At 66.3% G+C, this 55,830-nt stretch carries 55 protein-coding genes and 1 pseudogene (1 of these 56 only partly in view); 33 read left to right on the top strand and 23 right to left on the bottom strand.

All coding sequences use genetic code 11. The features are described 5' to 3' along the window. Nucleotides 1-297: the 3' portion of a transcription elongation factor GreA gene (gene greA / locus VBO01S_RS05380; protein WP_056518766.1), read on the top strand. Its footprint begins 180 nt before the window's first position; the window shows 297 of its 477 coding nt (coding positions 181-477); its start codon lies beyond the left edge, outside the window; it ends in the stop codon at nt 295-297. Nucleotides 298-305: 8 nt separating this feature from the next. Next, complete coding sequence (locus tag VBO01S_RS05375) at nt 306-728, top strand: DUF4149 domain-containing protein (RefSeq protein ID WP_062471570.1); 423 nt, start codon at nt 306-308, stop codon at nt 726-728. Nucleotides 729-764: 36 nt separating this feature from the next. On the opposite strand, the gene VBO01S_RS05370 is transcribed toward VBO01S_RS05375, so the two are convergent. Further along, on the bottom strand, nt 765-1,484 hold the full coding sequence (locus tag VBO01S_RS05370; protein WP_169805025.1) for a glycosyltransferase: 720 nt from the start codon (nt 1,482-1,484) through the stop codon (nt 765-767). A 41-nt stretch (nt 1,485-1,525) separates the two neighbouring features. After that, the gene (locus VBO01S_RS05365; protein WP_062471564.1) at nt 1,526-2,005 is read right to left on the bottom strand and encodes a YhbY family RNA-binding protein; all 480 of its coding nucleotides are present in this window, start codon (nt 2,003-2,005) and stop codon (nt 1,526-1,528) included. Between the two features lie 33 nt (nt 2,006-2,038). Between VBO01S_RS05365 and VBO01S_RS05360 the strand changes: the two genes are divergently transcribed. From VBO01S_RS05360 to VBO01S_RS05340, 5 genes are all read left to right on the top strand, one after another. Continuing rightward, nucleotides 2,039-2,707 carry an RlmE family RNA methyltransferase gene (locus VBO01S_RS05360; protein WP_062471561.1) on the top strand — a complete coding sequence of 223 codons (669 nt, stop codon included), beginning with the start codon at nt 2,039-2,041 and terminating at the stop codon, nt 2,705-2,707. 166 nt (nt 2,708-2,873) lie between these two features. Next, entirely contained in the window at nt 2,874-4,790 is a 1,917-nt protein-coding gene (gene ftsH, locus VBO01S_RS05355) for an ATP-dependent zinc metalloprotease FtsH (RefSeq protein ID WP_062471558.1), read from the top strand. Between the two features lie 115 nt (nt 4,791-4,905). After that, nucleotides 4,906-5,718: a dihydropteroate synthase gene (gene folP, locus VBO01S_RS05350; protein WP_062471555.1), complete on the top strand. Its 813-nt coding sequence runs from the start codon at nt 4,906-4,908 to the stop codon at nt 5,716-5,718. After that, entirely contained in the window at nt 5,715-7,052 is a 1,338-nt protein-coding gene (gene glmM, locus VBO01S_RS05345; protein WP_062471552.1) for a phosphoglucosamine mutase, read from the top strand. Before folP ends, glmM begins: the two co-directional genes overlap by 4 nt. After that, nucleotides 7,049-7,543 carry a GNAT family N-acetyltransferase gene (locus VBO01S_RS05340; RefSeq protein ID WP_062471549.1) on the top strand — a complete coding sequence of 165 codons (495 nt, stop codon included), beginning with the start codon at nt 7,049-7,051 and terminating at the stop codon, nt 7,541-7,543. The genes glmM and VBO01S_RS05340 overlap by 4 nt, the downstream gene beginning before the upstream one ends. A 103-nt stretch (nt 7,544-7,646) precedes the next feature. On the opposite strand, the gene VBO01S_RS05335 is transcribed toward VBO01S_RS05340, so the two are convergent. The 9 genes from VBO01S_RS05335 to lexA all read right to left on the bottom strand — a co-directional run bounded on the left by VBO01S_RS05335 (nt 7,647) and on the right by lexA (nt 16,853). Beyond that, nucleotides 7,647-8,924 carry an acyl-CoA dehydrogenase family protein gene (locus VBO01S_RS05335; protein ID WP_062471546.1) on the bottom strand — a complete coding sequence of 426 codons (1,278 nt, stop codon included), beginning with the start codon at nt 8,922-8,924 and terminating at the stop codon, nt 7,647-7,649. 34 nt (nt 8,925-8,958) lie between these two features. Continuing rightward, on the bottom strand, nt 8,959-10,065 hold the full coding sequence (locus tag VBO01S_RS05330; RefSeq protein WP_062471543.1) for a phosphotransferase: 1,107 nt from the start codon (nt 10,063-10,065) through the stop codon (nt 8,959-8,961). An 11-nt stretch (nt 10,066-10,076) separates the two neighbouring features. Continuing rightward, nucleotides 10,077-10,796, bottom strand: a complete 720-nt coding sequence (locus VBO01S_RS05325; protein WP_062471540.1) for a Crp/Fnr family transcriptional regulator — start codon at nt 10,794-10,796, stop codon at nt 10,077-10,079. Between the two features lie 60 nt (nt 10,797-10,856). Continuing rightward, on the bottom strand, nt 10,857-11,636 hold the full coding sequence (locus tag VBO01S_RS05320; RefSeq protein WP_062471537.1) for an oxepin-CoA hydrolase, alternative type: 780 nt from the start codon (nt 11,634-11,636) through the stop codon (nt 10,857-10,859). An 11-nt stretch (nt 11,637-11,647) separates the two neighbouring features. Further along, nucleotides 11,648-13,168, bottom strand: coding sequence for a 3-hydroxyacyl-CoA dehydrogenase (locus tag VBO01S_RS05315; RefSeq protein WP_062471534.1), 1,521 nt, complete (start codon nt 13,166-13,168; stop codon nt 11,648-11,650). A 133-nt stretch (nt 13,169-13,301) separates the two neighbouring features. After that, nucleotides 13,302-14,462 carry an MFS transporter gene (locus tag VBO01S_RS05310; protein WP_062471531.1) on the bottom strand — a complete coding sequence of 387 codons (1,161 nt, stop codon included), beginning with the start codon at nt 14,460-14,462 and terminating at the stop codon, nt 13,302-13,304. Nucleotides 14,463-14,466: 4 nt separating this feature from the next. Then, entirely contained in the window at nt 14,467-15,474 is a 1,008-nt protein-coding gene (locus VBO01S_RS05305) for a D-2-hydroxyacid dehydrogenase family protein (protein WP_062471528.1), read from the bottom strand. Nucleotides 15,475-15,641: 167 nt separating this feature from the next. Further along, nucleotides 15,642-16,025, bottom strand: a complete 384-nt coding sequence (locus tag VBO01S_RS05300) for a hypothetical protein (protein WP_062471525.1) — start codon at nt 16,023-16,025, stop codon at nt 15,642-15,644. 144 nt (nt 16,026-16,169) lie between these two features. Next, nucleotides 16,170-16,853, bottom strand: coding sequence for a transcriptional repressor LexA (gene lexA, locus VBO01S_RS05295; protein ID WP_062471522.1), 684 nt, complete (start codon nt 16,851-16,853; stop codon nt 16,170-16,172). Between the two features lie 73 nt (nt 16,854-16,926). Here lexA and VBO01S_RS05290 point away from each other — a divergent pair, with 73 nt between their 5' ends. Further along, entirely contained in the window at nt 16,927-17,913 is a 987-nt protein-coding gene (locus VBO01S_RS05290) for an asparaginase (RefSeq protein WP_062471519.1), read from the top strand. Between the two features lie 30 nt (nt 17,914-17,943). Here the strand turns inward: VBO01S_RS05290 and adk are convergent, their stop codons facing one another. From adk to VBO01S_RS32635, 7 genes are all read right to left on the bottom strand, one after another. After that, complete coding sequence (adk, locus tag VBO01S_RS05285) at nt 17,944-18,600, bottom strand: adenylate kinase (protein ID WP_062471515.1); 657 nt, start codon at nt 18,598-18,600, stop codon at nt 17,944-17,946. Between the two features lie 135 nt (nt 18,601-18,735). After that, nucleotides 18,736-19,509, bottom strand: coding sequence for a 3-deoxy-manno-octulosonate cytidylyltransferase (gene kdsB / locus VBO01S_RS05280; protein WP_062471513.1), 774 nt, complete (start codon nt 19,507-19,509; stop codon nt 18,736-18,738). Next, nucleotides 19,506-19,688: a Trm112 family protein gene (locus VBO01S_RS05275; protein WP_013541700.1), complete on the bottom strand. Its 183-nt coding sequence runs from the start codon at nt 19,686-19,688 to the stop codon at nt 19,506-19,508. The genes kdsB and VBO01S_RS05275 overlap by 4 nt, the downstream gene beginning before the upstream one ends. Next, complete coding sequence (gene lpxK, locus VBO01S_RS05270) at nt 19,669-20,664, bottom strand: tetraacyldisaccharide 4'-kinase (RefSeq protein ID WP_062471510.1); 996 nt, start codon at nt 20,662-20,664, stop codon at nt 19,669-19,671. Before lpxK ends, VBO01S_RS05275 begins: the two co-directional genes overlap by 20 nt. Beyond that, the gene (locus VBO01S_RS05265) at nt 20,665-21,090 is read right to left on the bottom strand and encodes an ExbD/TolR family protein (RefSeq protein ID WP_062471507.1); all 426 of its coding nucleotides are present in this window, start codon (nt 21,088-21,090) and stop codon (nt 20,665-20,667) included. Nucleotides 21,091-21,235: 145 nt separating this feature from the next. Continuing rightward, nucleotides 21,236-21,868 (bottom strand): MotA/TolQ/ExbB proton channel family protein, encoded by a 633-nt coding sequence (locus VBO01S_RS05260; protein WP_062471504.1) that lies wholly within the window; start codon nt 21,866-21,868, stop codon nt 21,236-21,238. After that, nucleotides 21,786-22,088: a hypothetical protein gene (locus VBO01S_RS32635; protein ID WP_169805023.1), complete on the bottom strand. Its 303-nt coding sequence runs from the start codon at nt 22,086-22,088 to the stop codon at nt 21,786-21,788. Before VBO01S_RS32635 ends, VBO01S_RS05260 begins: the two co-directional genes overlap by 83 nt. Nucleotides 22,089-22,180: 92 nt before the next feature. On the opposite strand from VBO01S_RS32635, the gene xseA reads away from it, so the two are divergent. Together xseA and VBO01S_RS05250 are read left to right on the top strand one after the other, a co-directional pair. Next, nucleotides 22,181-23,494: an exodeoxyribonuclease VII large subunit gene (gene xseA / locus VBO01S_RS05255; RefSeq protein WP_062471502.1), complete on the top strand. Its 1,314-nt coding sequence runs from the start codon at nt 22,181-22,183 to the stop codon at nt 23,492-23,494. Between the two features lie 50 nt (nt 23,495-23,544). Beyond that, entirely contained in the window at nt 23,545-24,126 is a 582-nt protein-coding gene (locus tag VBO01S_RS05250; RefSeq protein WP_062471499.1) for a superoxide dismutase, read from the top strand. Between the two features lie 69 nt (nt 24,127-24,195). On the opposite strand, the gene VBO01S_RS05245 is transcribed toward VBO01S_RS05250, so the two are convergent. The 3 genes from VBO01S_RS05245 to VBO01S_RS05235 all read right to left on the bottom strand — a co-directional run bounded on the left by VBO01S_RS05245 (nt 24,196) and on the right by VBO01S_RS05235 (nt 25,435). Next, complete coding sequence (locus tag VBO01S_RS05245; protein ID WP_082548869.1) at nt 24,196-24,666, bottom strand: DUF192 domain-containing protein; 471 nt, start codon at nt 24,664-24,666, stop codon at nt 24,196-24,198. A gap of 91 nt (nt 24,667-24,757) precedes the next feature. Continuing rightward, a complete protein-coding gene (locus VBO01S_RS05240) occupies nt 24,758-24,943 on the bottom strand; it encodes a hypothetical protein (RefSeq protein WP_062471496.1) in 186 nt (61 codons plus the stop codon). Nucleotides 24,944-25,096: 153 nt separating this feature from the next. Beyond that, entirely contained in the window at nt 25,097-25,435 is a 339-nt protein-coding gene (locus VBO01S_RS05235) for a hypothetical protein (protein WP_062471494.1), read from the bottom strand. A 219-nt stretch (nt 25,436-25,654) separates the two neighbouring features. Between VBO01S_RS05235 and icd the strand changes: the two genes are divergently transcribed. The 22 genes from icd (at nt 25,655) to VBO01S_RS05125 (ending at nt 53,838) form a co-directional block, all read left to right on the top strand. Further along, entirely contained in the window at nt 25,655-26,914 is a 1,260-nt protein-coding gene (icd, locus tag VBO01S_RS05230) for an NADP-dependent isocitrate dehydrogenase (RefSeq protein ID WP_062471491.1), read from the top strand. A gap of 361 nt (nt 26,915-27,275) precedes the next feature. After that, nucleotides 27,276-29,981, top strand: a complete 2,706-nt coding sequence (gene tssH, locus VBO01S_RS05225; RefSeq protein ID WP_062471489.1) for a type VI secretion system ATPase TssH — start codon at nt 27,276-27,278, stop codon at nt 29,979-29,981. A 97-nt stretch (nt 29,982-30,078) separates the two neighbouring features. Then, nucleotides 30,079-30,624 carry a type VI secretion system contractile sheath small subunit gene (gene tssB, locus VBO01S_RS05220; protein ID WP_062471486.1) on the top strand — a complete coding sequence of 182 codons (546 nt, stop codon included), beginning with the start codon at nt 30,079-30,081 and terminating at the stop codon, nt 30,622-30,624. A gap of 34 nt (nt 30,625-30,658) precedes the next feature. Beyond that, nucleotides 30,659-32,149: a type VI secretion system contractile sheath large subunit gene (gene tssC, locus VBO01S_RS05215; RefSeq protein WP_139706204.1), complete on the top strand. Its 1,491-nt coding sequence runs from the start codon at nt 30,659-30,661 to the stop codon at nt 32,147-32,149. Nucleotides 32,150-32,276: 127 nt separating this feature from the next. Further along, the gene (locus VBO01S_RS05210) at nt 32,277-32,762 is read left to right on the top strand and encodes an Hcp family type VI secretion system effector (protein WP_062471480.1); all 486 of its coding nucleotides are present in this window, start codon (nt 32,277-32,279) and stop codon (nt 32,760-32,762) included. Between the two features lie 119 nt (nt 32,763-32,881). Then, nucleotides 32,882-33,475: a type VI secretion system lipoprotein TssJ gene (tssJ, locus tag VBO01S_RS05205; protein ID WP_062471643.1), complete on the top strand. Its 594-nt coding sequence runs from the start codon at nt 32,882-32,884 to the stop codon at nt 33,473-33,475. Nucleotides 33,476-33,510: 35 nt separating this feature from the next. Continuing rightward, nucleotides 33,511-34,866, top strand: coding sequence for a type VI secretion system baseplate subunit TssK (gene tssK / locus VBO01S_RS05200; RefSeq protein WP_062471477.1), 1,356 nt, complete (start codon nt 33,511-33,513; stop codon nt 34,864-34,866). Beyond that, a complete protein-coding gene (locus tag VBO01S_RS05195) occupies nt 34,863-36,125 on the top strand; it encodes a sterol desaturase family protein (protein WP_082817995.1) in 1,263 nt (420 codons plus the stop codon). Before tssK ends, VBO01S_RS05195 begins: the two co-directional genes overlap by 4 nt. A 12-nt stretch (nt 36,126-36,137) precedes the next feature. Next, on the top strand, nt 36,138-36,794 hold the full coding sequence (locus tag VBO01S_RS05190; RefSeq protein WP_062471474.1) for a hypothetical protein: 657 nt from the start codon (nt 36,138-36,140) through the stop codon (nt 36,792-36,794). A gap of 53 nt (nt 36,795-36,847) precedes the next feature. Continuing rightward, a complete protein-coding gene (tssL, locus tag VBO01S_RS05185) occupies nt 36,848-38,212 on the top strand; it encodes a type VI secretion system protein TssL, long form (RefSeq protein ID WP_082817994.1) in 1,365 nt (454 codons plus the stop codon). 24 nt (nt 38,213-38,236) lie between these two features. Then, nucleotides 38,237-42,304: a type VI secretion system membrane subunit TssM gene (tssM, locus tag VBO01S_RS05180; RefSeq protein ID WP_062471471.1), complete on the top strand. Its 4,068-nt coding sequence runs from the start codon at nt 38,237-38,239 to the stop codon at nt 42,302-42,304. A gap of 18 nt (nt 42,305-42,322) precedes the next feature. Further along, the gene (tagF, locus tag VBO01S_RS05175) at nt 42,323-43,054 is read left to right on the top strand and encodes a type VI secretion system-associated protein TagF (RefSeq protein ID WP_169805024.1); all 732 of its coding nucleotides are present in this window, start codon (nt 42,323-42,325) and stop codon (nt 43,052-43,054) included. Then, nucleotides 43,051-44,166, top strand: a complete 1,116-nt coding sequence (locus tag VBO01S_RS05170; RefSeq protein ID WP_062471465.1) for a TagK domain-containing protein — start codon at nt 43,051-43,053, stop codon at nt 44,164-44,166. The genes tagF and VBO01S_RS05170 overlap by 4 nt, the downstream gene beginning before the upstream one ends. Then, nucleotides 44,163-45,320 (top strand): type VI secretion system baseplate subunit TssG, encoded by a 1,158-nt coding sequence (tssG, locus tag VBO01S_RS05165; RefSeq protein ID WP_062471462.1) that lies wholly within the window; start codon nt 44,163-44,165, stop codon nt 45,318-45,320. The genes VBO01S_RS05170 and tssG overlap by 4 nt, the downstream gene beginning before the upstream one ends. Nucleotides 45,321-45,345: 25 nt before the next feature. After that, complete coding sequence (locus tag VBO01S_RS05160) at nt 45,346-46,389, top strand: type VI secretion system protein TssA (RefSeq protein WP_082817993.1); 1,044 nt, start codon at nt 45,346-45,348, stop codon at nt 46,387-46,389. Continuing rightward, nucleotides 46,386-46,970, top strand: a complete 585-nt coding sequence (locus tag VBO01S_RS05155) for a hypothetical protein (protein WP_062471459.1) — start codon at nt 46,386-46,388, stop codon at nt 46,968-46,970. The genes VBO01S_RS05160 and VBO01S_RS05155 overlap by 4 nt, the downstream gene beginning before the upstream one ends. A gap of 140 nt (nt 46,971-47,110) precedes the next feature. After that, on the top strand, nt 47,111-47,470 hold the full coding sequence (clpS, locus tag VBO01S_RS05150; protein ID WP_062471456.1) for an ATP-dependent Clp protease adapter ClpS: 360 nt from the start codon (nt 47,111-47,113) through the stop codon (nt 47,468-47,470). A 67-nt stretch (nt 47,471-47,537) separates the two neighbouring features. After that, the gene (gene clpA / locus VBO01S_RS05145; protein ID WP_062471453.1) at nt 47,538-49,859 is read left to right on the top strand and encodes an ATP-dependent Clp protease ATP-binding subunit ClpA; all 2,322 of its coding nucleotides are present in this window, start codon (nt 47,538-47,540) and stop codon (nt 49,857-49,859) included. A gap of 100 nt (nt 49,860-49,959) precedes the next feature. Beyond that, the gene (gene cls / locus VBO01S_RS05140; protein WP_062471451.1) at nt 49,960-51,408 is read left to right on the top strand and encodes a cardiolipin synthase; all 1,449 of its coding nucleotides are present in this window, start codon (nt 49,960-49,962) and stop codon (nt 51,406-51,408) included. Beyond that, entirely contained in the window at nt 51,409-52,848 is a 1,440-nt protein-coding gene (gene sbcB / locus VBO01S_RS05135) for an exodeoxyribonuclease I (protein ID WP_062471448.1), read from the top strand. A gap of 17 nt (nt 52,849-52,865) precedes the next feature. Next, nucleotides 52,866-53,300 (top strand): DUF3574 domain-containing protein, encoded by a 435-nt coding sequence (locus VBO01S_RS05130; RefSeq protein ID WP_062471445.1) that lies wholly within the window; start codon nt 52,866-52,868, stop codon nt 53,298-53,300. Continuing rightward, nucleotides 53,287-53,838 (top strand): GNAT family N-acetyltransferase, encoded by a 552-nt coding sequence (locus VBO01S_RS05125; protein ID WP_255221047.1) that lies wholly within the window; start codon nt 53,287-53,289, stop codon nt 53,836-53,838. The genes VBO01S_RS05130 and VBO01S_RS05125 overlap by 14 nt, the downstream gene beginning before the upstream one ends. On the opposite strand, the gene VBO01S_RS05120 is transcribed toward VBO01S_RS05125, so the two are convergent. Together VBO01S_RS05120 and VBO01S_RS05115 are read right to left on the bottom strand one after the other, a co-directional pair. Then, nucleotides 53,835-54,344, bottom strand: coding sequence for a GNAT family N-acetyltransferase (locus tag VBO01S_RS05120; protein WP_062471442.1), 510 nt, complete (start codon nt 54,342-54,344; stop codon nt 53,835-53,837). The two genes, VBO01S_RS05125 and VBO01S_RS05120, sit on opposite strands and share 4 nt — an antisense overlap. Nucleotides 54,345-54,354: 10 nt before the next feature. After that, nucleotides 54,355-55,419 carry a DUF72 domain-containing protein gene (locus tag VBO01S_RS05115; protein WP_062471439.1) on the bottom strand — a complete coding sequence of 355 codons (1,065 nt, stop codon included), beginning with the start codon at nt 55,417-55,419 and terminating at the stop codon, nt 54,355-54,357. 61 nt (nt 55,420-55,480) lie between these two features. Between VBO01S_RS05115 and VBO01S_RS05110 the strand changes: the two are divergent. Beyond that, a pseudogene (locus tag VBO01S_RS05110) lies at nt 55,481-55,830 on the top strand (sensor histidine kinase); the annotation flags it as partial.

Here is a 55,830-nt window from a genome sequence, read left to right as displayed (position 1 = left end):
CGCATCCAGGAAGTCGAAGGCAAGCTTTCGGCCGCGCAGATCATCGACCCGAGCGAGCTCGATGCCGGCGGCAAGGTGGTGTTCGGTTCGACCGTCGAACTCGAAGAAGAAGAGTCGGGCGATGCCGTCAAGTACCAGATCGTGGGCGAAGACGAAGCCGACCTGAAGCTCGGCCTGATCAACATCTCCAGCCCGATCGCACGCGCGCTGATCGGCAAGGAAGAGGGCGACACGGCCGAAGTGCAGGCGCCGGGTGGCCTCAAGCGCTACGAGATCGTGGCGGTCCGCTACCTCTGAATGGGCGAATGAAAGACCGCGTCGCGCTGATGCTGGCGGCCCTCTGGTGGGGCAGCCTCAGCACCATCGGCTTCCTGGTCGTGCCGATGCTGTTCGCCCGGCTCGGCAACCCGGCGGTGGCCGGCAATTTCGCGGCCCAGCTGTTCGAGGCGCAAAGCTGGATCGCCATCGGCTGCGGGCTGATCCTGCTGATCCATTTCCGCCAGAAGGCCGACGATGGCATGACCCAACCGGTGTTGACGGCCATCTTCCTGGTGCTGGCGGCGTTGCTGCTGGCGCTGTTGCAGCAGTACGCCGTGGCGCCGCGCATCGTGGCGCGCGACAACCTCAAGCTGTGGCATGCCGTGGGCACCGGCATGTATTTCGTTCAGTGGGCGTGCGCCGGCACGTTGCTGTGGCGCATGGGCGGCGCCGCCCGGGCGCCACGCTGAACCGGGGCGGCGACACACATCGGCCGCCCTCCAGCTTTACTCTTTCCAGTGCTTGGCGACCCAGCTCGCCGGCCGGATGTAGCGGAAGGCGCGGTTGCGCCGTCCCGCCAGCGCATCGGGCGGGTTGCACTCGCCGTGGAACACCATCACACGGGCGCCTTCGGGCACGAAGGGCTCTTCCCAGTAGTTGGTCGGCCAGGTCGGGATGCCGTGGTACTTGAAGCTCGGGCACCAGGCGGCCGGCCAGTAGGCCAGCTTGCCCTGCTTGTGCAGCACGTCCGACAGGTAGGCCTGCTCGTTGCGGTATTCGGCCTGCACCTTGTCCATGTTGGCGCGGAAGTACGCCAGCACGTCGGCATGGGCACCCAGTTCGAAGCGGTAGACCGATGAATTGCCCGTGATCCGCTCGCGCCGCCAGGGGCGGGCGTAGTCGTGAATGATCAGGAATTCGCCGGGCTGCTCGAAGAAGGCGTCCAGGCTGCCGACGATGACCACGTCGACGTCCAGGAAGAGGGCGGTGCCGCGCAGGCCGTGCAGGTCCTGCTGGAAGGTCGTGAGCTTCTTCCAGGCGCCGTCGCGCTGGCCCGGGGCCAGCTGGAGGTTGAGCGGTGGAATGGGCAGGCACGTCACTTCGGGGCGGATGCCGTTGCCGTCGTCGGTCAGGCAGACGAACTTGAAGTCGCCGCTGAGGTGGCGGCGCACCATGGCGTAGAGCCGGTTGACGTACTCGGGGCCGTACTTGGTGCCCCACTTCATGCAGAGGATATGGCGCTGGGCGCCTTGCGCTGCCACCAAGTTCAGTCCGCCTGGTTGCGTTTCTTGGCCGACAGCGGACGCTTGGCCTTGGCGCGCTTGATGGTGCCGCCGGGGGTCAGGCGCTGGTTGCCGAGCACGCGCAGGGTCTTGATTTCGGGGCGCTGGCCGCCGCGCTTGCTGTACTTGACGATCTTCACGTCGCGCGGGCCGGGCATGCGGTCTTCGTCGATGACACGCTCTTTTTCGGGCTTCGGGCGCCACAGCACGAGCAGCTTGCCGATGTGCTGGATCGGGGCGGCGTCGAGCTCGTCGGCGAGCTCCTGGAGCATGGCGTCTCGGGCGAGGCGGTCGTCGGAGAAGACGCGCACCTTGATCAGGCCATGGGCCTTCAGGGCCGCGTCGGCCTCCTTTTTCACGGCAGGGGTGAGCCCGTCTCCACCGACCATGACGATCGGATCCAGGTGGTGAGCTTCGGCGCGGTGCACCTTGCGCTCGGCAGGGGTAAGTTGAATGGCGGGCATCCCCGTATTATCGACGCGTACACGAACACCCTCATGAGCACCAAAGCCAAAAGCAAAAAAGTCAACAAGGCGTGGCTTCACGACCACATCAACGACCCCTACGTGAAGCTCGCGACCAGAGAGGGCTACCGCGCCCGCGCGGCTTACAAGCTCAAGGAAATCGACGAGTCGCTCGGGCTGGTCAAGCCCGGCCAGCTGGTGGTCGACCTCGGCTCGACCCCGGGCGCCTGGAGCCAGTACCTGCGGCGGCGCATGTCGCCGGGCGGGGCGGCGGTCGGCGACCTCAACGGCACCATCATCTCGCTCGACCTGCTGCCGATGGAGCCCATCGAAGGCGTGACCTTCCTGCAGGGCGATTTCCGCGAGGACGCGCTGCTGGCGCAGCTCCTGGCGGTGCTGGGCGGCCGCAAGGCCGACCTGGTGGTGTCGGACATGGCGCCCAACCTGTCGGGCATCCACTCGGCGGACGCCGCCCGGGTGGAACACCTGATCGAGCTGGCCATCGACTTCGCCCAGCACCACATGAAGCCCGAAGGGGCACTGGTGGCGAAGGTGTTCCACGGCAGCGGGTACGACGAATTGGTCAAGATGTTCAAGGCCAATTTCCGCGTCGTGAAGCCGCTCAAGCCCAAGGCATCGCGCGACAAATCGGCCGAGACCTTCCTCATCGGCAGGGGATTGAAGGCGCTCGATACGCATTGATACCTTGCCGTGGGGTGCCCTCCAGGGGCGCAAACCCTTGTCAGCCTATGGCTGCTATAGGGAAATGTCCGCTTTTCGCAGCTTGAAAAGCCTAAAATGGGGCGCAATTGCGTACCCTCAGCGCGTATTTCATATTCCCGTCACGCGCTTTCGACTGGAGCTTCGTTTGAACAATCAGTGGTTTTCCAAAGTTGCCGTATGGCTCGTCATTGCCATGGTGTTGTTCACTGTGTTCAAGCAGTTCGACACCCGCGGTGGCGTCGGCTCGGGAACGGTGAGCTATTCCGAGTTCCTGGATCAGGTCCGCAACAACCAGATCAAGAGCGCCATCATTCCTGAAGGCGCCGGCGGCGGCGAGATCGTCGCCGTCACCAACGACGATCGCAAGATCCGCACGACCGCCACGGTCCTCGACCGCGGCCTCGTGGGCGACCTGATCGACCACAACGTCAAGTTCGACGTCAAGCCGCGCGAAGAAGGCTCGCTCCTCATGACCTTGCTGGTCAGCTGGGGCCCGATGCTGCTGCTGATCGGCGTGTGGATCTACTTCATGCGCCAGATGCAGGGCGGCGGCAAGGGCGGGGCGTTCAGCTTCGGCAAGAGCAAGGCCCGCATGATGGACGAGAACAACAACACGGTGACTTTCGCCGACGTCGCAGGCTGCGACGAAGCCAAGGAAGAAGTCCGTGAAGTCGTCGACTTCCTGAAAGACCCGCAACGCTTCCAGAAGCTCGGCGGCCGTATTCCGCGCGGCCTGCTGCTGGTCGGCCCTCCGGGCACCGGCAAGACGCTGCTGGCCAAGTCGATCGCCGGCGAAGCCAAGGTGCCGTTCTTCTCGATCTCGGGTTCCGACTTCGTTGAAATGTTCGTCGGCGTGGGTGCGGCCCGCGTGCGCGACATGTTCGAGAACGCCAAGAAGAACGCGCCCTGCATCATCTTCATCGACGAAATCGATGCGGTGGGTCGCCAGCGCGGCGCCGGCCTCGGCGGCGGCAACGACGAGCGCGAGCAGACCCTCAACCAGATGCTGGTCGAGATGGACGGCTTCGAAACCAACCTCGGCGTGATCGTCGTGGCTGCCACCAACCGCCCGGACATCCTGGACGCTGCTCTGCTGCGTCCGGGCCGTTTCGATCGTCAGGTGTACGTCACGCTGCCCGACATCCGCGGCCGCGAACAGATCCTGGCCGTCCACATGCGCAAGGTCCCGCTGGGCCAGGACGTGAACCCGAGCGTCATTGCCCGCGGCACGCCCGGCATGTCGGGTGCCGACCTGGCCAACCTGTGCAACGAAGCCGCCCTGATGGCCGCCCGCCGCAATGCGCGCGTGGTCGAGATGCAGGACTTCGAGAAGGCCAAGGACAAGATCTTCATGGGCCCCGAGCGCAAGAGCATGGTCATGCCCGAGGAAGAGCGCCGCAACACGGCCTACCACGAGTCCGGCCACGCCCTCATCGGCAAGCTGCTGCCCAAGTGCGACCCGGTCCACAAGGTCACGATCATTCCGCGTGGCCGCGCCCTCGGCGTGACCATGAGCCTGCCGTCGCAGGACCGTTACAGCTACGACCGCGAGTACATGCTAAACCAGATCAGCATGCTGTTCGGCGGCCGCATCGCCGAAGAAGTGTTCATGCACCAGATGACCACCGGCGCCAGCAACGACTTCGAGCGCGCGACCTCCATCGCCCGTGACATGGTCACGCGCTACGGCATGACCGACGCGCTGGGCCCGATGGTCTATGCCGAGAACGAAGGCGAAGTGTTCCTGGGCCGCTCGGTCACCAAGACCACGAACATGAGCGAACAGACCATGGAAAAGGTCGACGGCGAGGTGCGCCGCATCATCGACGAGCAGTACGCCCTGGCGCGCCGCCTCATCGAAGAGAACAGCGACAAGATGCACGCCATGGCCAAGGCGCTGCTCGAATGGGAAACCATCGACAGCGAACAGCTCGACGACATCATGGCCGGCCGCGCACCGCGTCCGCCCAAGGACTGGACGCCGCGCATTCCGCCTTCGGGCAGCGGCGGCAGTGGTGGCACGCCGGCCGTCAATCCTGACCCGGCGCCGACCGCCGCTTGAGGTGGGCTTGAAATCAAGCAAAAACGGGGCCCCTGGCCCCGTTTTCCATGGTGAGCCAGATGGTGCGGTTTGGCAGACCTCGCGTTTCAGGATTGACCTCGCGCAGCCGCGCGTGATGGGCATCGTCAACGTCACGCCCGATTCCTTCTCCGATGGCGGCGCGCACGCGTCGACCGAGACGGCGCTGAAGCACTGCGAGCAGCTGCTGAAGGAGGGCGCCGACATCCTCGACATCGGCGGTGAATCGACCCGCCCCGGCAGCCCCGCCGTGCCGCTGGACGCCGAGCTGGCGCGCGTGCTGCCCGTGGTGCGCGAGGCGGTGAAGCTGAACGTGCCGCTGTCCATCGACACCTACAAGCCCGAGGTGATGCGCGCCGTGCTCGACCTGGGCGCGGACATCGTCAACGACATCTGGGCGCTGCGCCAACCCGGCGCGCGCGAGGCCGTGGCGGCGCACCCGACCTGCGGCATCTGCCTGATGCACATGCACCGCGACCCGCAGACCATGCAGGCGCTGCCGATGCAGGGCGACGTGATTCCCGAGGTGCTGGCTTTCTGGGACGCACAACTGGCGCCCCTGACGGCGCTGGGTATCGACCCTGCGCGCATCACGCTCGATCCGGGCGTCGGTTTCGGCAAGAGCGTGGCGCAGAACTTCGCACTCCTCGGCCGACAGCGGGAATTGTTGGCAACCGGTTACCCCTTGTTGCTAGGTTGGTCCCGCAAGTCCTCCATCGGGGCCGTCACCGGCATCGACAATGCATCCGGGCGTACCGTGCCCAGCGTGGCAGCCGCCGTGCTGGCCGTGGACCGGGGTGCAGCGGTCGTGCGGGTGCACGACGTTCGCGACACCGTCGCCGCCCTCGCCGTATGGCGTGCCATGCGCGCGGAAGCACCGCAAGAACACCTTCAAAGAGCAACAACATGACCCGTAAGTATTTCGGCACCGACGGCATCCGCGGCACGGTCGGCCAATCGCCCATCACCCCCGATTTCGTGCTGCGCCTCGCGCACGCCGTCGGCCGCGTGCTCAAGAAAACCCAGGCCCGTCCCACGGTGCTGATCGGCAAGGACACCCGCATCTCGGGCTACATGCTCGAGTCGGCGCTCGAGTCGGGCTTCAACTCCGCCGGCGTCGACGTGGTGCTGCTCGGCCCGCTGCCCACGCCGGGCGTGGCCTACCTCACGCGCGCCCAGCGCGCCAGCCTGGGCGTGGTGATCAGCGCCAGCCACAACGCCTTTCCCGACAACGGCATCAAGTTCTTCAGCGCGCAGGGCACCAAGCTCGACGACGCCTGGGAGCTGGCCGTCGAGGCCGCGCTCGAAGAAGAGCCCGTCTGGGTGGATTCGGCCAACCTGGGCAAGGCCCGCCGCCTCAACGACGCGGACGGCCGCTACATCGAGTTCTGCAAGAGCACCTTCGCCAACGACCTGTCGCTGCGCGGCATGAAGCTGGTGGTCGATGCCGCCCACGGCGCGGCCTACCAGGTGGCGCCAAACGTGTTCCACGAACTCGGCGCGGACGTCACCAGCATCGGCTGTGCGCCCGACGGGCTCAACATCAACAAGGGTTTCGGCGCCACGCATCCCGAGGCACTGGTTGCCACGGTGACGGCGCAGAAGGCGGACTACGGCATCGCGCTGGACGGCGACGCCGACCGGCTGCAGCTGGTCGACGCCAGCGGCCGCCTGTTCAACGGCGACGAGCTGCTGTACCTGATGGTGGCCGAACGCGTCGCGCGCGGCGAGAAGCCGGCGGGCGTGGTCGGCACGCTGATGACCAACAAGGCCGTCGAGATGGCCCTGCGCGCGCAGGACATCGAGTTCGTGCGCGCCAAGGTCGGCGACCGCTACGTGCTCGAGGAGCTCGACAAGCGCGGCTGGCTGCTCGGCGGCGAAGGCTCCGGCCACCTGCTGGCGCTCGACCGCCACACCACGGGCGACGGCATCGTCAGCGCGCTGCAGGTGCTGCAGGCCTGCGTGCGCAGCGGCAAGACGGTGGCACAACTGCTCGAAGGCGTCACGCTGTTCCCGCAGACGCTGATCAACGTGCGCCTCGCGCCCGGCCAGGACTGGAAGAGCAACCAGGCGCTCGCCAGCGAAACCAAGCGCATCGAAGCCGAACTGGGCGATGCGGGCCGCGTGCTGATCCGTGCGAGTGGCACCGAGCCGCTGGTGCGCGTGATGGTCGAGGCGCGCGATCCGAAGCAATCGCAGTCTTGCGCCGAGCGCCTCGCGGCCACGCTCAAGCCCGCCACATGACGACGGCGGGCCGCATCGAAATCCGCCTGGCCGACTACCGCGATCCGCTGCAAGCGGCGGCGCTGGTCGAGTTGCTCGACAGCTACGCGCGCGACCCCGCCGGCGGCGGCACGCCGTTGCCCGCATCGGTGCGCGAAGGCCTGCCTGCCGCGCTGGCGGCGCGTCCGCAGGCGTTCAGCGTGCTGGCCTTCGACGGCGACACGCCCGTCGGCCTGATCAACTGCATCGAAGGTTTTTCGACCTTCGCCTGCCAGCCACTGGTGAATGTGCACGACGTGGTCGTGCGCGCCAGCCACCGCGGCCAGCGCGTGGCGCAGCAGATGTTCGCGCAGGTTGAGCAGGAAGCCCGCCGGCGCGGCGCCTGCAAGCTCACGCTCGAGGTGCTGTCGGGCAACGCGCCCGCGCTGCGCAGCTACGAGCGCGAGGGCTTCGTCAGCTACCAGCTCGACCCGGAATTCGGCCACGCCGTCTTCCTGCAGAAGAAGCTCTGACCGAATGCGGTAAATAAAAATGCCGCCGACGCGCAAGGCGTAGGCGGCATGGCCAGATTGGAAAGAGAAGGGCGCGGCGATCGCGCCCTTTCTTTTTTCCGGATCAGAAGCGCGTGACAGGCGCGTCGGCGGTGGCACCCGACTTGTCGGCGGCGTACTTGCCCAGCTCCCACTTGGCGATCGCGTTGCGGTGCACTTCGTCCGGACCGTCGGCAAAGCGCAGCGTGCGTGCCTGCGCATAGGCCGAGGCCAGCGGGAAGTCGTCGCACATGCCGCCGCCGCCGTGGACCTGCATGGCCCAGTCGATGACCTGGCAGGCCATGGTGGGCGCCACCACCTTGATCATGGCGATCTCGGTGCGCGCGACCTTGTTGCCGGCCACGTCCATCAGCCAGGCGGCCTTCAGCGTGAGCAGGCGGGCCATGTCGATCTTGCAGCGCGCTTCGGCGATGCGTTCCTGCGTGACGGTCTGCGAGGCGACGGTCTTGCCGAAGGCCACGCGCGACGAGGCGCGCTTGCACATCAGTTCGAGCGCGCGCTCGGCCAGGCCGATCAGGCGCATGCAGTGGTGGATGCGTCCGGGGCCAAGGCGGCCTTGGGCGATCTCGAAGCCGCGGCCTTCGCCCAGCAGGATGTTGCCGACGGGCACGCGCACGTTCTCGAAGTACATCTCGACGTGGCCGTGCGGCGCGTCGTCGTAGCCCATCACGTTCAGCGGACGCACGATGCGGATGCCCTTGGCATCGGCCGGCACGATGACCATGCTCTGCTGCGAGTGCTTGGGCGCCTCGGGGTCGGTCTTGCCCATGGTGACGAACACGGCGCAGCGCGGATCGGCGGCACCGGAGATCCACCACTTGTGGCCGTTGATGACGTACTCGTCGCCCTGGCGCTCGATGCGGGTGGCGATGTTGGTGGCATCGCTGGAGGCGACGTCGGGTTCGGTCATCGCGAAGGCCGAGCGGATCTGGCCTTCGAGCAGCGGCTTGAGCCAGCGCGCCTTGATCTCTTCCGAGCCGTAGCGGGCGATGGTTTCCATGTTGCCGGTGTCGGGGGCCGAGCAGTTGAAGGCTTCGGAGGCCCATGGCACCCGGCCCATGATCTCGGCCAGCGGGGCGTATTCCTGATTGGTCAGGCCCGCACCCTCATAGCCGGAGGCCGAGGCGCTGTCGACCGGCAGGAACAGGTTCCACAGGCCTTGCGCCTTGGCCTTGGCCTTGAGCTTCTCGACGGTCTGCAGGGCGCTCCAGCGCTTGCCGGCGACCGTGTTGGCGGCCAGTTCGGCGCTGTACTCGGCTTCGGCCGGGTAGATGTGGTCTTCCATGAAGGCGAGAACGCGCTTCTGAAGCTCCTTGGTTTTGGCCGAATATTCGAAATCCATGCTGTCTCCTGGTGGGGTTAAGGGGGAGGGCTGGCTATGCCTTTTGGGCAAATTGCCAGGCCATCTCGGCCATCGGCCGTGCGCCACGGGCGGACGCCACGGCTTGCTCGCTCGATGCGGTACCGGCTTCGACGCGTTTCGCAATGCCCTGCAGGATGGCGGCCATGCGAAACAGGTTGTAGGCCTGGTAGAAATTCCAGTCGGGCGCCAGCGCCTCGGGCGTGCTGATGCTCGTGCGCTCGCAGTAGCGGCGGATGTATTCGCTCTCGGTGGGAATGCCCAGCGCCGCCACGTCCACGCCGCCGATGCCGCGGCCGGTGGTGGGGGGCATGTGCCACGACATGCAGTGGTAGCTGAAGTCGGCCAGCGGATGGCCCAGCGTGGAGAGCTCCCAGTCGAGCACCGCGATGATCCGCGGCTCGGTGGCGTGGAACATCACGTTGTCCAGGCGGTAGTCGCCATGCACGATGGAGACCTTGCTCTCGTCGCGTGCGCTCGCCGGCATGTGGGCGGGCAGCCAGTCGATCAGGCGCACCATGGCCTCGATGGGCTGCGACAGTTCGCCGGCGCCATCGGCCGAGGCCTTGTACTGCTTGCTCCAGCGGCCGATCTGGCGCTCGAAGTAGTTGCCGGGCTTGCCATAGTCGCCCAGGCCGCGGGCGGCGAAGTCGACCGTGTGCAGCGCCGCGATGACGCGATTCATCTCGTCGTAGTAGGCGGCGCGTTCGGCGTTGCTGAAGCCGGGCAGCGACTGGTCCCACAGCACGCGGCCCTGCATGAACTCCATGATGTAGAAGGCGCGGCCGATGATGGCCTCGTCTTCGCACAGGCAGTGCATGCGCGGCACGGGCACGTCGGTGCCCTGCAGGCCGCGCATCACCTTGTATTCGCGCTCGACCGCATGGGCCGAGGGCAGCAGCTTGGCGACCGGACCGGGCTTGGCGCGCATCACGTAGCTCTGCGTGGGCGTGACGAGCTTGTAGGTCGGGTTCGACTGGCCGCCCTTGAACATCTCGACCGTCAACGGACCCTGGAAGCCCTCGAGGTTCTTTTCGAGCCAGGCCGCGAGCGCGTCCACGTCGAAGGTGTGCTGTTGGGACACCGCGCGGGTGCCGATGAAACTGGAGAAGTCCTGGCTCATGTCGAATCTTTTTAGTTGTCTGCTTCAGAGATGTGCATCAGCGCCGAGCGGTCCAGCACGACCAGTCCGGCCGGCTCGATCCGGATGGTGCCCTCGCGCTCCATCGTCTTGAGTTCCTGGTTGACCCGCTGGCGCGAGGCGCCGAGCAGCTGCGCGAGTTCTTCCTGCGCCAGTTGCAGGCCGATGCGCGTCTGGCTGCCGTCGTCCAGGTTGGGCACACCGTAGCTGCGCACCAGATGGATGAGCTGCTTGGCCAGGCGTGCGCGCAAGGGCAGGGTGTTGAGGTCTTCCACCAGCCCGAACAGCGTGCGGATGCGGCGCGCCTGCAGCCGCATCAGCGCTTCGTACAGCTCGACGTGCGTGGCCAGGATCTTCTGGAAGTCGGCCCGCGCCACGCACAGCACGGTGGTGTCGCCGTGCGAGTACGTGTCGTGCGTGCGCCGTTCCCCGTCGAACATCGCCACGTCGCCGAACCAGATGCCCGGTTCGACGTAGGTCAGCGTCACCTGCTTGCCCGACACCGCGGTCGAGCTCACGCGCAACGCCCCCTTGGCACAGGCGATCCAGTGCTCGGGCGGGTCGCCGCGCGCGGCGAGCAGGTCGCCGTCCTTGTAGCGTTTGACAAAGGCGCATCGGAGGATGTCGTGCCGTAGCGATGGAGATAGGGAAGAAAACCAGCGACCACTGTTGATCGCTTCACGTTCTTCGATGGTAAGAATGGGGTCGTCCATGGTCTGTCCTCTCGGCGACTGAAAAGCTGTGGGGTGTCTCAAGAGCGACGCCGTCAGGCGTCACTCGTAGCGTGGCGGTGTCTTGTCGAGGAACGCGGCGATGCCGATGCCCGCGTTCGCGTGGTGCAGGTTGCGCACGAAATGATCGCGCTCCTGCGATAGCTGCGACGCCAGCGTGGCGCCGCGCGCGTCGCTCAGCAGCTCCTTGATACTGGCCAGCGAGTTCGGCGCGCGCGCGTTCAGGCGGGTGGCCAGGGCCAGCGCACCGGCCAGCGCCTGTCCGCTGTCGGTGAGCTCGTTGACGAGGCCGAAGGCATGCAGGCGCGCGGCCTCGATGCGCTCGCCGTTCATCAGCCATTCGCTCGCCAGCTGGCGCGGCAGCGCCTGCCCGAGGTGCCAGCTGAGGCCGCCGTCGGGCGACAGCGCCACGTTGCTGTACGAGGCCGCGAACACGGCGTCGCGCGCGGCCACGACGAAGTCGCAGGCCAGCGCGAGCGAGAAGCCGGCGCCGGCCGCCGCGCCCTCGACGGCCGCGATCACCGGCTTGGGGAAGGTGCGGATCGAGTCGATCCAGTTGTGCAGGCCCTCGATGCTCTCGGCCTGCACCGAGCGGTCGAGCTGGCGGTTGGCCAGCAGCCGCTGCAGCGAGCCGCCGGCGCAGAACCAGGCGCCTTCGCCCACGATGACGACGCTGCGGATCTCGTCGCTGCTCTCGGCGCCGTTCAGCGCCTCGATGCCGGCGGCATAGATCTCGGGGCCCAGTGCATTGCGCTGGGTCGGGTTGACGATGGTCAGCACCATGGTGCTGCCTTCGCTGGTGCTCTTGAGTTCGGCGGTCATGGTGTGCGTGCTTATTCTTCTTCGTGCAACAGGCTCAGGCCCAGCGCGCCGCGGCGGCGCAGCCACGGACTCGGGCGATAGCGCGGGTCGCCATACACGGTCTGCAGGTTGAACAGCACCTCGAGCATGTTGGTCGGTCCGTAGAGGTTGCCCATGGCGAGCGGGCCGCGCGGATAGCCCAGGCCCAGCTGCACGGCGGTCTCGAGGTCGGCCGGCGTGCACACGCGCTGCTGGCACATGTCGGCGGCGATGTTGACGATGGCGCCGATCACGCGCTGCGTGACGAAGCCGCCGCTGTCGCGGATGACGCTCACGGCCTTGCCGTCGCGCGCGAACAGGGCATGCGCGGCGTCGCGCACGTCGCGGCGCGTGGCCGGGTTGGTGGCGAGCACGCGGCGCTTGGTGGCGGCGTCGTCGATCAGCATGTCGATGCCGACGGTGCGCGTGGCGTCCAGCCGCTCGACGGCCGCGACCGTCGTCACGTCGAAGCCCAGCGGCGCGACCAGGATGATCGACTGCGGTGCGGGAGCGCTGCCGCTGTCGATCTGCGCACCCAGCGTGTTCACCAGGCGCAGCAGCTCGGCGCGGCGCGCGGCGCGCGGCGACACCCAGACCGCGGGCGTGCCTTCGATCACCGGCGCCGGCGCTTCGGGCGTTTGCTGCATCACGCCGTTGTCGTAGCGGTAGAAGCCTTCGCCGGTCTTGCGGCCCAGCGCGCCGGCGGCCAGGCGCTGCGCGGTGATCACGCTGGGTCGGAAGCGCGGCTCTTCGAAGTACTGGTGGTAGATCGACTCCATCACCGGGTGCGACACGTCGAGTGCCGTGAGGTCGAGCAGCTCGAACGGGCCGAGGCGAAAACCCGCCTGGTCCTTCAGGATGCGGTCGATGGTGGCGAAGTCGGCCACGCCTTCGCCGACGATGCGCAGCGCCTCGGTGCCGTAGCCGCGGCCCGCGTGGTTGACGATGAAGCCGGGCGTGTCCTGCGCCTGCACGGCGCTGTGGCCCATCTGCGTGGCATAGCCGGCCAGCTTCTGGCAGACCTCGGGCGAGGTCTTGAAGCCCGCCACCACCTCGACCACCTTCATCAGCGGCACGGGGTTGAAGAAGTGAAAGCCCGCAAAGCGCGCGGGGTGCTGCAGGCCGGCCGCGATGGCCGTGACCGACAGCGACGAGGTGTTGGTGACCAGCGTGGCCGTGGGCGCGACCACGTCTTCGAGCTCGCGGAACAGCGTGCGCTTGACCTCGAGGTTTTCGACGACCGCCTCGACCACGAGGTCGCAGCCCGCGAGCGCCTGCATGCCGTCGACCGCCTTCACGCGCGCCACGTAGGCGTCGCGCGTGGGGGCGTCGATCTTGCCCTTCTCGTGGAGCTTGTTCCATTGGGCGGCGAGGGCCTCGCGGCCACGCTCGGCGGCGTCTGCGAAGCTGTCGAGCAGCAGCACTTCGCTGCCGGCCTGGACGGCGATCTGCGCGATGCCGCGCCCCATGGCGCCGGCGCCGATCACGCCGATTCGGGGGTAGTTCACTGTCATGGGATCAGGGTTCTCATGGGTTGGTGGGTGTCTGGGGCGGCCGCGCCGGCGCGGGTGCGCGACACGGACGAAAGCTCCGATTTTGCAATCTCGCGGGAGGCCCGCGCCCCGGGTGTTACGCGGGGCATCGGATTCAGGCCGGGCGGCGGCTGCGGTCGATGGCGATGCTCAGTCCCATCGCCAGCAACATCAGTGCAAAACCGACCCGGCTCATCCACTCGGTGGCGTCGTTCGCCAGCAGCCAGCCGCCCAGCGCCGCACCCAGGGCCTGGCCGATGTAGATGCCCGAGCTGTTGAGCGCCACCGAGCCCGGCGCCAGGGCGGGCGCCAGCCCCACGAGGCGCGCCTGCTGCGAGGAGTTGGTGGCAAAGCAGCCCAGACCCCAGGGCACGAGCACCACGGCGAGCCATGCCAGCGTGCTGGCCAGCGGCCACAGCAGCAGGCTCAGCGCGATCAGCCCGGTCGTCAGGAGCACCATGCGCCCGGCGCCGACGCGGTCGATGTAGCGACTCACCACCATGTTGCCCAACAGGCCGAAGGCGCCGAACAGCGCCCACATCAGGCTCAGCGTGTTGGCATCGGCGCCGAAGCCCTGCTTGAGCAGCGGGCCGAAATAGCTGAACAGCACGAACTGGCCGACGCCCTGCAGCGCCGTGACCGACACGATGCCCATCAGCACCGGGCTGCGCAGCACGCGCGACCAGGCGGCGGCCGTGAGCGCGGCGGGCCGGATGCCGTTGGGCAGCGTGAGCCAGACCGAGGCGGCGCTCACGACGCTGAGCGCCGCGATGGCCATGAAGGCCATGCGCCAGCCCAGGTGGCCGCCGATCAGCGCGCCGATCGGCAGGCCCAGTACCGAGGCCACCGACCAGCCGAGAAAGACGAAGGTGACGGCGCGCCCGCGCTGCTCGGGCGGCACCAGCATGCCGGCGCAGGCCGCGGCCTGGGGCGTGAAGATGGCGGGCGCGATCACCGTCAGCATGCGCACCGGCAGCAGCGCGCCGAAGCTGGGCACGAGCGCCGCGGCGACGTGCCCCGCGGCGTACCAGAGCAGGGTGAGGGCCAGCAGCTTGCGGCGGTCCCAGCCGGCGACCGCGGCGGCCAGCAGCGGGGCGCCCAGACACATCACGAAGGCGGCCGCGCTGATCAGCTGGCCTGCGGTGGCGACCTTGATGGCCAAGGAGGCGCTGATCTCATTGAGGGTGCCCGGCACGACCATCACGCCCGTGCCGATCACGAAATTGCCGGCCAGCAGCGCCCAGAGCGCGCCTCGCTGCGGCGCGGGCCGGCTCATGCGTTCACCGCCGGACCTGCAGCGCGCCGGGGTTCACGATGTTCGTGGGATTGCCCTTGATGAAGCTCACGACGTTGTCGAACGCCTGGCCGAAGTAGCTTTCGTAGCTTTCCTGCTCGACGTAGCCGATGTGCGGCGTACAGATGCAGTTCTCGAGGCGCAGCAGCGCATGGCCCTGCAGCGGCGGCTCGCTCTCGAACACGTCGATGGCCGCCAGTCCGGGACGGCCGCGGTTGAGCGCAGCCAACAGGGCGTCGGCCTCGACCAGCTCGGCGCGCGAGGTGTTGACGAACAGCGCCGTCGGCTTCATGCGCGAGAGGTCTTCGAGCTTGACGAGACCCTGGGTGTCCTCGTTGAGCCGCAGGTGCACCGACAGCACGTCGGCGGCGGCAAAGAATTCGTGGCGGTTCTGCGCCACCTGGAAGCCGTCGGAGCGCGCCTTGGCGCAGCTGGCCTCGCGGCCCCAGATCACCACCTGCATGCCGAAGGCCTGTCCGTAGCGCGCCACCAGCTGGCCGATGCGGCCGTAGCCCCAGATGCACAGCGTCTTGCCCTTGAGCACCGAGCCCACGCCGAAATTCGGCGGCATCGACGCCGACTTGAGGCCCGACTGCTGCCAGGCCCCGTGCTTGAGGTTGCTGATGTACTGCGGCAGGCGGCGCATGGCCGCCATGATCAGCGCCCAGGTGAGTTCGGCGGGCGCCTGCGGCGAGCCCGAGCCCTCGGCCACCGCCACACCGCGTTCGGTGCAGGCCGTGACGTCGATGTGGCCGCCGACGCGACCGGTCTGGGAAATCAGCTTGAGCTTGGGCAGCTTCTCGATCAGCTGGCGGGAGATCTGGCTGCGCTCGCGGATGAGCACGATGACGTCCGCATCCTTGAGGCGAACCGACAGCTGACCGATGCCTTTGACCGTGTTGGTGTAGACCTTGGCGGCGTAAGCGTCCAGCTTGGCAGCGCACTGCAGCTTGCGCACGGCGTCCTGGTAGTCGTCGAGGATCACAATGTTCATGGCATGCCATTGTGCCTCGCAGCATCGGCACGTCGCACGTGTGAACGTTTGGATACCCGGTGCCGGATGCCGGCCGGAAGGCCTGTTTCAGGCCGATTCCCGTGAATCCGCCGTGCGCATGAGGGGCGCACAGAGTGCGCAGGCACGGCGGGTTCGTTTGCACCTTCTCAGTGCAGGTGGCTGGGGCGGGGCGCGCCGCTGCCTGTTTCCGCGGCTTCCAGTGCGGCGAGCCGGTCGAGCTCAGCGCACACGTCGGCCATGCGGCCGGAAATCACGACCCGGTTGGCGCAGCCGCGCTGCGTGCCTTGGCGGTCGACCACGCGGACCACGCGCAGCGGACGGGCGGGTGCTGCGGCGGCGGATGGCGAACTGGCAGGTGCGGAGCCGCCAGCGGGGCGCGCCGTGCAAGCGGGGCGGATGGACACGTAGCGCAGGCCAGCGGCAGCGTCGCCGCTCTCACCGTGCGACGGGCGGCGGGCGGGCATCCAGCGGGTGGCCAGCGATTGCAGGGGCGACCAGAGGTCGGCGATGGCGAGGAGGGCGATTCCCATGTGAACTCCAAAAAAGTATGAGGTTGAACACAGGCAGGATTTCTTGAATCGGCCACGACAGGGTGATGGCGACTTTGCGCCATACGCCCGCCACCTGTCGCGGCCGGATGAGGTGCTGCTGCGTGTGGGCAGCAGGCCCGGGGCCTACATCAGCATCGTGTTGCGGATGAGGCCGACCGCAAGGCCTTCGATCTCGAAGGGCTCGCCGGGCTGGACGATGATGGTCGGGTAGTCGGGGTTCTCGGCGTGCAGTTCGATCACCTGCTTGTTGCGCTTCAGGCGCTTCACGGTGACTTCTTCGCCCAGGCGTGCCACCACGATCTGGCCGTTGCGCGCTTCCTTCGTGGCCTGCACGGCAAGCAGGTCGCCGTCCATGATGCCGGCGTCGCGCATCGACATGCCGCGCACCTTGAGCAGGTAGTCGGGTTGGCGCTGGAAGAGCGTGTTCTCGACGTAGTAGGTCTGGTCGACGTGCTCTTGCGCAAGGATGGGCGAACCCGCCGCCACGCGGCCGATGAGCGGCAGCGCGAGCTGGGCCATGCCGGGCAGCGAAAGCGAGAACTGGTTGCCTTCGCGGTGGCGCGTTTCGTGGAGCGAGCGCAGCGCATCGCCCTTGAGGCGGATGCCGCGCGAGGTGCCGCTGACGAGTTCGATCACGCCCTTGCGGGCCAGGGCCTGCAGGTGCTCCTCGGCGGCGTTGGCCGACTTGAAGCCCAGCTCGTTGGCGATTTCGGCGCGCGTGGGCGGCGCACCGGTGCGTGCGATGGCGCCCTGGATCAGGTCCAGGATCTGCTGCTGGCGGGCGGTAAGCTTCACTGCGAACTGCATAGTGGTTTCCTTGCGGCACTGGCTAGATATCCAGTACCTGTATTTTTAACCAGTTTTCAAAAGTTGACAAGCCATGACTCATTCCTCTTCGTCCGGGACGCGCCGCGTGGTCGTGCTGGGCACCGGCGGCACCATTGCCGGCAAGGCCGCCAGCAGCGGCGACAACATCGGCTACACCGCCGGGCAGGTGGCCGTGGCGGACCTGCTGGGTGGCATCGAGGCGCCGGCCGGCGTGACGCTGGTGGCGGAGCAGGTCGCGCAACTCGATAGCAAGGACATGGACGCCCACACCTGGCGCGAGCTGGCAGCGCGTTGCGCGCACTGGCTGGCGCAGCCTGATGTGGCCGGCATCGTGATCACGCATGGCACCGACACACTGGAAGAGACCGCCTTCTTCCTGCACGACGTGCTCGCGCCGGCCAAGCCGGTGGTGCTGACCTGCGCGATGCGTCCGGCAACGGCCCTGTCGCCCGATGGTCCGCAGAACGTGCGCGACGCGCTAGCGGTGGCCTCGACGCCCGGCGCGCAGGGCGTGACCGTGGTGTGCGCGGGCACGATCCACAGCGGCCTCGATGTGCAGAAGGTGCACACCTACCGCCTCGATGCCTTCGCGTCGGGCGATGCGGGGCCGGTCGGCTATGTGGAAGAGGGTGAAGTGCGGCGCGTGCGTGCGTGGCCGCAGGGAGCGCCGTTCGATGCGGCGCGGCTGGAGGCGGTATCGAAGCCGTGGCCCCGCGTCGAGATCGTCATGAGCCACGCGGGCGCGAGCGGTGCGATCGTGGAGGCGTTGCTGCTCCCGTCGGCTGAGCCCTTGCGCGGCCTGGTCGTGGCCACGACCGGCAACGGCACCGTGCACCACGCGCTGGAAGCCGCGGCGCTGAAGGCGCAGGACGGTGGCTTGGTGGTGTTGCGCGCCACACGCTGCGCGAACGGACGCATCCTGCCGAAACCCGGTGACGGGCTGCGGGATGCGGGCGCACTCACGCCGGTGAAGGCGCGGGTTGCGCTGGTGCTTGAACTCTTGGGAGTGGCCGCCCTGCCGGAGTCGGAGGGCGGCTAGGAGAAAGAGGCTGACGAATCAGCCGCTGAATCAGCTGTTCAGTGCGGCCAGGGCGCGCTGCGTGATCTCGTCGACCGTGCCCACGCCCTGGATGGCGCGGTACTTCGGCGCGGCGGCCGGGTCGGTCTTGGCCCAGGCCGAGTAGTAGTCGACTAGCGGACGGGTCTGCTGGCTGTAGACGTCGAGCCGCTTGCGCACGGTCTCTTCCTTGTCGTCTTCGCGCTGGATCAGCTCTTCACCGGTCACGTCGTCCTTGCCTTCCACCTTCGGCGGATTGAACTTGACGTGGTAGGTGCGGCCCGATGCCGGGTGTGAGCGGCGGCCGCTCATGCGTTCGATGATGTCGCCGAAGGGCACGTCGATCTCGAGCACGTAGTCGAGCTTGACGCCGGCCGCCTTCATGGCGTCGGCCTGCGGAATGGTGCGCGGGAAGCCGTCGAACAGGAAACCGCCGTTGCAGTCGGGCTGCGCGATGCGTTCCTTCACGAGGTTGATGATCAGGTCGTCGCTGACCAGTGCACCCGAATCCATGATCGTCTTGGCCTGCAGCCCGAGGGGGGTGCCTGCCTTGACCGCGGCGCGCAACATGTCGCCGGTGGAGATTTGGGGAATGCCGTATTTCTGGCAGATGAAGGTCGCTTGCGTGCCTTTGCCTGCTCCGGGCGCGCCCAGCAAAATAAGTCTCATGGTGTCCTCGGAAGGTTCTTAGATTTTGTGTCGCGCCCCATGCGCGCCCTCAGGCGCGCCGAGGCGGAATTGCATCGAGGATAGCATGCGTCCCCGTGACAAATTGCCGCCGTCTCCCTCGGGGCGGCCTGCAGCTCACGCAGGCGAGCCGGCCGCGAAGACGGCGCGCACGCGTGCCAGGTCTTCGGGCGTGTCGATCCCGGGGCCCGGTGCGACATCGCTCACATGCACCGCGATGCGGTGCCCATGCCACAGCGCGCGCAGCTGTTCGAGCGCTTCGGTGGCTTCGACGGGTGCTGGCGACAGCAACGGAAATTGCCGCACGAAGCCCGCGCGATAGCCGTAGATGCCGATGTGGCGCAGCGGTGCGGGGCTGGGCAGCACCGTGGGCGCCGCACCGCCCGAAGAACCGTCGCGCCACCAGGGGATCGGTGCGCGGCTGAAATAGAGCGCATGGCCTTGTGCGTCGAGCACGGCCTTCACCACGTTCGGGTTCATGAAATCGGCCAGCGAGTCGATCGCGTGGACGGCGGTGCTCATCGCGGCCTGCGGTCGCGCGGCCAGCGTGGCGGCGACGGCGTCGATCAGCGCGGGGTCGATCAGCGGCTCGTCGCCCTGCACGTTGACGACGATCGCGTCACCGTCGAGTCCGAGCTGTTCGCAGGCTTCGGCCAGCCGGTCGGTGCCGCTGGGGTGGTCCTGGCGGGTGAGCAGGGCCTCGACGCCGTGCGCCTTGCAGGCGTCGATGATGGAAGCGTCATCGCCGGCCACCACCACGCGGGTGGCGCCGGACTGGCGGGCACGTTGTGCCACGCGCACGACCATCGGCAGCCCGGCGATGTCGGCCAGCGGTTTGTTGGGAAGTCGCGTCGAAGCCAGCCGGGCCGGCACCAGAACGGTGAAGCTCACAGGCCCAGCTCTTCGTCGGACAGCGTGCGGGCCTCGTTCTCGAGCAGCACCGGGATGCCGTCGCGCACCGGGTAGGCCAGGCGCGCGCTGCGCGAGCAGAGTTCCTGCTTCTCGGCGTTCCAGGTCAGCGGGCCCTTGGTGACGGGGCAGACGAGCAGTTCAAGCAGCTTGGTATCCATCGAGCGATGATAGCTTCGCGTCGAGGGCGGCGAAGAACGCCGGCGAGGGTTCGAAGTGCAGTGGCACGGCGAGCGCGTCGGGCGCCTGGTGCCAGAGCTTGACGGCGTCTTTTTCCGTGCAGACGAGGGGCAGGGCGGGACCGGCTGGTCGTTGCCAGCCGCTGAAATCGTGGTGGTCCGGCAGCGCGAGGGTGTCCGCGAGCGTGAGGCCGTGCGCGCGCAGCATCGTGAAGAAGGCCTCCGGCCGCGCGATGGCGGCGAGCGCGATCACGGGCTGGCCGGCGAGCGTCTCGAGCGGGATGCGTCGGCCATCCTTCGCGAGGGCGTACGGCGCCAGTTCGCGGGTGGCGGTGTAGCCATCGGCGAAGGCGGGCCGCTCGCCGCTGTGCAGCAGCAGGTCGCAATGGCGCGGCCACGGCTCGCGCAGGGGGCCGGCCGGCAGCAGCCAGCCGTTGCCGACACCGCGGTCATCGAACACGCAGATCTCGATGTCGCGCGCCAGCGCCAGATGCTGCAGGCCGTCGTCGCTGACGATGACCTGCGTGGCCGGGTGCTGCTCGAGCAAGGCGCGTGCGGCCTCGATGCGCTGCCGGGCCACGAAGACCGGCGCGCCGGTGGCATGGTGGATCAGCGCGGGTTCGTCGCCGACGTCCTGCGGATCGCTGTCGGCGTGGACCTCACGGCAGTCGTCGGTGCGGCGGCCATAGCCGCGCGACACCACGCCCACCCGCAGGCCACGCGCCTGAAGGTGGCGCACGACGGCCATCACGACCGGTGTCTTGCCAGCCCCGCCCGCGATCACATTGCCGACCACGATCACGGGTACCGGCACGCGTCCGGTTTTCTGCCAACCCCATCGGTAGAAGGCGCGCCGCAGCGCAAAGAGGGCGCCGTAGACCTGCGACAGCGGCCACAGCAGGCAGGCCAGCGCACCGCGGCGCAGCCAGGCATCCTGCAGCCGCGCGCCGGTCGACACTCAGTGACCGGCCTGGGCCGTCGACTGGGCGGCGAAGGTGATCTGCATCAGGCCGGCACGGCGTGCGGCCTCCATCACCGTCACCACGGCCTGGTGCGGGCTGGCTGCGTCGGCGCTGATGATCACGACGCTGTCCTTGCCGCCGGTGGCGGCGGCGCCGAGCGCGGCGGCCACGGTGTCGACGCTGCGGTCCGCCAGCGGCGACTTGTTGATCACGTAGCGGCCGTCGGCCGACACCGCCACGATCACCTCTTTCGGGTAGTCGCGCTGGGCGTCGACGTCCGCGGTCGGCAGCCGCAGCTGCATCTCGGTGAACTTGCTGTAGGTGGTCGACAGCATCAGGAAGATCAGCACGACCAGCAGCACGTCGATGAACGGGATCAGGTTGATCTCCGGCTCGTCGCGCGCGCCGTGGCGAAACTGCATGCGGCCCCGAGTCATAGGCTCACCCCCAGGCTGCGCGCACTTCGTGTCGCTACGCCAACCCCCTTCCGGGGGCGACACCTGCGGCCCGGCGAAGCCGGTTCCGTGGTGTCCCTGGTGTGGCGGCCGTCGGTTGCTGCGATGGCCGTCATTTGCGAAGTGCGTTCAAGTGGCGCGCGAAGCGCTCGCCCGAGAGTTCGAGGTTCAGCAGGTACTCGTCGACGCGGCTGCGGAAGTAGCGCCAGAAGATCAGCGTCGGAATGGCCACGATCAGGCCGAAGGCCGTGTTGTACAGCGCGATCGAGATGCCGTGCGCCAGCTGCGCCGGGTTGCCCGAACCGACGGCACCGCTGCCGGGCGACTGCGAGCCGAAGATCTCGATCATGCCGATCACCGTGCCCAGCAGGCCGAGCAGCGGCGCCGCCGAGGCGATGGTGGCCAGCGCCGGCAGGTAACGTTCGAGCTTGTGCGCCACGGTGCGGCCCGCGGCCTCCATGGCGGCGCGCAGGTCGTCTTCGGTGCAGCGCGGGTTGGCGTTCAGCGCGCGCAGGCCGGCGGCCAGCACCTGGCCGAGCATCGAGTTGCTTTCCAGTTTGGTCACGACATCGGGGCCGGGAACCGCGCCGCGCGACACGGTGATGGTCTCGTCCAGCAGCTTCGGCGGCAAGACCTTGACGGTCTTCAGGCTGGTGAAACGTTCAATGACCAGCGCGAGTGCGATGACCGAACAGGCGAGCAATGGCCAGATTGGCCAGCCCGCGGCAACAATGATGGAAAACAAGAAAATCCTCCGGCCCGTAGACTGCAAATGCGCGGCGATTATCCACCGAGCCACCATCGGCTCGCGGCTTGTTTGCGTGTCGGCAAGGACGCACAGATTCTGTGGATAACTTTGTGATTAACCCATCGCGCAATGCCGCCGAACCCGCATGGGACGGGCTTTCCGTTAGATCGATTGAATTTTGAGCAGCACTTTTTTTAATGAAATCAACAGCTTGCACGAGAACTCGTGCATCTGTTCCAGCATACCCCTCCAAAGTGGGGGGCGCGGCGCCCGTTGTGGAAGAGTGGCGCTCGGCGGTGGAGGGGCGCGATGAGCTTCAGGGAGCTGAATGCCGCGCCCGGGCCGCGCGTGTGGGCCGTGGGCGCGCTGTGCCGCGCGGTGGCCGATGCGCTCGATGCGCGCTTCAACCCGGTCTCGGTGCGCGGGGAAATCTCTGGTTTCTCGCGTGCGTCGAGCGGTCATTGCTATTTCTCGCTCAAGGACGAATCCGGCCAGCTGCGCTGCGCGATGTTCCGCCGCGCGGCCGGCCTGCTCGACTTCACGCCGCGCGACGGCGACCAGGTCGAGGTGCGTGGCCGGCTGGCGGTGTACGAGCCGCGTGGCGATCTGCAGCTGGTGGTCGAAAGCCTGCGGCGCGCGGGGCAGGGCGCGCTGTTCGAGCAGTTCCTGCAGCGCAAGGCGCGCCTCGAAGCCGAGGGCCTGTTTGATCCGGCGCGCAAACGCGCGCTGCCCTCCATGCCGCGTGCCGTGGGCGTTGTCACCTCGCTGGGGGCCGCGGCGCTGCATGACGTCGTGACCGCGCTGCGGCGGCGCGTCCCACATATTCCCGTGGTGCTGGCGCCGGCGGCAGTGCAGGGCGCCAACGCGCCGGCCGAACTGGTGCGCGCCTTGCAGTCGCTCTACACGCTGGAGCCGGCCGTCGACGTGATCCTGCTGGTGCGCGGTGGCGGCTCCATCGAGGACCTCTGGGCCTTCAACGACGAAACGCTGGCGCGCACCATCGTGCAGAGTCCCGTGCCGGTGATCAGCGGCGTGGGGCACGAAACCGATTTCACCATCGCCGATTTCTGTGCCGACCTGCGCGCGCCGACGCCGACGGCTGCCGCCGAACTCGTCAGCGCGCCGCGCGACCTGTGGCTCGGCGCGCTCGACCTGCTCGACGAGCGGCTCGGCGATGCGCTGGGCGGGCGGCTCGACGTGCTCGGCCAACGGCTGGACCAGGCGGCCGCGCGGCTGGGCCGCCCGTCGGGCCTGGTCGCGCGCCAGCAGTTGCGGCTGGCGCACCACGCGCAGCGGCTGCACTACGCGGTGCTGTCGCGCCGGGAGCGATTGGCGCAGGTGCCGCAGGCCATCGCCACCGATTTCTCCACGAAGTTCGCGCGCTCGCTGACGCAGCGGCGCGAGCGGCTCGAACGCGTGGCCCTGCGCCTGCGGCTGCTCGACCCGGCCCTGGTGCTGCAGCGCGGCTATGCCTTGCTGACCGACGGCGAAGGCCGCGCGGTCGTCAGCGCGGGCAGCCTGCAGGCCGGCGATGCGGTGGTCGCGCGCCTTTCGGATGGCTCGGTCGACCTGACCGTGACGCCCGGCGGAGCGACGGGAACGCGTCTGACGCCGCCCCCCTGATTACTTCCTAGAATCCTTCATTCCCCACAACCAACCCACGAGAAAAAACCATGGAACATGTGCTCCCACCCCTGCCGTACGCCATCGACGCACTGGCCCCCGAGTATTCGAAGGAAACGCTCGAGTTCCACCACGGCAAGCACCACAACGCCTACGTGGTGAACCTGAACAACCTGCAAAAGGGCACCGAGTTCGAAGCGATGACGCTCGAAGAGATCGTCAAGAAGTCCAGCGGCGGCATCTACAACAACGCCGCCCAGATCTGGAACCACACCTTCTTCTGGAACTGCATGAAGCCCCAAGGCGGCGGCGCCCCGACCGGCGCGCTGGCCAAGGCCATCGACGCCAAGTGGGGCAGCTACGACGCCTTCAAGGAAGCCTTCGTGAAGTCGGCCGTGGGCAACTTCGGCTCGGGCTGGACGTGGCTCGTGAAGAAGGCCGACGGTTCGGTGGACATCGTGAACACCGGCGCCGCCGGCACGCCGCTGACCACCGCCGACACCGCGCTGCTGACGGTGGACGTGTGGGAACACGCGTACTACATCGACTACCGCAACCTGCGCCCGAAGTTCGTCGAAACCTTCCTGGCCAAGCTGGTGAACTGGGACTTCGCGGCGAAGAACTTCGGCTGAAGCCGGACCTGGCGCTCGCCATGAAAAAAGCCGACCTGCGGGTCGGCTTTTTTGCTGGCGCTCAATTGCTCAGCGCTTGGCGGCCGAGAACAGCTCTCCGCCGAGCTTGGCCCCCTTCTTGATGTTCTTCTTGGCGAACCAGCCCTGGTTCATCTCGAGCACGTAGCGCACCGGCTCCTCGGAGCAATGAGAGTTCTCGGTCATCGGCTGCATGTCGACCAGGTTGACGATACGGCCGTCATCGGCCACGAAGGCGGCGGTCAGCGGCAGCAGGGTGTTGCGCATCCAGAAGCACTGCGTGGCCGGCTGCTCGAAGACGAAGATCATGCCTTCGGCCTGCGGCATCGTCTTGCGGAACATCAGGCCGATCTCGCGCTCGCGGGGCGATTGCGCCACCTGCGCATCGATCTTGTAGAGGCCGACCGACAACTGCGTGCGTGCCAGATCGGTTTGGGGTTGCGGTTGGATTTGCTGCTGCGCGTGGGCCGGCGCCAGGAAGGACGCGGACACCAGAAGCAGCGCGGCGAGACGCTGAAACATCGGATGACTCTTTCGGGGCTGCGACACACGAGGTCGGCCCGTGACCAATAAAAATGCCCGCTGAAGCGGGCATTGCCGGGAGCTCGAAAGCTTACACCTTCTTGGCGGCGGCGTGGGCCTTGGAGACGTGGCGCACCTTGTGCTTCTTGACCGTGTGCTTGGCCTTGGCCTTGTGGACGGCGGGAGCGGCCGGCGCTGCGGGCGCGGGTTCGGCGGCTTGGGCGAATGCACCGGCGGCGAAGAGGCCGGCGACCAGGGCTGCGATCAGCTTGTTCATGAGAAATCCTTTGAGATTGTTGATATGGATCACCTCCCTGCGGAAGGCCTCCATTCAACGGACCTCAAGAACCCCGGTTGACAGTGGTTGAACAAAACTACGAACGAAAAAAAGCGCTCCGGAGAGCGCTTTTCTTAGGGGGGACAGACCAGCTTACTTGGCGCCGGGCATGTCAGGCGTGCCGCCTTGCGTGGCCTTGCGCTTCACGCTGCCGTCCTTGTTGCGACGACGATCGTCGCGGGTCTTGGCGCGCTTTTCGCCGGCAACGCCAGCCTTGTCGGCCCCGAAGGCGCCGCCTTCAGGCGTCTTGGCGATGTCGCCAGCAGCGGGAGCCACTTGGCCAGCAGGCTTGGCTTCCTTCTTGGCTTCAGCGCGAGCTTGCGGCTTGCTGTTGGTCGCGTTGCCTTGTTCGGGCGTGGTACCGGCCGGGTTTTGGGCGTACGCGCCAGCGGCGAACAGGCCAGCGATCATGACTGCGAGAAGTTTGCTCATTGATGATTCCTCTATCGAGAATTGGTTGGAAACGCCTCCCGGCGAGCAGAAGGTCAGCCAGTAACGGGCTCTATCGCCCTACGGTTGACAATTGTCCGCTGATGGGTTGCGTCTAAAATGTACAGCGATTTGTTAGCGCGCTGTACAGCGATTCCCCCTCGCTGTCTGAATTCGCAGACAGTCGTTCGAATTACGTCACTCCCGGAGTCAAGCCCCCTCATGTCCAGCTATCAGCACATCAAAGTCCCGACCGAAGGCCAGAAGATCACGGTCAACGCTGACAATTCGCTCAATGTGCCCGATCAGCCGATCATTCCGTTCATCGAAGGCGACGGCACCGGGCTGGACATCACGCCGGTGATGCTCAAGGTGGTGGACGCCGCAGTGGCCAAGGCCTACGGCGGCAAGAAGAAGATTCACTGGATGGAGGTCTACGCCGGCGAGAAGTCGACCAAGGTCTACGGTCCCGACGTCTGGCTCCCCGAGGAAACCCTGCATGCAGTGCGCGACTACGTGGTGTCCATCAAGGGCCCGCTGACCACGCCCGTCGGCGGCGGCATCCGCTCCCTGAACGTGGCGCTGCGACAGGAACTCGACCTGTACGTCTGCCTGCGACCCATCCAGTACTTCGAAGGCGTGCCCAGCCCGGTGCGCGAGCCGCACAAGACCAACATGGTCATCTTCCGCGAGAACTCGGAAGACATCTATGCCGGCATCGAGTTCGAAGCCGAAAGCGACAAGGCCAAGAAGCTCATCAAGTTCCTGCAGGACGAGATGGGCGTCAAGAAGATCCGCTTCCCCAACACCTCGGGCATCGGCGTCAAGCCCGTCTCGCGCGAAGGCACCGAGCGCCTCGTGCGCAAGGCCTTCCAGTACGCGATCGACAACGACAAGCCCAGCGTGACCCTGGTCCACAAGGGCAACATCATGAAGTTCACCGAAGGTGGCTTCCGTGACTGGGGCTACAACCTGGCCGCCAAGGAATTCGGCGCCGAGCTGATCGACGGCGGCCCTTGGATGAAGTTCAAGAACCCCAAGACGGGCAAGGAAATCACCGTCAAGGACAGCATCGCCGATGCGTTCCTGCAGCAGATCCTGCTGCGTCCCGCCGAATACAGCGTGATTGCCACGCTGAACCTCAACGGCGACTACGTCTCCGACGCGCTGGCCGCACAGGTTGGCGGCATCGGCATCGCACCGGGCGCGAACCTGAGCGACACCGTCGCCATGTTCGAAGCCACCCACGGCACGGCCCCCAAGTACGCCGGCAAGGACTATGTGAACCCGGGTTCCGAGATCCTGTCCGCCGAAATGATGCTGCGCCATATGGGCTGGACCGAAGCGGCCGACCTGATCATCAGTTCGATGGAAAAATCGATCGCCAGCAAGAAGGTCACCTATGACTTCGCGCGCCTGATGGACGGTGCGACGCAAGTGAGCTGCTCTGGCTTCGGTCAGGTCATGATCGACAACATGTAATTGCGATCGCTGACGTCGAGAAACGTCAGACCCTTATCAAGCCCTCGAGCTTCCGAAAGGACTCGAGGGTTTTTTCTTGCTTGTCGCCCTCGCGATATTGTTAGTGAATTACCTCCTTTGTGCTCTGAACGTAAGGAGAGGCGGGCAAACATCACAGATCAATAGGCTCCGTCTTTCGTTTAACCATTGGTAGAAACTGTGCTGTGTTTGCCTCGCGGCGAGCCGCCAGAATCGCGCCCATTCCAAGAAGCATAGGGGGGCGCGAAGTGGGGAAAAAGAACGCAGGAATCTGCCCGGCAACAGGGGGCCTCGCAGACGACTCGATCGAACAGGGCGTGCACGCTGCACGGCAGATCGCGCAATGACGATCTCTCGGCGAGCGCTGTTCGGCAAGCTCAATCTCACCTTGTTTCGCGGCATCGAATCCGCCACTGCATTTGCCAAGCTGCGTGGCAATCCCTATGTCGAACTGACGCACTGGATTCATCAGCTCTGGCAGCTCAACGACAGCGATCTGCACCGCATCTGCCGGCACTATCAGATCGACGCGCAAGCCATCGAGAGCGACTTCGCATCGGCCGTGTCCAGCTTGCCATCGGGTGCCACCTCGCTGACCGATTTTTCCAGTCACATCGAAGCTGCCATCGAGCGCGCCTGGGTGCTCTCGAGCCTCGAGTTCGGCGCACATTGCGTGCGCGGTGCTTGGTTGTTTGCTGCGCTGCTTCAGACGCCTGACCTGCGGCGCGGGCTTCTTGGCATCTCGCCTGCATTCCAGCGAATCCCCGCAGATCAACTGACGGAGGCCATTGGTGCCATCGTGGCCGGCTCTCCCGAAGGGCAGGAAGGACCGCACGATGGCTCCGGTCTGCCATCAGCGCTGCCTGGTGAAGCCAGCGCCGCGCTCGCCGATGCTGCGTTGGATGGAAAGTCGGCGTTGCGGCGCTACTGCACGGATCTGACCGAGCGCGCGTCTCAAGGGCAGATCGATCCGGTCATCGGGCGCGGACACGAGATCCGCACGATGGTCGACATCCTGCTGCGTCGCCGCCAGAACAATCCCTTGCTCACAGGAGATGCGGGCGTCGGCAAGACCGCGGTGGTCGAGGGGCTCGCGTTAGCCATCGCGCAAGGCGAGGTTCCTCCCGATCTGAAGAACTGCCGCCTGTGGAGCCTCGATGTCGGAGCCCTGTTGGCCGGCGCAAGCATGCGCGGGGAGTTCGAGTCCCGCCTCAAGGCCTTGCTGGAAGAGGCGGGCAAGTCGGTGCAGCCTGTCATCCTCTTCATCGATGAGGTCCACACCTTGGTCGGTGCGGGCGGGCAATCCGGAACCGGCGATGCCGCCAACCTGCTCAAGCCAGCGCTTGCACGAGGAACCTTGCGCACGATCGGTGCCACCACCTGGAGCGAGTACAAGCGCCACATCGAGAAAGACCCGGCGCTGACGCGACGCTTTCAGACGCTGCAGGTGGCAGAGCCCGACGAGATTGCTGCGATCGAGATGGTGCGTGGCCTTGTCGCGACCTTTGCCGAGCACCACGGCGTGCTCGTGCTCGATGAGGCTGTGCGCGCCGCCGTGACGCTGTCGCATCGCTACATCCCTGCACGCCAGCTGCCCGACAAGGCGATCAGTCTCGTGGACACCGCATGTGCGCGCGTTGCCATGTCGCTTCACACGCCGCCCTCTGAAGTCGAGCAATGGCGGCACCGCATCGCGGCCCTCCAGGTCGAGCTCGAACTGCTGGGTCAGGAGGGTGTCGTTGCCCAGGGGAGTGATGCGAGAGCGCTGCGCCTCGACGCCGCCCGATCTCAACTCGATGCCGCGCAGCAGGCGTTGACCCTGCACGAAGTGCGATGGCAAGACGAGCTTGCACTGGTTCGCACGATTCATGGATTGCGGACAAAGAAGAGGGAGGAGGCGAAAGAGCTGAGCTGCGCCGAGGGGGATGCATCCTCGGCGCAGCTGGAGGCCCTCGAACTCGAGCTTGCCGCGCACCAGAAGGAGTTGCCTCTGATTTTTCCCCAGGTGGACGAGGCCGTGGTGGCGGGCATCGTGGCCGATTGGACCGGGATTCCCGTGGGGCGGATGGTCACCGACGAAGTCGCGGCAGTCGTTGCGCTTCAATCACGGCTGGAAGCGCGCGTGATCGGCCAGGGGCCTGCGCTCGCAGCGATCGCGGAGCACATGCAGACGGCGCGGGCGCGCCTGACGGATCCGAACAAGCCGGTGGGTGTATTCCTGCTGGCCGGCCCTTCGGGTGTGGGCAAGACAGAAACGGCATTGGCGCTGGCTGAGGCGATGTATGGTGGTGAGCAGAACCTCATCACCATCAACATGAGCGAGTTCCAGGAGTCGCACACGGTCTCGACCTTGAAAGGCGCGCCTCCGGGTTATGTCGGCTACGGTGAGGGTGGCGTGCTCACGGAGGCCGTGCGCCGAAAGCCCTACAGCACGGTCCTGCTCGACGAGGTGGAAAAAGCTCACCCGGATGTGCACGAGATCTTCTATCAGGTGTTCGACAAGGGGTGGATGGAAGATGGGGAAGGGCGTCGTGTCGATTTCCGAAACACCACGATCCTGTTGACGAGCAACACCGGTGCTGAACTCATCGCTGCTCTGAGCGAAGACCCCTTGTTGACGCCCGATGTCGAGGCCCTGCGTGATGCACTCCAGCCGGCGCTGCGAACGGTCTTTCCTGCGGCCTTCCTTGGTCGGTTGACCGTGGTGCCTTACCTGCCCTTGGCCCCGGACGCACTGCGCGACATCGTGAGCTTGCACCTGGATCGCGTGGTCGAGCGCATGCATGCGCAGCATGACATTGCGTTGGACTACACGCCTGCGCTGCTCAATGAAATCGTCGGCCACTGCGGTGCCTACGAAACCGGGGCTCGCCGTCTGATCGGTTTCATCGAACAACGTCTCCTGCCGATTCTTTCCCGGCAATGGCTGGATGCCCTTCAAGCGCGGCAAAAGATCCGGCGCATGACTGCCGACGTGAAGCCGAGTAACAGCGCCAACCCAGCTTTGCAAGGAGGAGGCGCCATCGTCTGTCACACCGAGTTCGCCTGAGTCCAGCGAGCCATCTCGTTGGCGCAGGAGATGCGTCGTTGCCTCCGAAAAGGCGCGATGCCAGGTTCTTGTCTGTCTTTTTCACCAGGGAGTTTTCATGGCCACCAACAACAACAGCAGTCAGAAGTTCATTGCCCGCAACAGGGCACCACGTGTGCAGATCGAGTACGACGTGGAAATCTACGGATCCGAAAAGAAGATCGAATTGCCTTTCGTGATGGGCGTCTTGTCCGATCTGTCCGGCAAGCCGACGCAGGCCTTGCCTCCTGTGCCCGAGAGAAAGTTCCTCGACATCGACATCGACAACTTCGACGAGCGGATGAAGGCCATCCAGCCGCGCGTGGCATTCGCCGTGCCCAACACGCTGACGGGCGAAGGCCAGCTCATGGTCGACATCACCTTCGAGAGCATCGAAGACTTCTCGCCAGCCGCTGTCGCACGAAAGGTAGAGCCACTCAGCAAGCTCCTCGAAGCCCGCACGCAGTTGGCCAACCTGCAGACCTACATGGACGGAAAGGCAGGGGCCGAAAGCCTCGTCAACAAGCTGCTTCAAGACCCTTCGCTGATGAAGTCGCTGGCGAAATCCGCCAAACCCCGCACCGACGACCTGGACGGTGCACCTGCGTCCGATTCCGCCGCGTGACATTCAGACCAAGGAACTTCAGATGACCACCCTCATGGACAACGTGCTCGAGGCGCCCGAGGCGACGCGCTACACCGACCCCACCGACTTCTCGGCCCTGCTCGACAAGGAATTCAAGCCCAAGACCGACGAAGCGCGCGATGCCGTCGAGGCGGCCGTCAGGACGCTGGCAGAGCAGGCGCTCGTCAACGCCGCAACGATGACCGACGACGCCTACAGCAGCATCGAGGCCATCATTGCCGAGATTGACCGCAAGCTGTCGGAGCAGATCAACCTCGTGCTCCACAAGGAAGACTTCCAGAAGATCGAGTCGGCCTGGCGAGGCATGCACCACCTGGTCTACAACACCGAGACGGACGAGAAGCTCAAGATCCGCTTCATGGACGTTTCCAAGGACGAAGTCCGTCGCACGCTGCGTCGCCACAAGGGAATCGCCTGGGACCAGAGCCCGATCTTCAAGCGCATCTATGAAGAGGAGTACGGCCAGCTCGGCGGCGAGCCCTACGGGTGCTTGGTGGCCGACTACTACTTCGATCACACGCCGCCCGATGTCGAGCTGTTGGGTGCAATCGCCAAGGTCTCTGCAGCATCTCACGCGCCATTCATCGCCGGATCGGCGCCCTCGTTGCTCGGCATGGAGTCGTGGCAAGAGCTTGCGAATCCGCGCGACCTCGCAAAGATCACGTCGAACCTCGAGCACGCACCGTGGAATTCGCTGCGAAACACCGAGGACTCCCGCTACGTTGGTCTGGCAATGCCTCGATTCCTGGCCCGGTTGCCTTATGGCGTGAAAACCAATCCTGTCGACGAATTCGACTTCGAAGAGGAAACCGAAGGCGCCGATCACCGCAACTACGTATGGAGCAATGCGGCCTATGCCATGGCCGTCAACATCAACCGCAGCTTCAAGCTCTACGGCTGGTGCACGATGATCCGCGGCGTGGAGTCGGGTGGCACCGTCGAGAACTTGCCGTGCCACACCTTCCCGACCGACGACGGCGGCTTCGACATGAAGTGCCCGACCGAAATCGCGATCTCCGACCGCCGCGAGGCTGAGCTTGCGAAAGCCGGACTGATTCCGCTGGTGCATCGAAAGAACACCGACCATGCCGCGTTCATCGGAGCCCAGTCGCTCCAGAAGCCACAGGAGTACATGGACCCGGACGCGACCGCCAATGCCAATCTGTCCGCACGGCTGCCGTATCTTTTCGCCAGCACGCGGTTCGCGCATTACCTGAAGTGCATCGTGCGCGACAAGATCGGCTCCTTCAAGGAGCGCGACGAAATGCAGCGCTGGTTGAACGAATGGATCATGCATTACGTCGACGCCGATCCTGCGAATTCGTCTCAGGAAACCAAGGCCCGGCGACCCCTCGCGGCTGCCGAAGTCGTGGTGGAGGACGTCGAAGGCAATCCGGGCTACTACAGCGCGAAGTTCTTCCTGCGTCCGCATTTCCAGCTCGAAGGCCTGACTGTCTCTCTGCGTCTGGTTGCAAAGCTGCCGTCGCTCAAGGAAGCGGCCTGACACCCGGCTGCCATCGAATTGTTCGAGGAAGTGGCGCGCAGACGCCACGGCATTTCCAAGGACGCGCCATTAAGAGCGCTCGTGCATTCGTCATTTACCGACAAATTCAAATACAGGGAGTTTTCTCATGTCACAAGACATTTTTCTGAAGATCAACGGCATCGAAGGCGAATCGCAGGATTCGGACCACAAGAACGAGATCGAGGTTCTGGCCTTCAACTGGAAAGCCTTCCAGGAATCCACCATGCACGCCGGCTCGGGCGGCGGCGCAGGCAAGGCGACGGTCGAAGACCTCGAGTTCGACCACTACATCGACCGTTCGAGTCCCAACCTCATGAAGTACTGCCTGACCGGCAAGCACGTGCAGGAGGCCAAGCTCACGGTTCGCAAGGCCGGCGGCAACCCGCTGGAGTACCTGAAGTTCACCTTCTCCGACGTGATCATCACCTCGATCCAGCCCTTCGGCTCGAACTCGGACGAGATGCGTGTCAAGGAGCGCGTGCGCCTTTCCTTCTCCAAGATCAAGCAGGAGTACTCCGTGCAGAACGCACAAGGCGGCAGCGGCGGTGCCGTCACTGCGGGCTACGACATCAAGGGCAACAAGGAGTCCTGAAGCCTTCGCTTCGCCCCGGATCCTTCCGGGGCTTTTCGACTTCGGTTTGCGCAAGGGGGTTGAGGAGGCGCGAATCGAAGTCGGTTCTTTTGCGTTCCCTTTTTCAGTTTGATTCCCAAATGAATCTCGACATGCCAGGGCTGTGCCGGAGTGTTGCGTCCCGACGCGGGTTGTCCAGGTGGATGTCGCGTCCCGGGTTTCCATGCCTGTGGGGATTTGCATTGGCAGTTGCGTTGGCAGGGCCTTCGCTGGCATATGCGCAGTTCTCACACCCAAGAGAGCAAACCAAGCTCGATATCACGGTCACTGCGGAAGCCGGTGTCAACCCGGACGACAAGGGGAGGGCGGCACCCATCATGGTCCGCATCTACGAGCTCAAGTCGGAGGCAACCTTCGAGTCGGCCGATTACTTCTCGCTGCACAACAGCGACAAGACCGTGATGGGGACCGACCTTCTGGTGCGCGATGAGTTCATCCTGCGACCCGGAGAGGTCAAGAAGATCCGGCGCATGTCGCACCCCGAGCTCGCCGCGATCGGCGTGATCGGCGTGATCGCCGGCTATCGAGAGCTTGCACAAAGCGAGTGGCGCCTTGTGCAGAAAGTCGATCCTGCCCCCGAGGCCGCCTGGTATCGCACCGTCATCCCCGCCAACAAGGTCAAGCTGGAGATCGCCCTTCAAGGCAAGGGCATCCAGCTGACACCCATCAAGTAGCACGTCTGCGGCCCGAAAGCACAACGATCGAACCCATGAGCTGGTACAACAAAGTCGCCTGGAGCGAAGGGCTCTTCCTGCGTCCGCAGCTGTTTCAACAGCAGGAGCGCTACCTCGAACATCTGGCGCACAAGCGTGCCGCCTCGCTGACTCCCTTTTACTGGGGGTTCAACCACTACAGCATCGATGCGGAGTCGCTCTCACTGGGCAAGCTGGTGCTGGCCAGCGCGGCGGGGATCTTCTCGGATGGCACGCCCTTCGATGCACCGGGCCAGACGCTGCCGCCAGCGCCGCTCACGATCTTGCCGGAGCATCTGGAGCAGGTCATTCACTTGGCGGTGCCGATCCGGACGCCCAATGGAGAAGAAACGACGTTCGATGACGCCGGCATCTCAGCGTCGTCATTGGCCCGGTTTTCGGTGTTCGATGCGGAGCTGCGCGATGCCAACTCGATCGGACAGGGTGCAAAGACCGTTCAACTGTCCCGTCTGCGCCTGCGTCTCCTGCCGCAACGCGAACTGACCGACGCCTGGATCGGCTTGCCGCTCGCGAAGGTGACGGTGCTGCGCTCGGACGGAAGCATCGCCGTCGACCCGCACCTGATTCCACCGGTGGCAGGCTATGGCGCAAGCCCCTTGCTGGCGGACTGGATCACCAATCTGCACGGTTTGTGCAAGCTGCGCGCGCAATCCTTGGCCGCCCGGCTGAGTGGCAACGACGGCAAGTCCAGCGAAACTGCCGAAGTGTCCGACTTCCTGCTGCTGCAGATCCTCAACCGCTACGAGCCCATGCTCGAGCACTGGCTTCGGGTGCGTGAGACCTCTCCAGAGATGCTCTACACCGCGTTGCGCACGTTGAGCGGAGAGTTGGCCACCTTCGTTCGCGGAACCACCCGTCGCCCGCAACCGCATCCTGCCTATCAACACCTCGACCCGTACCTCTCCTTCAGGGAGTTGATCGGGGATGTGCAGGCCTTGCTGAACGACGTGCTCGTGCGAAGCGCCCAGAGCATCCCCTTGGCGTCAAGACCCAATGGTGTGCGCGTTGCGAGCGTCGAGCCCGCGGAGTTGCAGGGCTTCTCCAGCCTGGTGTTTGCGGTCGCGGCACACACGCCGCCGGAGCAGTTGGCGAGCCAGTTTCCCGCCCGCTGCAAGGTGGGGCCGAGCGACAGGTTGACCGAGCTCATTCGGTCCCATCTGCCGGGGATACCGCTGCAGACCTTGCCCGTTCCGCCGCGTCAGATTCCCTTCAATGCAGGCTTTGTCTACTTCCAGATCGATCCTCGCGGTCCGTTGTGGGAGCACATGGTCAAGCACGGTGGGCTGGCGCTGCATGTCGCGGGCGAGTTTCCGGGGTTGCGCATGGAGCTTTGGGGAGTGAGGGAAAAATGAACCCCCTGAAATTTCCGACCTGTTTGTACGAAGGGGTCGTCTACGAGATCAAGAAGGGCGCCGAGCTCGCGCTGTCGCATGGACCTTTGCGATCGGGCAAAGGGATGGTGAGCGGAATGATCGCACTGGTGCTGGCCAACTTCAGCATGCTGGGCGTGTTGTTGTTCCAGTTTCCGGATTTCCTCAGCACGCCGAAGGTGCGTGAGTACCTGAGCTTCGATGTGATGCGAATCGTGTTGCTGAGCGCGATGGCATTGTGCGGAACCTTGGCGTTGTTCAACGTTGTCTTCGGACGGGTTCGACGCCTGTCTGCATGGGCATTGCTCTGGTTGGCCGTGGCCGTTGTGGGGTCAAAGTTGGGCGTCAGTGCAACGGGCAATGGCTGGCTTCCTGTTGCGGGGCAGCTGGCTGTTGTCCCCTATCTGGGGGTTGACTGGTTGATCTTCGATTTGCTGGCGACAACCTTGCTTTTCACCACGATCGAAAAGCTTCGACCCCTGAAGCCAGAAATGCCGGTTTTCAGGAAAGACTGGCAGACCGACTTCATGTACTTCGTCACAGGCCACTTGCTCATTGGCGTGACGTTGTTTCTCGTCTATGCCGTCTTGTATGGCGTGAGCGGTGCACTTGCAGATATCAATCCCGCCGCACAGGGCACGTTGCGCGGCTGGGTCCGACAGCTCCCGTTCGGCTACGCACTGCTCCTGCTCTTGCTGATCACCGACTTCGGAAGGTACTGGCTGCATCGCTTCTATCACGAGACCGCCATTGGATGGCGACTGCACTCGACCCATCACAGCGCTGAACACATGGACTGGATCTCCGGAAGCCGGACCCATGGCGTGGAAACGGTGATCTCGACGGTGGTGATCCTGGCGCCAGCGTTCTTGCTGGGCTTTTCACAGAGCGTGATCAACGTCTACGTCTTGATCGCGGGCGTGCAGGCCGTGTTCAACCACACCAATGCATCGGTGCGGCTGGGGCCCCTGCGCTATCTCATCGTGGCACCGAACTTTCACCATTGGCATCACAGCCGGGACGCGGAAGGCCTGGACCGATGCTATGCCGCGCATTTTGCGTTCTGGGACTACCTGTTCGGTACGGCGGTCAAAGCCGACAAGAACAAGATCTGGCCGGATGGCTATGGGGTCGTTGGCGACTACGTCCCGCGAGGGTTCTGGGCGCAGCAGCTGCATCCGATCCGATGGTCGGGGCGGTGGGTTGACGCACACGGCGTCGAGCACAGAGAGAACCGTTGATCGGAGGCGCAGATGACCACACCCATCACCAGTCTCCAGAAAGAGTACATCCGCCTGCTCGACGGCAGTTCGGCCGCGATGACCATCGCCGGTGCGCACATGGCCTCGGGCGCCTTCGTCGGCGTGTCCTGGAAGAACCTGACCTTTGTCGGATGCGACTTCGCAGGGGACGGCAACATCAAGCTGGCATCGATGTCGGGCTGCAAATTCATCGACTGCCGGTTTCTGGCACCCCATCACGACTTCGGCGTGATGACCGATGTGAGCTTCACCCAATGCAGTTCGGCTGGGCGTTCGATCGTCTGTGGGGGCGATGGAAGCACCGGCGTCCTGTTCCAGGCGTGCAGCTTTGACGGCGGAAGCTCTGCACCCGCGGCGCACGAAGGCGTGGGGTGCATGGGGGAGGTCACCTTTCGCAATTGCACAGGTCGCGGTGAAGTGCTGGTGGCCGGCACCCGTCTGACCATCGACGACTGCCGGTTCGACCACATGACCTTCGCCATCGGCCGCCAGCGCCGGCGCGGGACACCGCTGGCGGCCACCGTCCTGATCGACAACTCGCAGGGCTCCGGCGTGTGGCGGATGGTCGATTGCCGCATGAAGACCAGCCACATCCAGAACAGCAGCTTCGAGCAGATCGTCAACGACAGCTCAGAGTGCGAGGCCTGAGCAGTCTTCGTTTTTTTCATCGGGCTCGGCCCGTTCATTTTTCCAACGCTCCAATGCTCTACAAAGAAGAATTCAACGAGGCGCCCGCGGGAGGCGGTGAAACCGCCCCAGGCGACGGATCCGACGATGGAGAACTGTTCGGCGAGTCGGCCGACGTCGCACATCTGGTGTCCGAGTCCTCGACGCAGGAGCGCCTGACCGTGGTCGCCGCGGCTCAGAATCCTTTGCTGGAGGCGGCCCAGCCCTTGCTGCGGGCCCTGGCAGACATGCCCGCTGCGCTGGAAAGCGACGGCGTGGCGTTGTTCCATCAGTTGCTCGAGCGCGAGGTGGCCGCTTTCCAATCCATCTGCACCACTGCGCAGGTCCGGCACGAACATGTGGTGGCCGCGAGCTACGCGCTGTGCACTGCGCTCGACGAAGCGGCCAACAGCACGCCGTGGGGCGGCGGGCAGGGCGGAGAGGCCGGTATCTGGGCTGGCCAACAGCTGGCCGCGAAATTTCACGGCGATACCAAAGGCGGTGACAAGTTCTTCCTTCTCGTGGGCCGCCTCGCCGCGAGCCCGCAAGAGCACGTGGATCTGCTCGAAGTGCTGTACCAGATCCTCGGGCTGGGTTTCGAAGGTCGCTTCAGCACCGCGGCGAACGGGCGCCGGCAGCTTGAAACGGTTCGTCATCGGCTGTTCTCTTTGCTGGGCAACGCGCGCGGCGATGTCCCGAGCGACCTGTCGCCGCATTGGAAGGGTGTGGGGGCTGGCAAGTTTCGCTTGCTGCGCAGTGTGCCGGTGTGGGTCACTGGCTCGGTGCTGACGCTGATCCTGTTCGGCCTGTTTGCCTGGTACAAGTACCAGCTGTTGCAGTCAAGCGCCGATCTGCAGCAGCGCATTGCAGCCATCGGCCGGCTGCGTCCCCCGCCGGCGCCTCCCGTCAAGCCGCTGCGCCTGAAGGAATTGCTGGCGAGCGAAATCGAGCGAGAAACGGTGAGCGTGGACGAAGACGAGCGCCGCAGCATCGTCACCTTCAAGGGCGACGAGATGTTCGTCCTCGGTCAGGCGCGCCTCAGTGCACGGATTCTTCCCGTGCTGGCGAAGGTGGCTGACGAGATCAACCAGGTCTCCGGCACGGTCCAGATCACCGGCCATTCGGACAACCAGCCGATTCGCACGCGCGAGTTTCCCGACAACCAGGTCCTGAGCGAGAAGCGGGCACAGGCCGTGGCCGAAGTGCTGACGGGCAAGGGCGTCGTGCCGTCGCGCATCCAGACCGAGGGGCGCGGCGCCACGGTTCCCATCGCAGACAGCGCCACTGCTGCGGGACGTGCCCGCAACCGGCGCGTCGACATCATGGTCACGCAGGGCACTGGCGTCAGCGCCAACGCCAGCGCGGGTCCAGTGAAGCCGCCAGCCGTCGCCCCGCGCTAGACGCAAGGCAGGAATCCATCACTCATGCAATATCTCAAACAGTTCCTGGCCTTCCTGTTTTCCCGACAGATGCTGGCCTTCCTCGCGATGGTGCTGCTGGCCCTCGCGATCTGGTTCATCGGCCCGCTGCTCGCGGTGGATGGGCTTCGCCCCTTCGCCTCGGTCGGGGTGCGCGTGACCTTCATCGTCATGCTGCTCGTGCTCGGCCTTCTCTGGATGGTGTCGGGCCCCTACAGCCTGTTGGGCGTGGCTGCGCTCTGCCTGCTCGTATGGCATGCAGGGCCTCTGCTGGCCATCGGGGCGGCGAAGCCATTGGCGCCGCTCTGGGTGCGCACCATGGTCATCTGCGCCATCCTTGTGATGTACGCGGTGTACTGGCTCTACCGTCTCTGGCAGGCCTTGCGCAACAACGACGATCTGCTCGCGAAGTTCCTGCGCTTTGGCCAGGATGCCGACAAGGACGACAGCGCGAAAGAGGAGCTCAAGACAGTCACCGCCACGGTCACCCGTGCCCTGGCCCAGCTGAAGGGTTTGCGTGGACGCGGCGGGCTTCGCAGGATCCTGGAGGGCAAGCGCTACCTCTACGAACTGCCGTGGTACATGATCGTCGGCAGTCCGGGCGCGGGCAAGACGACGGCGCTCCTGAACGCCGGACTGCAGTTTCCTTTGGCGCGCCAGATGGGGCACGCGTCCAGAAGCATGGTGCTCAGGTCGGAAGGCGGCACGCTGAACAGCGACTGGTGGTTCTCGAACGAGGCCGTGTTGATCGACACGGCCGGCCGCTACACCACGCAGGAAAGCAACCCGGTCTCGGACCCCATTGAGTGGCGGGGATTTCTGGGGCTGCTGCGCAAGCACCGCACGCGCGCGCCGCTCAACGGCGTCATCGTCGCGCTCAATGCGGCCGAGCTGCTCACGATGTCCGAGATGGAACGCGCAGAGCATGCAAGCATGGTGCGAGACCGGTTGGCTGATCTGCGCCAGGAGCTCGGCATCCGCTTCCCGGTCTATGTGATCGTGACGAAGATCGATCTGCTGCGGGGCTTCAGCGAGTACTTCCAATCCCTCACCAGTGAAGGCCGCACCCAGACCTGGGGCTTCACGCTGCCGTTCCACGGCATCCAGAGCTCGCGCGCGGCGGTGCGCGACCGCGAGCCGCTGCGCGCCCAGATCGAGGCGGAGCTGGCGTTGCTCAAGGACCGCCTGGCGGCGGGTTTGCGCGCCCGGTTGAACGAGGAATTCGACGTCGACCGCAGGAAGCGCCTGTTCGCGTTGCCCCAGGAACTGGCCGGCATGTCGGCGCTCCTGGTGCCAATGCTCGACGAGATGTTCCTGGCGTCGCGTTTCGACGGAACCCAGCTGCACGACACGCTGCGTGGTGTCTATTTCACGAGTGGCGCCCAGGCCGACCTGGAAATGCCTGCCGATGCCGGCACGCTGTTTCAGCGTCTGCAGCGCAGTCTGGGCCTGGGGGCGGGCGGCGCATCTGCGGCCGGCAACGAAGAGGGGGTCAAGCCACCGGGAAGAATGGCCTCGCCCATGCGGGGACAGCAAGGGTTCTTTCTGCAGGACCTGCTGACCAAGGTGATCATTCCCGAGGCGCATCTGGTGCGCCCCAATCTGCGCTGGGAGTTCCGCTTCCGGTTGTTGCGTCTCACGGGGCATGCGCTGGCCGTGGTGATCTTCCTGTGGCTTGCCGGCGCGCTGGCCCTGAGCTTCGGCAACAACCGCCAGTACCTGAGCGCCGTGGGCCAGCGCGCCGAAGCGCTCACCGTGCAGGTGCGCCAGTTGTTCGCCGATTTCAAGCCCGCAGGGGTTCCGGACGTGCTCAGCGGGGCGCGCGAGTTGCCGGGCTATTCGGGCCTCGACATCGACAACCCGCCCGGCAGCTTTCTCTACGGCCTCTACACGGTGCCTCCGGTGCTGGATGCGGCCAGCGATACCTACGCCCAACTGCAGGATCACACCCTGCTTCCCTCCGTCCTGCAGCGGATGGAGAGCGTGCTGAAGCAGAGCATGAATGACGGCGATGCCAAGACCGCGTACGAGGTCTTGCGCGTCTACAAGCTGCTGCACGACAAGGAGCGCTACATGCAGGGCGGGGCGCAGGATGTACGCAACTGGGTGTTGAAAGACTGGGAGAGGGCTGACAGCGCTGCCGCCTTTGGCGGCCGGGCATCGATGGTGGGGCATGTCACGGCTCTGTTCTCCGGTGCTCGACCAGTGCAGTCCGCATCGCTGCCCAACGAGGCGCTGGTGCGCGCAGTGCAAAACTTCCTGGACAGCAATACCTCGAGTCAGCGCGTCTATGAACGCGCCAAGGCCGCCATGCTGTCCGAGGCGCCCCAGGAGTTCACGCTGGTGCGCGCGGTCGGACCCCAAGCCGGGACCGTGTTTTCCCGCGCAGGCGGGTTGCCCCTGGAAAAAGGGGTGGCAGGCTTGTTCACCTATGACGGCTACCACGAGGTCTTCAACAAGCGCTTGCCGGAATTCGTGGTGCGGGCCCTCGACGACGATGCATGGGTCATGGGGCGCGGCGCGCAGGGCGGCGCGACCTTGGCCACGCAAATGAAAACACCAGCGCTGCTCGATGAAGCGGCCCGCAAGCTGCGCAACGATCCGCTGCTCGATGACATCCGGCGCCAGTATTTGGCGGAGTACGCCCAGCATTGGGAGTCCTTTCTCGAGTCGATCCGCACCGTGAGCGGCAGCGACACCACGGGAACGAGCCTTGGCTTCGATCTGAGCGTGCTGCGGCAGCTTGCCGCGCCGGACTCTCCGCTGGCACGGTTGGCGAGAGCGGCAGCCCGCGAGACCACCTTGTCGCGCCCGCTGGTGGTTCGCACGCAGGAGGAAAAAGGCTTCCTCGACAAGGCCACCGACGAACTGAACAAGCAGACCAACGCCATCGGCCGGAACCTCGGCATCCGGGCCGAGGAGCGGCTTGAAAAGCAGATCGTCGACAACCGCTTCGCCGCGCTGCGCGAGGTCGTCACGGGGCAGGCCGACATTGGCGTGACCAGCGCCGGTGCCGCTGCGGGCAAGCCGGGGCTCGAAAACATCTCTGGCCTGCTGAACGAGTTCTACACCTTGCTGGTCGTGGCAGACACGGCGCTCACAGCCGGAAGCCTGCCTCCCGGAGGTGCCGAGGTCGGCGCCCGTTTGAAGCTGGAGGCCGGCAAATTGCCGGCGCCCTTTCGTGAGGTCCTGACGGCGCTGGCCGCCAGCGGTGGCGACAAGGTGATGCTCGGCTCCACCGGCATCCTGCGCAGCCAGGCTCAACTGCAGCTCGACCGCATCATGGGGTTGATGGCGATGCAGGTCAGCGAGCCCTGCAAGCGCGGCGTGGAAGGGCGATACCCGCTGGCCGCCGTGACGCAGGACGCGTCCATCGAAGACTTTTCGCTGGTGTTCGCTGCAGGCGGGGCTGCGGACGAGTTCTTCAACAAGCACCTCGCCCCCTATGTCGACATGAGCGTGCGGCCGTGGCGCTACAAGGATCCGAATGTGGCCAATGCCATGGTCGGCATCGACGCGGCGGCAGGCAATGGCGCCGGGCTGAAGCCGGCCACTTCCGGCCCGACCTTGCTCGGTGAATTGCTCAAGCTTCTGGCCCAGAGTGGTCCGAGTCTCGATGCCTTCTACCGCGCACAGCAGATTCGCGACCTGTTCTTCCGCGACGCAGGCGGCAAGAAGCTGGCCTGGAAAATCGACCTGCGTGTGCTCGAGCTCGAGCCCAGCATCACCGAACTGGTCATCGACATCGACGGGCAAGGGCAGCGCTACGTTCATGGCCCGGTGCAGGCCTTTGCCGTGAACTGGCCGGGGCCCCGCGGCGGGGCGATGGCGGAGATCACGGCCAATCCCCGCATTTCGAACCCGACCTCGACCTTCCTGGCCCATGGACCGTGGGCCTTGTTTCGGCTCTTGGAGAAAGGGCGCATCGTGAGCACGGCCACGCCGGGGCGATTGAGCGTGGAATATGCGTTCGACGGCCGCAGGGCGTTGATCGATGTCAGTTCGGGCAGTCAGCCGAATCCCCTCGGTAGCGATGTGCTCAAGGGCTTTCGTTGCCCTGGACGCGCAGCCTGACCCATGCGGATGTGGAGCATGCTGCGTGCCGCGTGGCACGTCACCCCGCCCGCCATCTGGGGAGAGCTTCCCGGGCAGGCGGATTTCGTTCGCAGCGGCGTCCGCCACGGGGAACCGGACGCGTGGATGCCCTGGCTGGCCCAGCAGTGCCGCCATGCCGGAGCGGACGCCACGGCACGTGCCATGGCGATTCCCGTTGCCTTCGTGCTTCCGCCAGGAACGCTGGCGTTCGCGCGGCGGCGCTTCGTGCTGGGCGTGATCGCGCCGTCCGTTGACAAGGTGGGTCGGCACCACCCCTTGCTTGTCTACCAACTGGCGCATCCACGCTGGACGCAGGCGCACTTCGGCGCTCAGGTGCAGGAGCCCCTGGATTGGCAGTTCTGGCTTGCGCGTGCCGTGGCCCGGCATGCCTGTGCCCAGGGGGCGGCCGATCTGCGTGTGCTGGAGCGCACAGTGCGGGCGCTGTGGCGCGCGCAACAGTCGCAGGACGGGCGTGCGGGATTGAAGGACGAGAGCAACCGCGCGCATAGGCGCAGGCAGATGCAGGCATTGCTCGAACGTGGGGCGGGGCCCGCGCTGCCGGACGATCCCGCTGCGGCGCTGCAAGGCGTTCGCTTTCTGCCATGGGCTGACTGGCCGAACCGGCTGCAGGGCGCCCGAGCGGAAATGGCGTTCTGGCAGCAGGACGCGCAAGGGCGCTTCATCGGGGCGGCCAACCGATTGCAGAAGCTCTGGGGGGACGCACCATGATCCACATGGAAACAGGGGAGGGCGACCCCGAAAAGACGCCGTTGCGCCTGCAACTCACGCACAGCAACGGGGAGCCGCGGCGTGGCGCGTTGTCGATCCCTCCCTCCGGCGCCGGCATGGCCGATGCGCTTCAGCTGTGTGGGGAGCGTCAGAGCGAAGCGCAATGGCGCGCGGCCAATCTGTGCCGCATCGCATGGAGCGACAGTGCGGGGGAATGGCGTTTGACGAACAGCAGCCACACGCTGATGTGCGTGTGTCGGGGCGAGCGCGTGCCCGCAGGAGTGAGCGTGCCGGTCGCGCCGGGGGACACGCTGGAACTCGGGTTGCTGCGTTTCACGGTCGAGCAAGGTGCCCCGGCCGACGTGAGGCGGTCAGGTACGAAGGCGCCTGAGCAGCGAGAGTCCTCCGATGCCGACCGAGGTGCGGCGTCGCACACGCCCGCATCCGCGTCCGACGCGCAGCCCTTTGATCTGCGTGTACTGGCCTTCAACGACCGTCCGGAGGGCGGCGAGCGCGACGAACACGTGGATGTGCTGGCGAACCCCTTCGGCGTTCTCGACATCGCAGGGGCGCAGCCGTCGCCCGTTGCCGATGTCCTGGCGGGGCTGCTCGGTGATGCCCCCGTGGCTGCGCAAGCACGACCTGCGGCGCGCCCGGCAAGCCCGCCGGCCCGTGGCGATGGCCGCCCGGCCAGCCTGCTCGACGAACTGCACGAGGAGTTCGTCCGCGTCGTGCGCGATCCCGCTCAACTCTCGGGGCGTGTCGACTGGGAGGGCCTGCTGGCATCGGGCAACGAAGCCGCGCCCACGCTCGACGACTTGCGTCGGCAGGCCGAGCCGTACCCGTTGCTGCGCGACATCCTGCTGCCGCGCGAGGGCATCGACCGGATCATCGAAGACTTCGAGCCCCTCGTGAGATCAGGCTTGCTCGACCAGGAGGTGCCCGAGGATGTGCTGGGCCTGTTCGCCCCGGAACTGGCGCGCGACAGCCGAGCGCCATTGCCCAGCCTGACACGGCAAGAGCACCATGACCTGTCGCCTGACAGCCATCTTCACCTGGGGTCGACAACGCCGCACCGCGTGGGCAGCGACGAAGGCGAGGGGAAGCCATGACGAAGTCCCCGGAGGCCGCCCCCGGGGGGACGCTTCAAGACATGCTGGGACGATTGCGGCGTGCGCCGTGGAGGTTCGGCTTCCTGTCCCTGTTGAGGCGCTTCGGCGCGTCCCACCTGCAGCATCCCCCCGTCGGCTTGGCCAGGCGCCCCCAGCAGGAGCCGTTCCGTTTGGGGCAGGCGGCGGCCTTGACCTTCGCGCCGCGCGAAATCGCCAGCGTGGTGCTGCCCGGCGAGTCGGAGCGCCGGGTGCCGGGTGCGTCGCCGACGCGGTCCGGCAACAACCCGACGCTGCCGGTCGTGCGCCTGTACGGCCTCGGGCTCCTGGGCCCCAACGGCCCGTTGCCGCTGCACTACACCGAACTGGTGCGGGACCGCACGGAAAACCACAACGACAGCACCCTCGCGGACTTTCTCGACCTGTTCCATCACCGCTACCTGACGCACATGTACCGGGCGTGGGCGCAAGGGCAGGCCGCTGCCGGGCTCGACCGGTCCGAGGACGAGGCGTTCAGCCGCTACATCGCACGCCTGACGGGGCACGACCCGCTCGAGATCCGCGATTCGGTGCTGCCCGCGCACGCCCGGTTGGCGGCCTCGACCCATCTGGCCCGCGAAGCCCGCAACCCCGACGGGCTGGCCGCCACGCTGGCGCACTTTTTCGCCGTGCCCGTGCAGCTGCAGGAGTTCGTGCGCCACTGGATCCGGATCGATCCCGAGGACCAGAGCCACCTGGGGCGCGCGCGGACCTCCAGCATCATGGGCGTCGGGGCCATGGCGGGGGAGGTCGTGGCCGACCGGCAGAACAAGTTCCGGCTCGTGCTCGGCCCGCTGAGCCTGGAGCAGTACCTGCGTTTCACCCCTCAGGGGCAGGACCTGGGCTTGCTCGTCGAATGGGTGCGCGGCTTTGTCGGCTACGAATTCGTCTGGGAGGTGGAACTGCGTGTGCGCAACGACAGCACCCCGCCGGCACGGCTCGACGACGCCGAGAAGCTCGGGTGGTCCACCTGGCTTGGCGGTTCCGGCCGCGCGGAAGGCGGGCGGCCTGCCGTCGATACGCCGCGTTCGACGCCCGGCTACACCGTCGGCATGGTGTTCGAGCCCGAGGCGTACATCGGCTCGCGCCATCACGGCCAAGCGGCCGCGGCGCGCTGAATCTTTCATTGGGAGAACCTGCTCCATGACTGCCCCCATCCACACCGACGCCGAGCCCACCGCCTACGCCACGCGCGTCCGCAGCGAGGCGGGCGACCGGCTGTCCCCCTTCAGCGCGGCGGCGCCTTGCGGCCCCAGCCTGGAATACGACGCCGAATACGCCGTCCTGCTGGCGCGCATGTCCCCGCGTGGCGATGCGCAATACGGGCAGTTCGTCGGAGCCCCCGACGCGCCGAACTGGGCCGAGATCGAACGGGACTGCCGCCGGCTGTTGTTGCGGACCCGGGACATCAATCTCTTTGTCTGGCTGTGCCGCGCACGCACCCGGCTGGCGCAGGCGGCAGGGCTTGCGCAGTCGTTGGTGCTGCTGGTCGAGGCGCTGCGGACCTGGCCCGAAGCGGTGCATCCCCAGCTGGTGATCGAAGGCGAGCGCGACCCGGCCGTGCGTGCCAATGCACTCGCCGCATTGGCCGATCCGGAGGGCCTGTTGAGCGACGTGCGCGAGGTGGTCATTGCCGCCAATGCCGCGCGGCACCTGACGGTGCGTGAAGTCGAGCGCGCTTTTGCAATGCCCCGGGCGCCGGACGCAGCCAGTCCGGAGGCCATGGCGCAGCAGCTGGCAGACCTCGCGGCCGCGGCGTCGGGCGACGACCAGGCGCCGCTGCGCCTGTTGGCGCAAGCGGCCGAGGCGGCGGCGCAGATCGTCGCCTGGGCTGGCCAGCACCTGGGGCCGGACGCGCCTCCGCTGCATCCGCTGGTGCGGTTGCTGGCCCCATTCCAGCGAACCGGGTCATCGGCGCCGCCTGCCGCGGCCGCAGCAAGGCCTGATCCGCTTCCGTCGTGGCCGGCAAGCACGCCAGCGGGCGAGGGCCTCGCGACACGCGACGAGATCCTGCGTGACATTCGCAAGGCCCGCCGATGGTTCGAGGACCACGAGCCGAGCAGTCCTGTCGCCGTGTTGCTCAAGCAGGCCGAACGCATGACCGGCCTGCGGTTTTCCCAGGTGGCCGATGCCATTCCACTTGATCTGCTGCGCAAATGGGATGCCGACGAGGAGGCTTCGCTGTGACGCTGATCCAGGCCAACTTTCTTGTCATCTGCTTCGCGGTCGGCGCCGCTGGCGCCTTGCTCGGCCTCTGGGTGTTCTCGCACAGGCTCGGCAGGCAACTCGACGCGCAGCGCCGTGCCTCGGATTCGGAGCGCGAACAGATGCGGCTGGCGATCCGCGCCGAATTGGCGCTGCTCGGGCAACAGCAGACCGCACATCAGAAAGCGCAACGCTTGGCACTGGCGCGGTGGCAGGCTGAGCAGGATGCGCGGCGGCTGGCTGAATGGCAGGCGTTGTCGCCAGCGCCCCCCCCTTTGGCGGGCAGAAGAGGAGGGCCGGTTGCGCCGCCCGTCGCACCGTCACCCACGCAGCGGCCGAGAGCATCGCCACCAATACCGGCCTTGCACGAGGATTCCGAGCCGCAAAACTCAACGGTGCCGCTCGCGCTGCCCGCCGCCGTTCATCGGGAAGCAGAGTCGGCCCCCGAGCGCGAACTCACCGACGAAGAAATCGATGCCTTGCCACCCGATCTGCCGGTTGCGAGCCGGGTGCCGGGCCGGAAATTGCCGGCGCCCAAAGGCCCGGTCCTGCGCAATCTGTAAAAAAGACCGGCAATCTGCCGGTTTTTTTACGTCTGTCTTCGTGCTGTCGTACACGACGCATGCCTCTTGATTTGTCGAATAGGCGTCACCAAGTCTGTTGGCGTCGGCACGGTGCTTGCACGCTCTATAGAATCTTTTTCATGGCAACGAGAATTCCCAAAACTCCCAGCACCCCACCGGCGCAGAAACCGGCGGGCGACGACGGAGATTCGGTCGTTCTGGAGCGCCGCCCGCAAAAAACGGCGCCGCCCCAGATGTACCAGGTCGTCATGCTGAACGACGACTACACGCCGATGGAGTTCGTGATCGTCATCCTGCAGGAATACTTCAGCAAGGACCGAGAAACGGCGACCCAGATCATGCTCAAGATCCACCTCGATGGCCGGGGTGTCTGTGGGGTTTATTCCCGCGACATGGCGGCCACCAAGGTCAATCAGGTGATGGAGGCCGCGCAGCAGGCAGGGCACCCGCTGCAATGTGTCAGCGAACCGGTCGCGTGAACCAGTTGAATTGCACGCGCTCCAACCCATCTGAGAACTTATTTACAGCAAGGCAAAAGGAAATCACATGATTGCCCAGGAACTGGAAGTCAGCTTGCACATGGCCTTCGTCGAGGCCCGGCAGCAACGCCACGAGTTCATCACCGTGGAACATCTGCTGCTCGCTTTGCTGGACAACCCGAGCGCCGCGGAAGTTCTGCGCGCCTGCTCGGCGAACGTCGACGACCTGCGGGCGTCGCTCACCAACTTCATCAAGGACAACACGCCGCAAGTGGCGGGTACCGATGATGTCGACACCCAGCCCACCCTGGGTTTCCAGCGCGTGATCCAGCGCGCCATCATGCATGTGCAGTCCACCGGCAACGGCAAGAAGGAAGTCACCGGCGCCAACGTGCTGGTCGCGATCTTCGGCGAGAAGGATTCGCACGCCGTGTACTACCTGCACCAGCAGGGCGTCACCCGCCTGGACGTGGTCAATTTCATTGCCCACGGCATCAAGAAGAGCGATCCGCCGGAAGCCGTCAAGGGCAGCGGCGAAGCGCCTCAAGGTGAAGGCGAAGAGGGCGGCGGCGAACGCAACGAGAAGGCCTCGCCGCTCGAGCAGTTCACCCAAAACCTCAACCAGCTCGCCAAGGACGGCAAGATCGATCCGCTGATCGGCCGCGAGTACGAAGTCGAACGCGTCATCCAGATCCTGTGCCGCCGGCGCAAGAACAACCCGCTGCTCGTGGGCGAGGCCGGCGTGGGCAAGACCGCGATCGCGGAAGGCCTGGCATGGCGCATCACCCAGGGCGACGTGCCCGAGATCCTCGCCGAGGCGCAGGTCTACTCGCTCGACATGGGCGCGCTGCTGGCCGGCACCAAGTACCGCGGTGACTTCGAACAGCGCCTGAAGGGCGTGCTCAAGTCGCTCAAGGACAAGCCGAACGCCATCCTGTTCATCGACGAAATCCACACCCTGATCGGTGCGGGCGCAGCCTCGGGCGGCACGCTCGACGCGTCGAACCTGCTCAAGCCGGCGCTCTCCAGCGGCCAGCTCAAGTGCATCGGCGCCACCACCTTCACGGAGTACCGCGGCATCTTCGAGAAGGACGCGGCCCTGTCGCGTCGTTTCCAGAAGGTCGACGTGGTCGAGCCGTCGGTGCAGGAAACCGTCGACATCCTCAAGGGCCTGAAGTCGCGCTTCGAGGAACACCATGGCGTGAAGTACGCGGTGGCCGCCTTGCAGGCCGCGGCCGAACTCAGCGCCAAGTACATCAATGACCGTCATTTGCCCGACAAGGCGATCGACGTCATCGACGAAGCCGGTGCTGCGCAACGCATCCTGCCGCCGAGCAAGCGCAAGAAGACCATCAGCAAGACCGAGGTCGAGGAAATCGTCGCGAAGATCGCGCGCATTCCCCCTGCCAACGTCAGCAACGACGACCGCAGCAAGCTGCAGACGATCGAGCGCGACCTCAAGAGCGTGGTGTTCGGCCAGGACAAGGCACTCGAAGTGCTGGCCTCCGCGGTCAAGATGGCGCGTTCGGGCCTGGGCAAGGGCGACAAGCCGATCGGCTCGTTCCTGTTCTCCGGCCCCACGGGCGTCGGCAAGACCGAAGCGGCCAAGCAGCTGGCCTACATCATGGGCATCGAGCTGATCCGCTTCGACATGTCGGAGTACATGGAGCGTCACGCGGTGAGCCGCCTGATCGGCGCGCCTCCGGGTTACGTCGGTTTCGACCAGGGCGGTCTGCTGACCGAGGCTGTCACGAAGAAGCCGCACGCGGTGCTGCTGCTCGACGAAATCGAGAAGGCGCACCCGGACATCTTCAACGTGCTGCTGCAGGTCATGGACCACGGCACGCTGACCGACAACAACGGGCGCAAGGCCGACTTCCGCAACGTCATCATCATCATGACGACGAACGCGGGTGCCGAGACCATGAACAAGGCGACCATCGGCTTCACGAACGCGCGGCAGGCCGGCGACGAAATGGGCGACATCAAGCGCCTCTTCACGCCCGAGTTCCGCAACCGTCTGGACGCCATCGTCAACTTCAAGGCGCTCGACGAACAGGTCATCCTGCGCGTGGTCGACAAGTTCCTGCTGCAACTGGAAACCCAGCTCAGCGAGAAGAAGGTCGAGGTCACCTTCACCGACAAGCTGCGCAAGCACCTGGCGAAGAAGGGCTTCGATCCGCTGATGGGCGCACGTCCGATGCAGCGCCTGATCCAGGACACGATCCGTCGTGCGCTGGCCGACGAGCTGCTGTTCGGTCGCCTGACCGATGGCGGTCGCCTCGAAGTCGACCTCGACGAGAAGGACGAAGTGCTGCTCGACATCCAGCCGATCCCGAAGAAGGAAGGCAAGTCGAAGCCCGAAGCCGAGGAAGCCGCCACGGGCTGATCCCGCCTCTCTGAGGAACGAAGTCAAAGGCCGGTAGCATTCGCTGCTGGCCTTTTTCTTTGGGCCGGCCGAAAACACTCCGCCTTCACCCGCTTTTGCCTTGATCCTCCCCGAACTCAGCCACGAATGGAAAACCGGCCTCTCCCTGGCGTGGAGCGGCTACATCGCCGTGCTGTCGATCTGGATCGTGATGCAAAAGCGCGCGCCGGTGTCCACCATGAGCTGGATCCTGTCGCTGGCGCTGCTGCCGTTCGCGGGCTTCATCGTCTACTACTTCCTGGGGCCGCAGCGGCTGCGCAAGCAGCGGCTCAAGCGCCTGCGCAACCGCGCGAACGCGCATGCGCAGGCCGACCTGGCGCGGCTGCGTGACGCCTCGCAGCATGCGCCGCCGGCGCTGCAGCAGATGGCCCGGCTGGGCACCGCCGCCTGCGGCCTGCCGGTGTCGAGCGCCACGGGCGTCGAGTTGCTCTCGGGCGGCGCGCGCACCTTCGACGCGATCTTCGAGGCCGTGCGCGCGGCGCGCGACCACATCCACCTCGAGTACTACATCTTCGAGCCCGACCGCATCGGCACCGCGCTGCGCGACCTGCTGGTCGAGCGCGCACAGGCCGGCGTGCGGGTGCGCCTGCTGCTCGACGCGCTCGGCTCCAAGCGCATCGGCCGCAAGTTCATGGCGCCGATGCACGCGGCGGGTGTGGAGGTGGCGCTGTTCCACGACACCAAGATCGGCCGGCGGCTGCGCCCCGTGACCAACTACCGCACCCACCGCAAGATCGTGGTGTGCGACGGCCGCGTGGGCTTCACGGGCGGCGTGAACATCACCGACGAGGAAGACAAGCGCACCAACCCCAAGGACGCGTACCACGACGTGCATGTGCGCATCGAAGGCAGTGCGGTGCGCTGGCTGCAGACCACCTTCCTCGAGGACTGGAGCTACGCCACCGGCGAAAAGCAGCACCGCTCCGACGCCGTGCTGGACGCGCTGCTGCCCCAGGTGGAAGCGGGCGACATCCCGGTGCAGATCGTCACCAGCGGCCCCGACAACGCCTTCGAGGCCATCCACCGCATGCACGTCGAGGCCATCCATTCGGCCACGCGCCGGGCCTGGCTCACCACGCCGTACTTCGTGCCGGGCGAGCCCGCGCTGATGGCGCTGACCAGCGCGGCGCTGCGCGGTGTCGACGTGCGGCTGCTCGTGCCGCGCCGCAGCGACTCGGCCATCGTGAGCGCCGCCGCGCGTTCGTACTTCGACGAGCTGATCGCCGCCGGCGTCAAGATCTGGGAGTACAAGGAGCGCATGCTGCACTCCAAGACGCTGGTGGTCGACGACCATTGCGCGATGATCGGCACCGCCAATTTCGACAACCGCAGCTTCCGGCTCAACTTCGAGGTCTGCGCCGTGGTCTACGGGCCCGCGCTGACCCAGCCGCTGGCGGCGCAGTTCGAAACCGACCTGCACAGCTCTGGCGCGGTGCGCGCCCACCGCCCGCAGACTTTCTGGCGCCGCCTCGGCGATGCCATTGCGCGACTGTTTTCTCCCTTGCTCTGAATGAACCACACCTTTCTCTGGCACGACTACGAAACCTTCGGCGCCGTGCCGCGCCGCGACCGTCCCTCGCAGTTCGCGGCCATCCGCACCGACGCCGAGCTCAACGAAGTCGGCGAGCCGCTGATGATCTACTGCAAGCCCGCGCCGGACTACCTGCCCAGCCCCGAGGCCTGCCTGATCACCGGCATCACGCCGCAGGTCTGCCTGGAGCGCGGCATTCCCGAGCACGAGTTCGCGGCCCACATCGAGCAGGCCTTCTCGCAGCCCGGCACCATCGGCGTGGGCTACAACACCATCCGCTTCGACGACGAGGTCACGCGCTTCCTGTTCTGGCGCAACCTCATCGACCCCTACGCACGCGAATGGCAGAACGACTGCGGCCGCTGGGACCTGCTCGACGTGGTGCGCCTCACGTATGCGCTGCGCCCCGACGGCATCGAGTGGCCGAAGAAGGAAGACGGCAAGCCCAGCTTCAAGCTCGAAGACCTGGCGCGCGCCAACGGCCTGCTGCACGAGTCGGCGCACGATGCGCTGTCCGACGTGCGCGCCACCATCGCGCTGGCGCGGCTCATCCGCGACAAGCAGCCCAAGCTCTTCGACTTCGCCTTCGGCCTGCACAAGAAGGACCGCGTGGCGATGGAGCTCGGCCTGCCCGCGATGCGCGAGACCGCCAAGCCCTTCCTGCACGTGTCGGGCATGTTCCCGGTCGAGCGCGGCTGCCTGGCCGTGATGTGGCCGCTGGCCAGCCACCCGACCAACAAGAACGAGCTGCTGGCCTGGGACCTGTCGCAAGACCCGAGCGAGCTGCGCGACCTCGACGCCGAGACGCTGCGCCTGCGCCTGTTCACGCGCACCGCCGATCTGCCCGAAGGCGTGACGCGGCTGCCGATGAAGAGCGTGCACCTGAACAAGTCGCCGATGGTGGTTGGCAACCTGCGCACGCTGGCACCGGCCATGGCCGAGCGCTGGGGCGTCGACATGGACACCGCCATGCGCCACGCCGCCATCGCGCGCGACCTGCCCGACATGAGCGCGATCTGGTCGCAGGTCTTTTCCCGTCCGAAGGAGGCGACGCCCGATGTCGATGAAGACCTCTACGGCGGCTTCGTCGGCAACGGCGACCGCCGGCGCCTGAACCAGCTGCGCGGGCTGTCGCCCGAGGGGCTCGTCAAGGAGCGCGTGGCCTTCGACGACGGGCGGCTCGAAGAAATCCTCTTCCGCTACCGCGCACGCAACTGGCCCGAATCGCTGAACGAGGAAGAAGCCGAGCGCTGGGAAGCGCTGCGCGTGGCGCGCCTGTTCAAGGGCGAGGGCGGGGCGCGCACCATCGAGGCGCTGTTCAGCGAAGTCGATGCGCTGTCCGAGAACGCCGACGAGCGCGGCGAGGAAATCCTGGGCGCGCTGTACGAGTACGCTGAATCGATCGCGCCCGAGGCCTGAAAGACCGAGGGGCCGGCATGAGCAACGTCGCACGCCACAGGCTGTTTCGCGCAGGCGTGGCGGGCGCGCTGGCCGCTGCGGTGCTTGCAGGCTGCGCCGCAGGGCCGTTCGGCCACTGCGCAACGGGCTTCGAAGCCTTCGAGCGCGACACCCTCTATTTCGGCCGCGCCATCCCCACGGGCGGTCAGGTGTCCGACGCCGACTGGGCCGACTTTCTCGACACCCGCGTGACGCCGGCCTTTCCGCAAGGCTTCACCGTGCTCGACGCCGCCGGCCAGTGGCGTGGTGCGTCGGGGCAGGTGGTACGCGAGCCGTCGAAGCTGGTCGTGCTGCTGCACCCGCGCGACGCGAAGGCCGACGCGGCCATCGCCACCTTGATCGACACCTACCGCCAGCGCTTCGCGCAAGAAGCGGTGTTGCAGGAAAGGCAGTCCGTCTGTGCCCGTTTCTGAAGCCGCTCCCACCGTTCGCCGGCTGGTTCCCGCCGATGCGCCGGCCTACCGCGCGCTGATGCTTGACGCCTACGCGCGGCACCCCGAGGCGTTCACGTCCACGGTCGAGGAGCGCGCCAGCCTGCCGCCCGCCTGGTGGGAGACACGCCTGCGCACGGACGCCGATGCTGCCGAGGTGGTGTACGGCACCTTCGATGCCGCCGGTGGGCTCATCGGCGCGGCGGGGTTGGGCCGCGAATCGCGGCAGCGCACGCGCCACAAGGCGACCTTGTTCGGCATGGTGGTGGCGGAATCGGAACGGCGTGCGGGCGCCGGTCGGCAGCTGGTGGAGGCCTTGCTCGCGCATGCACGCACGCTCGACGGCGTGCGCGTGGTGCAACTGACGGTGACGGAAGGCAATCGCCCGGCGCAGGCGCTGTACGAACGCTGCGGCTTCCAGGTCTTCGGCGTCGAGCCTATGGCCACCGTGCTCGATGGCGCGTTCTCGTCGAAGGTCCACATGTGGTGCGACCTCGGCGCCGCGCCGCCTGCGGCTTAGACGTCGCGCTCGCGCACCATCAGCAGCGCGGGCCCGTCGGGCGTGGTCACTTCGCCGAGCGCGTGGAAGCCGGCCTTGGCATAGCTGCGGATCGCGCGGGCGTTGCGTGGTGACGGATCGGTCTGGATGCGCGTCACCGCCGGGTCGGCGAACAGCTGGGCCGTGAAGGCGCGGACCATCGCGCTGCCAAGTCCGCGATTCAATTGGTCCGCCTGCGCCAGGAACTGGTCGATGCCGCGCGCACCCGGATCGCGCTCGTCTTCCCACCAGCCGTCGCCCGAGCCCATCACGACGTACGACTGGATGAATCCCAAAGGCTGCCCGTCGTACAGCGCGATGTAGCCGCGGTCGGGCGAGTCAGGCGCCAGCATCGGCGTGAAGTCGGCCTCGACCTCGGCGAGCGTCGGCACGGGCGTCCACCATTCGGCCACATGCGGGCGACACAGCCAGTCTTGGAGCATCGCGAAGTCCGTGGATTGCAGCGGCCGGAACGAAATCGAAGGCATGGCGGGCGTCCTAGCGGGAGATCCGGTCGACGATGTCCTGCGCCAGCGAGGCGATGGTCAGCGGCGCGCAGCCTTCGGCGTTGTTGCTCACGGTGACGAAGGCGTTTTGCCCGGCGCCCGTGGTGCCGGCGATCACCTTGGCCAGCGCGGCGCGGGTTTCCGGGTCGGGGTCGAGCACCTTGTCGAAGGGGCCGTAGAGTTTTTCGGCGTCTTCGTAGCCGAAGCGGCCGTGGCGGCGGTGCAGGTTCCATCGGCACACCAGCGGCCCGGGCCACAGGGCGCGCAGCATCGGCAGCTGGTCCTCGATGGGCGGCATCTTCGCGTGCAGGCCCATGCAGAAGGTCGCGCCCACACTGCGCAGCATGTCGGCGAAGGCGGGGCACAGCAGCTGCGGGTCGCGCACCTCGACGGCGAGCACGGCGTCGGGCGCGGTCGGCTTCAGGTCGGGCATCGCCGCCAGCATGGCGCCGATGCGCGCGATCAGCGCGGGCTGGTCGGCCAGCAGGTGCGCGGGGATCGGGCTCAGCTGGAACACCAGCGCGCCGATGCGGTGGCCCAGCCCGTCGAGCGCCGGCTGCACGAACTCCTGCAGCGCGATCTCGTGGCTCAGGAACACCGGGTTGGCCTGCGTGCCGCGGCCGCTTTCGTCGCGCACGGTGGCGTCGGTCACGAGGCTCGGGGCCTTCACGACGAAGCGGAAGTCGTCCGGCACCATGGCCGCGTAGCGCGCGTACTGGCTGGCCGTGAGGGCGCGGTAGAAGTTGCGGTCCAGGCTCACGGTGCGCAGCAGCGGGTGCTGGGCGAGCGCCGACAGGCCGTTCTTCGAGAGCACGGTTTCGGCGTAGTCGCCGTCCCAGACCAGGCCGGCCCAGCCCGGATAGCTCCACGACGAGGTGCCCAGGCGCAGCTGCGGCGGCAACTCGGCGGCGAGAGCGACCAGTGCTGCGTCGGGTGCCACGGGCTTCACGGTGGCGCCGCGCGGCTTCTTCGGCGAAGGCGCCGGCGCGCCGGCCGCTTCGGCCGGGCGCGGAAGTTCGGGGAGGTCGGAAAAGAGGGAGTCCTGCACGTCAGCCATGTCTGGGTCCGCATTTTCGGCCAAGCGGGGAGGCCCGTCGGCGCCGGGCACAATCCGCGCCATGACACAGTGGTTGCGTACGCGGGGCGGTTGGTGGCTGGCTTGGGTGGTGCTCACGGCCGCCGGCGCCGTGTGGTTCGCACGCGCCGAGCTGACCCGGCTCCAGCAGGATTTCGAGACCGACGCGCGCATCGCGCACCGCCTCATGAGCCAGCAGGTGGTGCAGTACGACGCCGTGCTGGCCACGCTCGCCTTGCTGGAGCCCAACGCCGGTGCCGACTACCCCGAGCGGCGCCTGCCGTCGGTGTACTCGTCGATCCTGCGCGTGCAGCGGCGCGCGGCCGACGAGCCTTGGCCCGATGCCGAACACGCCGACGCGCTGGCCGCCGCCGAGGCCCGCTCGCGCGCCGA

Origin of the sequence: Variovorax boronicumulans NBRC 103145, assembly GCF_001591345.1 — a bacterium.
Lineage (GTDB): Bacteria > Pseudomonadota > Gammaproteobacteria > Burkholderiales > Burkholderiaceae_C > Variovorax > Variovorax boronicumulans.
Note: the sequence above shows the minus strand (reverse complement) of the source record. Positions and strands in the feature narration are given on the sequence as shown.

Excerpts from the sequence above, each read along its gene's own strand:
- VBO01S_RS05320 (WP_062471537.1), bottom strand. The coding sequence starts at position 11,636 with ATGACCGCCGAACTCAAGAGCACCAGCGAAGGCAGCACCATGGTGCTG.
- VBO01S_RS05250 (WP_062471499.1), top strand. The coding sequence starts at position 23,545 with ATGGAACATGTGCTCCCACCCCTGCCGTACGCCATCGACGCACTGGCC.
- sbcB (WP_062471448.1), top strand. The coding sequence starts at position 51,409 with ATGAACCACACCTTTCTCTGGCACGACTACGAAACCTTCGGCGCCGTG.
- tssK (WP_062471477.1), top strand. The coding sequence starts at position 33,511 with ATGAGCTGGTACAACAAAGTCGCCTGGAGCGAAGGGCTCTTCCTGCGT.
- VBO01S_RS05265 (WP_062471507.1), bottom strand. The coding sequence starts at position 21,090 with ATGCAGTTTCGCCACGGCGCGCGCGACGAGCCGGAGATCAACCTGATC.
- tssM (WP_062471471.1), top strand. The coding sequence starts at position 38,237 with ATGCAATATCTCAAACAGTTCCTGGCCTTCCTGTTTTCCCGACAGATG.
- clpA (WP_062471453.1), top strand. The coding sequence starts at position 47,538 with ATGATTGCCCAGGAACTGGAAGTCAGCTTGCACATGGCCTTCGTCGAG.
- folP (WP_062471555.1), top strand. The coding sequence starts at position 4,906 with ATGGGCATCGTCAACGTCACGCCCGATTCCTTCTCCGATGGCGGCGCG.
- VBO01S_RS05120 (WP_062471442.1), bottom strand. The coding sequence starts at position 54,344 with ATGCCTTCGATTTCGTTCCGGCCGCTGCAATCCACGGACTTCGCGATG.
- xseA (WP_062471502.1), top strand. The coding sequence starts at position 22,181 with ATGAGCTTCAGGGAGCTGAATGCCGCGCCCGGGCCGCGCGTGTGGGCC.
- VBO01S_RS05235 (WP_062471494.1), bottom strand. The coding sequence starts at position 25,435 with ATGAGCAAACTTCTCGCAGTCATGATCGCTGGCCTGTTCGCCGCTGGC.
- VBO01S_RS05275 (WP_013541700.1), bottom strand. The coding sequence starts at position 19,688 with ATGGATACCAAGCTGCTTGAACTGCTCGTCTGCCCCGTCACCAAGGGC.
- tssJ (WP_062471643.1), top strand. The coding sequence starts at position 32,882 with ATGAATCTCGACATGCCAGGGCTGTGCCGGAGTGTTGCGTCCCGACGC.
- VBO01S_RS05195 (WP_082817995.1), top strand. The coding sequence starts at position 34,863 with ATGAACCCCCTGAAATTTCCGACCTGTTTGTACGAAGGGGTCGTCTAC.
- tssB (WP_062471486.1), top strand. The coding sequence starts at position 30,079 with ATGGCCACCAACAACAACAGCAGTCAGAAGTTCATTGCCCGCAACAGG.
- VBO01S_RS05245 (WP_082548869.1), bottom strand. The coding sequence starts at position 24,666 with ATGTTTCAGCGTCTCGCCGCGCTGCTTCTGGTGTCCGCGTCCTTCCTG.
- VBO01S_RS05210 (WP_062471480.1), top strand. The coding sequence starts at position 32,277 with ATGTCACAAGACATTTTTCTGAAGATCAACGGCATCGAAGGCGAATCG.
- VBO01S_RS05365 (WP_062471564.1), bottom strand. The coding sequence starts at position 2,005 with ATGCCCGCCATTCAACTTACCCCTGCCGAGCGCAAGGTGCACCGCGCC.
- VBO01S_RS05290 (WP_062471519.1), top strand. The coding sequence starts at position 16,927 with ATGACTCATTCCTCTTCGTCCGGGACGCGCCGCGTGGTCGTGCTGGGC.
- VBO01S_RS05130 (WP_062471445.1), top strand. The coding sequence starts at position 52,866 with ATGAGCAACGTCGCACGCCACAGGCTGTTTCGCGCAGGCGTGGCGGGC.
- VBO01S_RS05325 (WP_062471540.1), bottom strand. The coding sequence starts at position 10,796 with ATGGACGACCCCATTCTTACCATCGAAGAACGTGAAGCGATCAACAGT.
- VBO01S_RS05170 (WP_062471465.1), top strand. The coding sequence starts at position 43,051 with ATGATCCACATGGAAACAGGGGAGGGCGACCCCGAAAAGACGCCGTTG.
- VBO01S_RS05305 (WP_062471528.1), bottom strand. The coding sequence starts at position 15,474 with ATGAACATTGTGATCCTCGACGACTACCAGGACGCCGTGCGCAAGCTG.
- VBO01S_RS05115 (WP_062471439.1), bottom strand. The coding sequence starts at position 55,419 with ATGGCTGACGTGCAGGACTCCCTCTTTTCCGACCTCCCCGAACTTCCG.
- VBO01S_RS05360 (WP_062471561.1), top strand. The coding sequence starts at position 2,039 with ATGAGCACCAAAGCCAAAAGCAAAAAAGTCAACAAGGCGTGGCTTCAC.
- tagF (WP_169805024.1), top strand. The coding sequence starts at position 42,323 with ATGCTGCGTGCCGCGTGGCACGTCACCCCGCCCGCCATCTGGGGAGAG.
- glmM (WP_062471552.1), top strand. The coding sequence starts at position 5,715 with ATGACCCGTAAGTATTTCGGCACCGACGGCATCCGCGGCACGGTCGGC.
- VBO01S_RS05375 (WP_062471570.1), top strand. The coding sequence starts at position 306 with ATGAAAGACCGCGTCGCGCTGATGCTGGCGGCCCTCTGGTGGGGCAGC.
- VBO01S_RS05335 (WP_062471546.1), bottom strand. The coding sequence starts at position 8,924 with ATGGATTTCGAATATTCGGCCAAAACCAAGGAGCTTCAGAAGCGCGTT.
- VBO01S_RS05190 (WP_062471474.1), top strand. The coding sequence starts at position 36,138 with ATGACCACACCCATCACCAGTCTCCAGAAAGAGTACATCCGCCTGCTC.
- clpS (WP_062471456.1), top strand. The coding sequence starts at position 47,111 with ATGGCAACGAGAATTCCCAAAACTCCCAGCACCCCACCGGCGCAGAAA.
- tssL (WP_082817994.1), top strand. The coding sequence starts at position 36,848 with ATGCTCTACAAAGAAGAATTCAACGAGGCGCCCGCGGGAGGCGGTGAA.
- tssH (WP_062471489.1), top strand. The coding sequence starts at position 27,276 with ATGACGATCTCTCGGCGAGCGCTGTTCGGCAAGCTCAATCTCACCTTG.
- tssC (WP_139706204.1), top strand. The coding sequence starts at position 30,659 with ATGGACAACGTGCTCGAGGCGCCCGAGGCGACGCGCTACACCGACCCC.
- VBO01S_RS05315 (WP_062471534.1), bottom strand. The coding sequence starts at position 13,168 with ATGACAGTGAACTACCCCCGAATCGGCGTGATCGGCGCCGGCGCCATG.
- VBO01S_RS05160 (WP_082817993.1), top strand. The coding sequence starts at position 45,346 with ATGACTGCCCCCATCCACACCGACGCCGAGCCCACCGCCTACGCCACG.
- VBO01S_RS05310 (WP_062471531.1), bottom strand. The coding sequence starts at position 14,462 with ATGAGCCGGCCCGCGCCGCAGCGAGGCGCGCTCTGGGCGCTGCTGGCC.
- VBO01S_RS05340 (WP_062471549.1), top strand. The coding sequence starts at position 7,049 with ATGACGACGGCGGGCCGCATCGAAATCCGCCTGGCCGACTACCGCGAT.
- VBO01S_RS05300 (WP_062471525.1), bottom strand. The coding sequence starts at position 16,025 with ATGGGAATCGCCCTCCTCGCCATCGCCGACCTCTGGTCGCCCCTGCAA.
- VBO01S_RS05240 (WP_062471496.1), bottom strand. The coding sequence starts at position 24,943 with ATGAACAAGCTGATCGCAGCCCTGGTCGCCGGCCTCTTCGCCGCCGGT.
- VBO01S_RS05330 (WP_062471543.1), bottom strand. The coding sequence starts at position 10,065 with ATGAGCCAGGACTTCTCCAGTTTCATCGGCACCCGCGCGGTGTCCCAA.
- icd (WP_062471491.1), top strand. The coding sequence starts at position 25,655 with ATGTCCAGCTATCAGCACATCAAAGTCCCGACCGAAGGCCAGAAGATC.
- adk (WP_062471515.1), bottom strand. The coding sequence starts at position 18,600 with ATGAGACTTATTTTGCTGGGCGCGCCCGGAGCAGGCAAAGGCACGCAA.
- tssG (WP_062471462.1), top strand. The coding sequence starts at position 44,163 with ATGACGAAGTCCCCGGAGGCCGCCCCCGGGGGGACGCTTCAAGACATG.
- lexA (WP_062471522.1), bottom strand. The coding sequence starts at position 16,853 with ATGCAGTTCGCAGTGAAGCTTACCGCCCGCCAGCAGCAGATCCTGGAC.
- VBO01S_RS05370 (WP_169805025.1), bottom strand. The coding sequence starts at position 1,484 with ATGAAGTGGGGCACCAAGTACGGCCCCGAGTACGTCAACCGGCTCTAC.